Consider the following 56,618-nt stretch of genomic DNA (forward strand, 5'->3'; position numbering starts at 1 on the left):
CTCCCCGCCGGGGGGACGACCTGGTGGCGCTCCTGCGCAGACTCGGCGTCCGCACCCTCGGCGACTTCGCCGCCCGCTCCGCCCTCGTCCGCGTGGATCGCCGGCGTCCGCGGCTCGGGCTTCACGCTGCTGGTGATGGGGATCATGATCCTCGCGGTGGTCGTGCTCGCCCCGAGCATCAAGAACTTCGTCGAGCAGCGCGCCGAGATCGCCGAGCTGCAGCGCTCGGTCGACGCGGCCAAGACCCAGGCGCAGAACCTCGACGAGCAGCGCACCCGCTGGTCCGACCCGGCGTTCATCCGCGCGCAGGCCCGCGAGCGGCTGTACTTCGTGATGCCCGGCGAGGTGAGCTACCTCGTGCTCGACGACGTGACGCTCGCCCAGCAGGCGCAGCAGCCCGCGAGCGACACGGTGCAGGAGACCCCGAGCGACTGGGCCGGATCCCTGCTGTCCTCGATCGCGGTCTCGGGCCTCGGCGAGCCGACCGCCGATGAGCTGACACCGACTCCGTAGCTCCCGCCCGACCCCGTCGCTCCCGCCCGGCCCCGCGTACACTGGAGCGTCCTCCCGGCCGTCCGTCCTCTGGAGCCCCCGTGACCACGCCCCCCTTCGATCCGCCGTCCGAGCGCGACATCGCGGTCGTCTCCGCCCAGCTGGGCCGTCCCGCCCGGGACGTCGTCGGGATCAGCGCACGCTGCGTCTGCGGCGACCCGACGGTGGTCTCCACGAGCCCCCGCCTGTCCGACGGCACGCCGTTCCCCACCTTCTACTACCTGACCCACCCCGCCGCGACGGCCGCGATCTCGCAGCTCGAGGCCACCCAGGTCATGGTCGAGTACAACGCGATGCTCGCCGAGGACGAGGAGCTGCGCGAGGCGTACGCCGCTGCGCACCGAACGTTCCTGGCCGACCGCGAGAGCGTCGGCTCCGTCCCCGAGATCGCGGGCATCTCCTCCGGGGGCATGCCCTCGCGGGTGAAGTGCCTCCACGCCCTCGCCGCGCACGCCCTCGCGGCGGGCCCCGGCGTCAATCCGATCGGCGATCTGGCCCTGGCCCGCGCCGACTGGTCTCCCGAGCGCTGCGCCTGCAGGCCGCTCGACGCGTAGCCGCTCCTACCGGAGCCACGGAGGCGCCACCACCGGCGCGCTCTTCGCTAAGCTGATTCCCAGTCGGGGTCAGTGCTGCCCACCGCATCGAGAGCGGGCACTTCGCATTGCGTGAGGGTGTTCGCATTGTCCATCCCTCTTGGAGAGTCAACCGTGCCCAGAATCCTGATCGTCGGAGGCGGCTACGCCGGCTTCTACACCGCGTGGAAGCTCGAGAAGCAGCTCCGACCGCACGAGGCAGAGGTCACGATCGTCGACCCGCTGCCCTACATGGCGTACCTGCCCTTCCTCCCCGAGGTCGCCGCGGGGTCGATCGAGCCGCGCCACGCGATCGTCTCGCTCCGCCGCCACCTCAAGAAGACCGCGATCCTCGCCGCCAAGGTGACGAAGATCGACCACGCGAACCGCACCGCGACGATCACCCCGACCGTGGGCGAGCCCTACGAGTTCGAGTACGACCAGATCGTCGTCACCGCCGGCTCCGTCTCGCGCACCTTCCCGATCCCGGGCGTCGCCGACAACGCGATCGGCCTGAAGACGATCGAGGAGGCGACCGCGATCCGCGACCGCATGCTCACGAACTTCGACAAGGCCGCGTCGCTGCCCTCCGGTCCCGAGCGCTCGCGCCTGCTGACCGTCACGGTCGTCGGCGGCGGGTTCGCGGGCATCGAGGTCTTCGCCGAGCTGCGCTCCTTCGCGAGCGCGCTGCTCAAGCGCTACCCCGAGATCGACTTCGAGGAGACGCAGTTCCACCTCATCGAGGCGATGGGCCGGATCATGCCCGAGGTCGCCCTCGAGACGAGCCACTGGGTGCTGAAGAACCTCGACCAGCGCGGCGCCACCGTGCACCTCGACACGCAGCTCAAGTCGGCCGAGAACGGCGTCATCCAGCTGTCGACGGGCGAGAGCTTCGAGTCGGACCTGATCATCTGGACCGCGGGCGTCATGGCGAACCCGTCGATCAAGAACTCCGACCTGCCCATCGAGGAGCGCGGCCGCCTGCGCGTGCGCGCCGACCTCCGCGTCGGCCACGACGACGTGCTCGTCGAGGGCGCCTGGGGCGCCGGCGACGCGACGGCCGTCCCCGACCTCACCGGCGGCGGCGTCGGCGGCTTCTGCGTGCCGAACGCCCAGCACGCCGTCCGCCAGGGCAAGCTCATGGCCAAGAACATCACCGCGGTGCTCCGCGGCGAGGAGCCGGTCGACTACGTGCACAAGAACCTCGGCGCGGTCGCGGGCCTGGGCATCGGCATCGGCGTGTTCCAGTCCGGCAAGATCGCTGTGAAGGGCTTCCCCGCCTGGGTGATGCACCGCGGCTACCACGGTCTCGCCATGCCCTCGTGGGAGCGCAAGTTCCGCGTGGTCTGGGGCTGGTGGAACAACCTCTGGCTCGGCCGCGACATCGCCTCGATCGAGGCCCGCGAGTACCCCCGCGGCTCCTTCGAGACCTACGCGTCGCGTCCGCGTCCGGCGGCCCCGGCCGCCGAGGCTCCGGCCGCGCAGGCCCCGGCGCAGATCCCCGGCCAGGCCGGTGCTCCGGTCCCGGTCGGCGGCGAGCCCGCCAAGTCCTGACACCGCCGCCGGGAGGGTCGTTCCTCCCGGTGGTCGCCCCCATAGCCCAATCGGCAGAGGCAGACGACTTAAAATCGTCTCAGTCTGGGTTCGAGTCCCAGTGGGGGCACTCCGTCCGACGTGCCGCTCTCTAGGCGGCGCGGGCGTGCGCGCTGCGTCGAGCGGGCTCGAGCAGCCCGGCCTCGAGGGCCTGGGTGATCTCGCCCGGGGTGCAGTCGGCGCAGAGCACGACGAGCTCCTCCTCGGTGTCGCGGCCGCCGGAGCGGTCGAGGACGACGGCGTCGGTTCCGCAGAGTGCGCATTCGATCATGCGGGTACCGTACGTCCGACCTCCGACATGCGCGCGGCAGTGCCCCGGCGCGTCTCGCCCGGATCCGGCAGGGCGCCGGGCGCGCCTCCGGACCGGTCGTCCTTCCGGCCGGAGGAGCCCGGTGTTCGGGAATCGGACGAGGATCCCGCGCGCCCGCGCCGCCTCGCCTAGAGTCGTCACCGGGCGGTTCCGAGCCCGGGCGCCCGCGTCCGGATGCGAGCCGCCCGGTCCACGGCGGGCGCCGGAACGGTCCCGCTTCTCGTGCCCGCGGGCACCGTCATGCACCGCCCGGCGACGGGCGGCCGGGAGGCCCCCATGGGGAAGCTGCTCTACGGAGCCTCGGGAGTCGAGATCGAGTTCGACGACCGCACGCTCACGCACGTCCAGATCGTCATCGCCAACAAGCTGCGCCGCCGCGAGAGCTTCTTCTTCTCCTGGCGGGACGACCCCGCGGTCGGCGACGGCCGCTCGAGCATCTGGCTCGACCCCTCCGTGCCCCTCTACTTCAAGTACTTCGGCGGACGGGTCCCCTCGATCAACCGCACCTGGATCGACCTGCTGACCGTCTCGGCGAACTCGTCCGGCGGGCTGCAGCTCGTGCAGGAGCCGGACGCCGCCCCCACCCCGCCGCCGAAGGGCGAGCAGGGCGCCTGACCCCCACCCGCCACGCCCCGGAGAAGAGCCCCATGCAGCGCGACGTCTCGGCCCACCTGACCCTCGACGTCGCGGCTCCGGCCGCCCTCGTCCTCTCGATCGCGGTGGCCGACGCGTACGGGGCGGAGGAGTCACTGACGCTCACCGTCGACGGCCGCCCGCTCCCCGCTCGCGAGGTGATCGACCAGCACGGCACCCGGCTGCACGTGCTCGACGCGCCGGTCGGGCACCTCGTCGTGGACTACTCCGCGCGCGTCCTGGGACGCCTCGCTCCGCTCGAGGGCGACGAGGTGGACCGGCTGCGGTACCTGCGGCCGAGCCGCTACGCCGAGTCGGACGTGCTGTGGGCGACGGCCCGGGCCGAGTTCGCCGGCCTGGCCGGGGCGGACCTCCTGCACGCGGTGAGCTCCTGGGTCGGCACGCGGCTGGCGTACGTCCCCGGCTCGAGCCTTCCGACGGACGGGGCCGAGCGGACGCTGCTCGCCCGCCGCGGCGTCTGCCGCGACTTCGCGCACCTCGTCGTCGCCCTCCTCCGGGCGCTGGACGTGCCCGCCCGACTGGTGGCCGTGTACGCGCCGGGACTGCAGCCGATGGACTTCCACGCGGTCGCGGAGGCCTGGATCGAGGGGGAGTGGCGGGCGGTCGACGCGACGACGCTCGCGCCGCGGTCGAGCCTCGTGCGGATCGCGACGGGACGCGACGCGGCCGACACCGCGTTCCTCGGCGTCTACGGCGGCATCGCGACTCTGCGCGAGCTGACCGTCGGCGCCGTGGCCGACGTGCTGCCGGGCGACGACCTCGACCGGCCCGTCTCGATCGGCTGAGCGGGCGCCCGAGCCCGGCTACTCCGACTCGACGAAGCGCCGCCAGGCCCAGATCGACGTGCACACCGCGCTGAAGGCGACGACGGCGAAGAGCACCGGACCCGCTCCGCCGTCGGTCGACCAGGACGCGATGGTCGGGGTGAGCAGCACGAACAGCACGGTCGTCGCGAGGAGCGTGAGCCCGAGCCAGAGCAGCGGGGACCAGCGCAGGATGCTGCGGCCGGCGGGGCGCCCGACCGGGAACAGCAGCACCACGCTCGAGCCGACCGAGATCAGCGTGGTCGCGCTGAGCACCTCGGCGGCGAGCACGGAGCCGAACGAGCCGTCGGGCGGGACCACGGCGGAGGCGCCCCAGGCGAGTCCGGCGAGACCCAGCAGCGAGACGACGCGGACGGTGGAGAGCTTCGCGCGGTCGACGGCGGACGCGCCCTCGGGGAGGACGAGGCCGATCACCACGCCGAAGAGGAGCGCCGGGTCCAGTCCCGCGAAGCGCGAGACGAGAGCGGCCGCCGCGACCAGGAGCAGCGCGCGCGGAGCGGCGACGACGCCGATCCCGCTGACGCCGATCCGTCGGCCGACCAGCGCGGGGACGGCGGCGGCGACCGCGTTGACCACGGCGACGGCCACGACGACGGCGATCAGCAGGCGCAGGTAGGCGGGCTGGCCGTCGACGCGTCCCGAGAGCAGGACGAGGCCGGCTGCGCAGCCGATCATCCCGACGACCATCAGGCGCGGCGAGGCGGGACCGGTGTCCGGCTTGTCGTCGTACTCGACGGCGGCGCGGTTGCGGCCCGTGAGGTGCCAGCTGCGCTCGGCGCGGGGCGCCCGCCCGGCCGCGGCGAGGCGGGCCGGCACGACGACCAGGGCGAGCGAGAGCAGAGCGAGCGCGAGGGAGCGCATCCAGTCGGCCATCGAGACGACGGGCGATCCGGCGGACAGCGCGGTGGTCATCCCGGTCGCCGCGCTCCAGCCGCCCGGCTCCGATCCGGCGGCGGGGGCGGGCTGCGGCGGCACGTCACCGCCGTCCTGGTCGGGAGCCGGGACCGGTGCTGCGGTGGGCTCGGCGGTCGGCTCGTCCTCGGGTGCGGGCGCGGCCTCTCCGGGGCGGACGGGCGACGGGGACGCGGTCGGCGCCGCGCTGCTCGGAGCGGGAGACGCGGCGGCCCCGGGCGCGCTGGGCGCGGCTCCGGGGGCGGCCGGCGTCGTCGCGCTGGGCGTGCCGGTGGGAGCGGTCGTCGCCGCCGCGAAGGTCACGTCGATCCAGGGGCTCGGCGGGCTGTAGTTGCCGGCGCTGTCCCCGGCGATGGCGGAGACCCGGTGCGCGCCCGCCGTGATCGTGCCGCCGGTGCAGCTCCAGGCGCCTCCGCTGACCGCCGCGTCGCAGGTGTTGACCCGGTCCACGTACACGTAGGCGCGGGTGCCGTCCACGCCCGTCCCGGAGTAGGACGCGCCGCTGAGCGGCAGGGCGGCCCCGTCCGACGGCGAGGTGAGGGCGGGGGCGGCAGGAGCAGCGGTGTCGACCACGAGGGTCACCGGCGCGCTGGCCGGCGAGGCGGCGCTGCCGGCGAAGGAGGCGGTCTGCGTGGCGGTGACGCGGTAGCTGCCCGGCGCCGGAGTGGGGGCGAGCTGGCAGAACCACGCGCCGCCGGAGTCGGCGGTGGCCAGGCACGCGGCGCCGCCGTTCGAGACCGCGGCGACGCTCGCGCCGGGGTAGGCCGTGCCGCGGACCGAGCCCGCGGAGGTCGCCGAGCCGTCGACCGACTCGATGACGGGGGCGCTGAGGACGGCGATCGGGACGGCGGCCGAGGTGGTCCCGCCGCCGGCGAGGAGCTCCACCGCGACCAGGGTCGCCGGCCCGTCGTCGAGGGAGACGGCGCAGCTCCAGCCGCCGTCGGGGCCCGCGGTGGTGATGCAGAGGGGGTCGCCGCCGCCGCGGAGCCCGATCTGCACCTGGTCCCCGGCCGTCGCCGTGCCGGTGACCGTCGTCGCTCCCGTGCTGAGGACCGCGCCGGAGGCGGGAGCGGTGATCGCGAGAGCGGCGGCCTGCGCGGCCGGCGCGGCCAGCCCGGAGACGGAGGCGACGGCCGCGAGGAGCACCAGCAGCAGGGCGGCCGTGCGGCGCGGGGATCGGCGGAGTCGGGGCACCGGCACGACCGGTGAACCCCCCGGTACTGCCACGTCGACGCCCGATTTCACGATGCGTCCATTGCACGGGGGCAGGGGGGAGCTGTCAAGCGCGCCGCACCACTGTTCCCGGATGTACACCATCCGGAGGAGGCGTCTCAGTCGGTCGGGGGAGTCGGGGAGATCCGGGAGAGCGCTTCCGCGAGAATATACCCGTCGATCAGATCCGGAGGACAGTGGAATGCGCGAAGACGAGGCCCGCGGGCGCGATCGGCGGGAGGTGCGCGTCGAGGCTGCGCGCTTCGACGATCCGCGCGAGCTGGGCGGGCTCCTGCCGCCGGGCCTGCGCATCGGACTGGCGCAGAGCGCCTTCCAGACGGAGGGCTCCCTCGAGGCGGGCGGCCGGGGCCGGTCGGTGTGGGACGACTTCGCGCTGCGACGGGGGACGATCGCCGAGGAGGCCACTCCCGAGATCGCGACGGACTTCCTCCTGCGCTGGCGCGAGGACCTCGCGCTGCTGGTCGATCTCGGCGTCGACGAGCTCCGGCTCTCGGTCTCGTGGCCCCGGCTGCAGCCCGACGGCCGCGGGCCGATCGACCGCGGAGGGCTCGGCTTCTACGACCGCCTGCTCGACGGGCTCGCCGAGACGGGGATCCGGGTCGCGCTGACCCTGCACCACCGCGACACCCCGTCGGCGCTCAGCGGTGGCTGGATGAACCGCGACACCGCGTTCCGCTTCGGCGATCTCGCCTTCGGGCTCGGCGGGCGGTTCGGCGACCGGATCGCCGACTGGGTCACCCTCGACCAGCCGTCGACGGTGATGCTCGAGGGCTACGCGCTCGCGCGGCAGGCGCCGGGCGCCGGCCGGCTGTTCAGCGCCCTGCCGGCGCTGCACCATCAGCTCCTCGGGCACGGCGTGGCGCTGGAGGCGCTGCGGGCGGCGGAGGTGACCGGGAGGATCGGCCTCGTCGACGCGCTCGCGCCGGTCGAGCCCGCCTCCGACGACGACCGGGACCGCGCCTTCGCCTCCCTGGCGGACGTCCTGCGGAACCGCCTGGTGGCCGACGCCGTGCTGACCGGGTCCTACCCGGTCGGACCGGAGGAGCTGCCGCCGTTCCTCGGCGCCCTCGCGCAGGCGGATCCGGTCGACCTCGCGCGCATCTCGGCTCCGCTCGACTTCTACGCGGTCGCGCCGCTGCCGCCGCTGCGGATCGTGGCGGGCCGCGACCCGGCGCTGCCGACCGGGGTGGGCGCTCCTCCCGCGCTCCCCTTCCACACGGCGCCCTGGCCGGAGCTGGACCGCACGGGCGACGGCTCGCCGGTCGCACCCTGGGCGGTGGTCTCGGTGCTGCGGTCCCTCGTGGAGCGCTACGGCGACGCCCTGCCGCCGCTGGTGGTGACCGCGCTCGGCGCGAGCTACCCCGACGAGCCCGATCGCGAGGGTGCGATCGTCGACACGGAGCGGATCCGCTGGCTCGGGGCTCACCTGGCCGCTCTCGCCGAGGCCGTCCACGACGGACTGCCGGTGGAGGCCGTGCAGCTCTGGACCCTGGTCGACGCGTTCGAGTGGCAGCACGGCTACAGCCGCCCGCACGGGCTCGTGGCCGTCGACACGCGCAGCCGGGACCGCGTGCCCAAGGCGTCGTTCGACTGGCTCCGGCGCGTCCTCGACGCCCGCTCCTGACGCGGGGGCGTGCGAGACTGCCGCCGTGCGCAGCATCCTCGCCCTCGCCTCCGTCCTCCACGCCGACCCCGCCCCGGTGCTCGCCGCCCTCGCGGACGTCCTCGCCGCCGACGGCGCCTACGAGCGGCGGGGGAGCGGGCTCGAGCGCCGACTCCCCGTGCTCGGCGTCGAGCAGTGGCGGGTCCTGGCGGACGAGGAGGGGGCCCGGGTCGAGTGCGAGCTGGTCGCCGCACCCGCCTCGTCGGCGCTCGCCGGGGTCCTCCTCCGGCGGCGGATCCGCGAGGCGCCGGACCGGTTCCGCGCGGTCGTGACCGCGGTCGCCGACGCGGTGGAGTGACGCTCCGGGGACGCCCGCGCGGGTCCGCTCCGACGCCCGCTCTCCGCTCCGCCCGCCGCCCCGCCTCCACCCCGCGCCAGCGCCCCCCGAACGGGGAATGCGCGGGCGCTCGCCGCTGTTGTCTACCGATGACGGGACGGGGCTCGGCGCCCCGCCCACCGGACAGCTCGGAGGAGCCAGAGGCAGATGGCAGGAACAGGGATGAACAAGGGTCGAGGGGCGCGCGGCAGTGACGACGAGATCGTCTACCGCCGCCACGCGAACGGACGCGGCATGGTCGCTCCCGGATCGCGCGTCTCGGCGACCGCGTATGTGGAGACCGGCGCCTACGTGGAGCCCGGCGCGACCGTGGGCGAGCGCGCGTGGATCGGCGCGGGCAGCTGGGTCGACCGCGACGCCATGATCGGGCACAGCGCCTTCATCGGCGCGAACGTGCACGTCGGGCCCGAGGCGATCATCGGACCGGGGGCGCGGATCGGGAGCTACTCCCGCATCGGACGCTCGGCCGTGATCGCGACCGGCGCCCGCATCGACCGCGACACCGTGGTGCCCGACGGCGCCCGGAGGGGCATCGACGAGGCGAGCGAGAGCGGCCGCCGCGCGGCCTGACCCCCACGACCCTGTTCCGCCGGCTGCCCGGAGCGGCGGAATAGGGTCGTTCCATGTTCGAACTCCACCACCTCAGCGCCCAGGAGCAGTGGGACTGGCTGCAGCGCGGAGAGGTCACGCCTCTCGAGCTCGCCGATCACTACCTCGCCCGGATCGAGCGCTGGAACGGGGAGCTGGGCGCCTTCGCCACGGTGACCGCCGATCGGGCGCGGGAGCGGGCATCAGCGCTCGGCACCGGGCCCGGAACCGCTCCGCTCTGGGGCCTGCCGAGCGGCGACAAGGACCTCTGGCGGCGCGCGGGCGTGCGGACCGCATTCGGATCCCGGCTGCGCGAGCACCACGTGCCCACCGCCTCCGACGAGATCGTCGAGGTGCTCGACGCGGCGGGAGCGGTCAGCCTCGGCAAGACCGCGGCGCCCGAGTTCGGGATGCCCTCCTACACCGAGACGCGGATCGGCCCGCCCGCCGTCACGCCCTGGGACACCCGCCTCGGGGCCGGCGGATCCAGCGGAGGAGCAGCGGTCGCCGTCGCCGCGGGACTGCTGCCGTTCGCCCCCGCCTCGGACGGCGGCGGGTCCATCCGCATCCCCGCCGCGGCCTGCGGCCTGGTGGGACTGAAGCCCTCCCGCGGACGTGTCGCCGCGCTCTCCGGCATCGGCGGAGTCGGCGGCCTGACGGTCGCCGGGCCGATCACCCGCTCGGTCGCCGACGCGGGCCTTCTGCTCGAGGGCATGCTGGAGCGGACGAACGGCCGCCTCCCGCAGCGCTGGTCGCTCGGCGCGCCCGGTGACGGCGACGGCTCGTTCCTCGGCGCCGCGGTGCGCGGAGAGGGGCGCTTCCAGATCGGCGTGCTGACGGACTCGCCCTGGGACGAGGAGTACGAGATCGCTCTCGCTCCGGAGGCGCGCGCCGCGCTGGACGAGGGGATCGCCGCGCTGGCCGCCCTCGGCCACGGGCTCGAGGAGGCGTCGCTGCCCCCGAGCGCCCCGTACCCCGCCGCGTTCCGGACGCTGTGGCAGAGCGGCGCCGCGACCCTGCCCGTCGAGGGCGCGGACCTCGATCTGCTGGAGCCGCTGACCCGCTGGCTGGTGGAGGAGGGACGCCGGCGCTCCGCCCGCGAGATCGTCGAGGCGGCGTCCTGGCTCTCGGGCTACGAGCGCGCGGTGATCGCGGCGTTCTCCGGCGTCGACGCGGTCCTGACGCCGTCGCTGGCGATGACGCCGCGCCCCGTCGGCTGGTACGACCTCGAGGATCCCGAGCGCAATTTCGAGCAGCAGTGCCTTTACACGCCGTACACGTCCTTCGTGAACGTGAGCGGCCTCCCCGCGATCACCCTTCCGCTGAGCACCACGGAGGAGGGCCTGCCGATGGGAGTCCAGCTGATCGGGCGACCCGGCGGCGAGGCGACGCTGCTGGCGATCGGCGCACAGCTCGAGCGGCGGGCGCGCTGGCAGAGGCGGCACCCGCCGCAGTGGTGACGGGGGAGGCCGCAGCGGTGACGGGTCCGGGCGCGGCCGCACGGCGGATGGTCAGGTCCGGCTCTGGTCACTGAGGTAAGCCTTGCCTATACTCGGACACGATGTGCATGTTCGAGGACCGCGACGGCTCCGCGCCGGTCGACGTGAAGCAGTTCCTGATCGCGGGTGACGAGACCGTCGTGCCGTGGATCCAGAGCATCCTCGACACCCTCCCCGCGAACGCCCGCGGCCAGGTCTTCGTCGAGGTCGACGACGCGCGCGGACTGCCGCCGCTCGCCGCCCCCGGACGGGTCTGCGTCACCTGGCTCGGCCGCTCCGAGCGCTCGGGCGCCCCCGGCACCGGTGAGCGATGCTCCCGCGGAGTCGCACTCGACCGCGCGGTCCGGGCCTGGGTCGGCGAGATGTCGGTCGTCGACGGCGACTACCCGTGGGCCGACGGCCGCCACGACTTCTGCGCCTGGATCGGCGGGGCCGGCCCCGTCGTCGCCGAGCTCGCCGCCGACGTCGAGGCGCGCCTGCGCACCTCCGCCGAGCACGCCGCGCGCTGACCGTCCGCCGGGCGTCCCGGCTGAGTGTTAGGCAAGGCTTACCTTCTGTGCGAGACTGAGGCGATGCCTCCGACGACCGCCGCCCCCGCCCGACCGGCCTACCGGCCGTACCTCGCGACCGTCGCCGCAGCGACCCGGATCGCCCCGCACTTCATCCGCGTGACCCTCACCGGCACCGGCCTCGACCACGTCGGCTGCACCGGCCCCGACCAGCGCATCAAGCTCGTCGTCCCCACCGCCGCCTCCGACGCCCCCGCCTTCCTCGCCTCCGTCTCGGACCCCGACGGACCCGACGGACTCGACCCCGACTGGTACGGCCGCTGGCGACAGCTCCCCGACGAGCTCCGGAACCCGCTCCGCACCTACACCATCCGCGCCGTCCGCCCCGAGGACGCCGAGGTCGACATCGACTTCGCCGCCCACGGCGACACCGGACCGGCCTCCGCCTGGGTCGAGAGCGCCCGTGCCGGCGACCAGATCGTCATCATCGCGCCCGACACGCGCTCCGACCTCCCCGGCGGCGGAGTCGAGTTCCACCCCGGCGCCGCCACCTCCCTCCTCCTCGCCGGCGACGAGACGGCCGTCCCCGCCATCGCCGCGATCCTCGAGAGCCTCGACGACGACGCCACCGGAGCCGCGTTCCTCGAGGTCCCCACCGCCCACGACCGCCTCCCGCTCCACCACCCCGCCGGCGTCCACGTCACCTGGATCGTCCGCGCCGACGCGGCAGCCCCCGGAGCGGCCCTCGGCGACGCGGTCCGCGCCTGGGCCACCCGCTTCCTCACCGCCCACCACCGCGGCGTCGACGTCAGCGACATCGACGTCGACCACGAGATGCTCTGGGAGGTCCCCGACGAGAGCACCGACCCCGGCCTCTACGCCTGGATCGCCGGAGAAGCCGGCGCCGTGAAGCTGATCCGCCGCTGCCTCGTCACCGAGCTCGGACTCGACCGGAAGCGCGTGGCGTTCATGGGGTACTGGCGCCTCGGCCGCCAAGAGTCCAACTGACCCGGAGCGCCGCAGGGCGACGTTCTGCGGCGTTGTCGTCGGGCGCGATACCGCCGGTATCGCTTCCTCCTCCGCCTTGCAGAACGTCGCCCTGCGACGCTCCGGGCGCTGCTCGTAGGGGTGCGGCGCGCCAGGGGTGCGACCGCGGAGGACGATGCTGATCTAGTGGACCTCGCAGAGGGCGTCTCGAGATCCACTCCCGACGGACTTCGCGCGCGATCGAGCGGTCCTCGGGTGCCTGGCGAGTCGGGCGACCACGCCCGGACATGCTGATCGAGCAGCCCTCGGGGAGGGAGTATCGAGATCCACGCCCGACCGATCTCGCGGCTGATCGAGAAGCTCGCAGGCACACACCGAGTCGGGCGACCGCGCACAGACCTGCTGATCGGGCAGCCCTCGGAGAGGGTGTGTCGAGATCCTCCCGGCGAGCGGGTCGGGTACTCCGCGCCGCCCCCGCGTCGAGTCGGCGGCGGCGGGGAGCGGCAGCGGGCTACAGGGTGGGGGAGACGCCCACGAGGCGGCTGGAGAGGGTCCAGAGGTCGTGGGCGAGAGCGCGGTCGCGGGCCTGGGGGTTCAGGGAGCCGTGCGGCGTCAGCTGGTCGAAGTAGGTGCCGCTGGCGGCGCCGACATCGGGCTCGGAGGCGAGGGTGATCAGCGGCACCGCACCCGCCTCGGCGGAGATGCCGAAGGAGCCGACCGAGAGGCTCGTCATCAGCTTCATCATCGTGCTGTCGGCACCGAAGCTCGTCGAGACGACGCCCGGGTGGAACGAGTACGCGTCGACCGACGTCGTCAGCAGGCGCTCCGCCAGCTCGCGGATGAAGAGGATCGTCACCAGCTTCGACGTGCCGTAGGCCCGCCAGCCGCCGAGCCACGGACCGCGGCGGTTGTCGAGGTCGTCGAGCCTCAGGCGACCGAAGCGGTTCGCGAGGCTCGCAGTGGAGACGACGCGGACGCCGGCCCGCTCCCTCGAGGTCTCGATCATCCGCGGGAGCAGGAGCCGCGTGAGGAGGAACGGCGCGAGATGGTTGCTCTGGATCGTCCGCTCGTGGCCGTCGACCGTCTCGGCGCGGTGGGAGACGAGCCCGCCCGCGTTGTTCGCCAGCACGTCGATCCGCTCGTAGCGCTCGAGGAGGCCGTCGGCCAGGGCGCGGACGTCGTCGAGCCGGTCGAAGTCGGCCAGGAACGCGTCCCCTCCCACGTCGGCGGCGACCGCGCGGGTGCGCTCGGGGTTCCGCCCGACCACGGCCACGCGGGCACCGGCGGACGCCAGCGCTCCCGCCGCGACCCGGCCGATGCCGGAACTGGCTCCGGTGAGGACGACGACGCGCCCCGTCATGTCAGTGACCACGGAGATATCCGCCCTTCTCGAGACCGGCTTCGATCTCGAATCGATTGCGCAGCGGATCGCGACCCGCCACCGTGTACGCGAACGGGAACCACATCCCGTAGAGCCGCCACTGCTCCTTGTGCACGGCCTCGTGCTCGAGGACGCTGTCGGAGACGTTGGTGCCCGTGAGGTAGCTCGTGCCGACGCAGGACCCTCCGCGGCCGAACGCCCAGGAGGGCAGACCGGTGAAGACGACGAGGCCGTGGCTGCGCCGGATCGGGCCCGTGCTCCACAGCGCGCCCCAGGCGAGTCCGACCGCGCACGCGAAGAGGTAGCCGGGCCGGGTGATCGCCGGATCCAGGGCCACCGTCGCGACGGCTCGACGGAGCGCGCTCACGCGCTGTCGCGTCCGTAGGTTTCGAGCAGCCGCAGCCAGACCTCGCTGATCGTCGGATAGGAGGGGACCGCGTGCCAGAGGCGCGAGAGCGGCACCTCGCCGACGACGGCGATCGTCGCGGAGTGGATCAGCTCGCCGACCTCCTTGCCGACGAAGGTGACGCCGAGGACGACCTTCCGGTCCTCGTCCACGACCATCCTCGCGGTGCCCGTGTAGCCGTCGGCGGCGAGGGCGGCGCCGGCGACCGAGCCGATCTCGTAGTCGACGACGCGGGTTCGGTAGCCGGCCTTCTCAGCGCCCGCGGCGGTGAGGCCGACGGACGCGACCTCGGGGTCGGTGAAGACGACCTGCGGCACGGCCTCGTGGTCCGCGGTCGCGACGTGCGCTCCCCAGGGGGCGTCGTGGACCTCGGCACCGGTGGCGCGCGCGACGATCACGTCGCCGGCCGCACGGGCCTGGTACTTGCCCTGGTGCGTGAGCAGTGCGCGGTGGTTCACGTCGCCCACCCCGTAGAGCCACGGACGCCCGCCGCCGAGGGGAGCACCGTCGCCGCCCAGCACGAGCATCGTGTCGTCGACCGTCAGCGAGGAGCCGGGCTCGAGGCCCACCGTCTCGAGGCCGACGTCGCGGGTGTGCGGGGCGCGGCCGGTCGCGGCGAGCACCTGGTCGGCCTCGATGACGTCGCCGCCCTCGAGCGTCACGACCACGGTGCCGTCGGACCGGCGCTCGACCGAGACGGGCGAGTCGCCGAGGCGCAGGTCGACGCCGAGCTCCTGGAGCGCCGAGCCGACGAGCTCGCCGGCGAAGGGCTCGAACGGCGCGAGGAGTCCGCTGCGGGCGACGAGCGTGACGGAGGAGCCCATGCCGGCGTAGGCGGTCGTCATCTCGGTCGCGACGACTCCGCCGCCGATGACGACGAGGCGCGGCGGCACCTCCTCGGCCGAGGTGGCCTCGCGGCTCGTCCAGGGGGATGCCGCGCGCAGGCCAGGGATGTCGGGGACGACGGCGGTGGTGCCGGTCGCGACGGCGACGGCGGAGCGGGCGCGGAGCACGCGCACCTCGCCGTCGGGTCCGGTCACGGTCACCTCGCGCTCGCCGCTCAGGCGGCCGTGCCCGCGGACGAGCTCGATGCCGGCGCCCTCGAGCCACTGCACCTGGCCGTGGTCGTCGAAGTCGCTGGTGAAGGAGTCGCGGCGGGCCAGGAGCGCGGGCACGTCGACTCCTCCGCTCACCGCCTGCGCCGCGCCGGGAAGATCACGGGCGGCGCGGAGCGCCATCGGCGGCCGCAGCAGCGCCTTCGAGGGCATGCACGCCCAGTAGGAGCACTCGCCCCCGACGAGCTCGCTCTCGACGACGGCCGCGGTGAGGCCGCCCTGGACCGCGCGGTCCGCGAGATTCTCGCCCACCGGTCCTGCTCCGATGACGATGACGTCGAACTCGTCCGTCGTGCTGCTCATGCTGTCTCCCTGGGGTTCTCGGAGGCGTCGAGCCCCGTCGTCGGTGGGTGCCCGGCGCTCAATGCGCCGGCACGATCTCGGCCCGCCAGCCGTCGTAGCGGCCGCCGTGGCTCTCGACCGCCTCGATCACCTGGCGGAGGAACGCGGTGGTCGACTCCTCGTCGACCGCGGCGTGATGGCTCGCGACGAGGACCTGCCTCAGCCTCAGCCGCGAGATCGCGATCTGGAAGCCGGAGGCCACGAGGACGCGCCCGGCCCGTCGTGCGGTGCTGCGGCGGGAGAAGACGGCGAAGTGGTCGACCTCGCGCAACTCCCACACCTGGTCGCCGTAGCGGAGCCGGATCTCGAGCTGCTGCGCGGCGCGCTCCTGCTGCGCCTCGAGGGAGGAGCCGCCGGGCGCCGTGACGGTGGTGCTCTCGTCGCTCATCGTCCGGTGAACTCCGCCGTCGTGCGCTGGAGGAAGGCCTCGGTGCCGATGCGCGCGTCCTCGGACGCCGCGAGACGCGCGAGCGCCCCGGGGAGCGCGGCCGCGGCCTCGGCGTCGGACGCGGCGACCGCGAGCCGGGCACTGGCCAGGGCGGCCTGCACGGCGAGCGGCGCCTGCGCGGCGATACGAGCGGCCAGCGCCCAGGCCGCCTCGGCGACCGTCCCGTCGGGGACGACCTGCTGCACGAGGCCGATGCGGTGGGCCTCCTCGGCGTCGAAGAGGTCGCCGGTGAGGATCCAGCGCATCGCGTCGCCCCAGCCGACGGCGCGGGGGAAGCGCAGCGTCGCTCCGCCGAAGGGCAGGATGCCGCGGGTGACCTCGATCTGGCCGAAGCGGGTGGACCGCTCGGCGAGGACGACGTCGCTCGCGAGCGCGAGCTCGATGCCGAGCGTGAGGCAGGTGCCCTGGAGGCCGATGACCACCGGCTTGCTCACGGGGCGGGTGCGCAGGCCCCAGGGGTCGAGACCGCCCTCGGGCACGAAGTCGAGGCCGTCGGAGCCCAGGCGGGGCCCGATGTCGGCGAGGTCGAGCCCGGCCGTGAAGTGCCCGCCCTCGGCGAGGACGACGGCGGCGCGCAGCTCCGGGTCGCGGTCGAGCTCGCCGTACGCGGACGCCAGCTCCGCGAGCAGCCGCAGATCGGCGGCGTTGCGCTTCTCGGGCCGGTCCAGCACGATCGCGAGCACGGTCCCGCGCCGCTCGGTGCGCACGCGCGGTCTCTCGTCGCTCATCGTTCCTCCGCTCGGTCGCGTCCGACCATCTTGCCGGGTGCCGCCGACACGCGCTCGGGCTTGCGCGCCGATGGCAGGGCTCTCTCAGGCCCCGCGGGACAGAGCGCCGAGGAGGCGGAGGATCGTGGGCAGGTCGTCCTCGGCCGCGGTCGGCGACGACGGGGCGAACGAGGTGACGCCGGCGCCCGCGAGCGGGAAGCGGGACCGGAGGGCGTCGAGGCTCGCGACGAGGCGCGAGGCGGGAACGCCGAAGGGCACCGGGTCGAACAGCCCGGCGAGATCGGCGGGGTCGAGCACGTCCAGATCGAGGTGCACGTAGACGGAGGCGGCACCGGTCGCCTCGACCGCCGCGACGAGCGACTCCGGGTCGAGGGCGTCCGCGGGCAGCACCGCGGCGCCCCGCTCGACCAGCCGCTCGAGCTCGCCGTCGTCGGCGGAGCGGACACCTCCGAGGACGACGCGCTCGTCGGCCACCCGCTCCTCGGCGCCCGCGCTCAGGAGGCCGACGCCGCGTCCCAGCGCGGCCGAGAGGACCATGCCGCAGAAGGCGCCGCTGGGGGAGGACTCGGGAGTGTGCGCGTCCGGGTGGGCGTCGAGCCAGACCAGCGCGACCGGGCCCGGTGCCGAGCGCACGGCGTGCCCGATCGCCGCGAACTCGACGCCGCAGTCGCCGCCGATCGTGATCACGGGACCGGTGCGGCCCGAGAGGGCCTCGCGCACCCGCTCGGCGACGGTGGCGACCGAGGCGTAGCGGCGGATGCCGGTGTCCTGGGCGTCGCCCGCCTCGGCGGGGATGTCGAGGGTCGTGGTGGCGGAGGAGGGCAGATCGCCCCGGATCGCCTCGGCTCCGTCGACGAGGCGCATCGCGCGCGTCGACGCCGAGCCCTGCCACTGGGGGACGACGAGGAAGGAGGCCATGTCCCTCACTATGGCACGCGCGCCGGTGCCGGGGGCCTGCGTGCTCAGGCCGCGGGCAGGCCTCCGGGAACGGCCGCGGGGCGGAGCGACGGGGGTGCGCCGTCGAGGTCGACCAGGGCCTCGTCGAGCGCGGAGCGGGCGCGGTCGGCGGCAGCGCGGGCCTCGTCCAGAGCGCCGGCCGGATCGCCTGCCGCACGGCGCACCGCGGTGTCCAGCTGCCCGAGCGTCTCCTCCGCGAGGATCCGGGGTGCCGCGGTGATGCGCTCGCCGTGCACGGCGGCCAGGAGCAGCACCGACTCGGCACCGAGCCGGGCCGCGGTGCGCGCCGCCTCGAACAGGAGGAGCTGGCGCTCGGCCTGGGCCCGCGGCTCGCGGTACCCGGAGACGACGGCGTCCAGAGCGGAGTCGGCGTCGAGCAGCAGGACCAGCAGCGCGGCCGGATCGTGGCGGGCGCCGGCCGACCGGGCGTCGTCGGCGTCGAGGAGGAGCGACCGTGCCGCGGCGCACGCGACGGCCACGTCGGCGGCGGAGGCGAGCTGCGCCGAGGTGCGCAGGTCGGAGAGGGTGGCGGCCCGCTCCAGGTCGTCCCGCACGGAGCGCTCGACGCCGCTCAGCTGCACCTCGGCGCGGGTCACGAGCCCGACCAGCGAGTCGACCGCGTCGAGCAGAGCGTCGGGATCGGGGGAGCCGCCGGCGGCGATGTGCTCGACGGCCTCGCGCAGCGGTCGGACCCGGCGCTCGGGAGTGGTCCCGGCGAGGACGGAGACCTCGGAGCGCGCCTGCTGCACGCGCTCCAGGAGGGACGGGCTCGGCGAGGTCACTCCGTGATCGTACGGCCGGAGTGTGACACCGCGTGACACGGCGGTTCGACCGGCGGCGGCGGCGTGCCCAGGATGGAGTCATGACCCGCTCACTCGCCATCGTCGAGGTCGCCCGCGTGCGACCGGGCCGCGAGGAGTACCACGCCTACGTGCAGATCCTGAACGGCCGCATCCTCGCCCTCGCGCACGAGCGCGGCTGGCGGGCGGAGCGCTTCGCCGCCGAGGAGCTGGGCACGGAGGAGCTGCTGGCGCGCACGGCGGGGGCGGACGCCCTCGTCCTCGCGGGCGGCGAGGACATCGCTCCCGAGCAGTACGGCGCCGACCGCGGCTACCCGGCCGAGGGCCCCCACGCGGAGCGCGCCGACGCCGCCCAGATCGCGCTGGTGCACCGGGCGCTCGCCCGCCGGACCCCGCTGCTGGGCATCTGCCGCGGCCTGCAGATCGTCAACGTCGCGCTCGGCGGCACGCTGGTGCAGGACCTGGGTCCGGAGGCTGAGCACGTCAACGCGGCGGCTCCCGCTCACCAGCGCATGCACCGGCACGAGGTCGGGCTCGCGGCGGGCTCCGTGCTCGGCGGGCTCTTCGGGTCCGAGGCGCTCGCGGTGCAGAGCGCGCACCACCAGGCGGTCGACCTGCTCGCTCCGGGGCTGCGGGTCGTCGCTCGGGCGGAGGACGGCGTGATCGAGGCCGTCGAGCACGTCGCGGCCCCCCTCGTCGGCGTGCAGTGGCACCCCGAGGACCCGGACGCTCCCGCCGGTCAGCTGGCGACGCTGCTCGACGGGCTGGCGCTCGCCGCCGCCCGCGGGGAGTTCGCGCTGCCCCTCGCCGCCTGAGCGGCCGGGGCTCCCCGCGGGCGACCGGGCTCAGCGGGCCAGTCGGGCCATCCACGCCTCGATGTCGTCGGCCGAGCGGGGGATGCCGGCCGAGAGGTTCTCGGCGCCGTCGGAGGTGACGAGCACGTCGTCCTCGATCCGGACGCCGATGCCGCGCAGCTCCTCCGGGACCGTGAGGTCGTCGGGCTGGAAGTAGAGGCCGGGCTCGATCGTGAAGACCATGCCCTCCTCGACCAGTCCGTCGAGGTACATCTCGCGCCGTGCCCGGGCGCAGTCGTGCACGTCGAGCCCGAGGTGGTGGCTGGTGCCGTGGACCATGTAGCGGCGGTGCTGCTGGTTGTCGGCCTCGAGCGCCTCCTCGGCGCTGACCGGCAGCAGGCCCCACTCGGCGGTGCGCCGCGCGATGACGGCCATCGCCGCGGCGTGAACCTCGCGGAAGCGGATGCCGGGTCGGACGATCGCGAACGCGGCGTCGGCCGCCTCCCGAACCGTCTCGTGAACCTGGCGCTGGGCGTCCGTGTAGCGGCCGTCCACCGGGAAGGTGCGCGTGATGTCGGCGGTGTAGTAGCTGTCCTGCTCGACGCCGGCGTCCAGCAGCACCAGCTGGCCGGGGCGCACCGGCCCGTCGTTGCGCGTCCAGTGCAGGATGCAGGCGTGAGGGCCCGCCGCGGCGATGGTGTCGTAGCCGACCGCGTTGCCGTCGGCGCGCGCGCGTCCGTTGAAGACGCCCTCGATCAGGCGCTCGCCCTTCTCGTGGGCGATGATGCGCGGCAGGCCGGAGAGGACGTCCTCGAAGCCGCGGCCCGTCGCGTCGACGGCGGCGCGCAGCTCGGCGATCTCGTAGGCGTCCTTGACCAGGCGGAGCTCGGCGATGTCGCGCTCGAGCGCCGCGTCGCGGTCCGCCCGCTCGTCGGCCTCGACCGCGTCGAGACGGCCGGTCACCGCCGGGTCGGCCTCGCGCAGCACGGCGAGGGGGACGCCGTCGTGCGCGTCGAGGGCCGCGTCGAGCTCGGCGATCCCGCGGGTGGCGAGGCCGAGATCGCTCGCGACCTGCGCGAGCGACGGACGCGGCCCGATCCAGAACTCGCCGATCTCGGGGTTGGCGTAGAATTCGTCGGAGTCGCGGCCCGCGCGCTCGCGGAAGTAGAGCGTCGCGCTGTGGCCGGACCCGGCGGGCTCGAGGACGAGGACCGCGCCGGGCTCGGAGTCGGAGCCCCAGCCGGTGAGCCAGGTGAAGGCCGAGTGCGCACGGAACGGGTAGTCGGTGTCGTTCGCGCGCTGCTTGAGGCGGCCCGCCGGGACGACGATGCGCACGCCGGTGTGCAGCGCGGAGAGGCGCTCGCGGCGGGAGGCGGCGAAGGACGCCTGCTCGCGCGGAGCAGGCAGCGGCTCCTCCCGCTCGGCCCAGCCGGACGCGATGAAGTCGCGGAAGCGGTCGGAGGCGGGGGTCGTCGAGCGGTTCGCGGTGGCGCGGGGGCGCGGGGCGGCGGCGGGGTCGGGCGTCTGAGCGGCGGTCCGCTCCTCCGTGTTCGTCATGGCTCCCATTGTCCTCCTCCGCACGGCCGCGGGGGCCGCCACGGGCCGAGCGGGGGAGGAGGACGGGGAGTCGGCGTCCGGGGAGGAGCGTCAGGACGCGTCCTTCACCATCCCGCGAACCGAGAGCTGGACGACCAGCGGCCGGTGGTCGCTCCCGGCGTCGTCGCGGTCGTCGACGACCTGGTAGCCCGAGACATCCCAGCGTCCCGAGAAGAGGACGTGGTCGATCGGGGCGCCGAGCGCGGACGGGACCGAGGACGGCCAGGTGCCCAGGGCGGCGCCGCCCGCGACGGTCCCCGCGTCGCGGCAGCCGCCCAGCGCGGCCGAGCCCGGCAGCCCGGTCCAGTGGTCGACCGTGGAGTTCAGATCGCCGAGGACCACGACGTCCTCCTCCGCGGAGCAGAGCGCGGAGACCGAGAGCAGATCGCTCCGCCACTCCGCGAGGCGCGAGGGGATCGGCGCCATGGTGTGCACCGCGGCGAGGACGGGGCGCTCGGGAGTGTCGGGGCGTGCGACGAGGGACGGTGTCGATCCGGTGACGACCGCGGCGGTGTCGACGCTGTAGCCGCCGAGCGAGGGGGAGAGCAGCAGGGCCGCCCCGTCGTCGGCGCCCGACCCGGCGTAGTGGAGGGTCATCGACATCCCCTGGGCGCTGAGCGCGTTCACGACGTCCTGCGCGTGCGTCTGCGAGACCTCGAGGAGGGCGATGCCGTCGACCGCGCTCTCCCGGGCGAGCGAGGCGATCGTGTCGACGGGCACGCCGTCGTGCAGCACGTTCCAGGTCGCGAGGCGCACGTCGGCGAGGCGGTGGGCGCGCGGAGCGGCGGAGTCGTAGCCCCGCGCTCCCTGCACTCCCGCGAGCACGAGCGCGAAGACGACGCCGAGCGCCGCGAGGGCCAGCGCGAGGCGCCTGACCGGAGCGACGAGGACCGCGATCACGACCAGGACAGCGGCGAGCCCGACGGCCGCCGCGCCCGTCGCGAGCCGGAACGGCACCAGCTGGGCGAAGGGGGCCTCCCGGGCGATCCCGAAGAAGCCGGGCGCCGCGACCACCAGCAGAGCGATCGCCACGATCACCGCCACCGCGGTCTTCACCAGTCTCGTCCCCATCGCCGCCCAGGCTACTAGGGCATCGGAGGGCTCGCAGGCGGCGCGTCTACGATGAGCGCATGCATGTCGACGGGGGCCGTTACGACCTCCACACCCACTCCGTCGTCTCCGACGGCACCGAGGCTCCGGCCGTGCTGGTGAGGGCCGCGGCCGCGGCCGGGCTCGCCGGAGTGGCGCTCACCGACCACGACACGACCGGCGGCTGGGCCGAGGCGCTCGCCGCGGCCGAGGAGGCGGGCATCGACCTGCTGCCCGGCATGGAGCTCTCCTCCCGCGTCGGCTGGGCCAGCGTCCACGTCCTCGCGTACCTCGTCGATCCGGCGGATCCGGGGCTCGTGGCCGAGACCGCGCGCATCCGCTCGGCCCGCACGCACCGCGCGGAGGCGATCGTCACCGCGATCGCGGCCGACTACGACCTCACCTGGGACGACGTCCTCGCCCAGACCAGCCCGGGCACGACCATCGGGCGTCCGCACATCGCCGACGCGCTCGTCGCCCGCGGCCTGGCCACCGACCGCTCCGCGGCCTTCGCGGGGATCCTCGACTGGCGCGGCGGCTACTACCGCCCGCACTACGCGCCCGACCCGGTCGACGCCGTGCGCCTGGTCCGCGCGGCGGGCGGGGTCCCGGTCATCGCGCACCCGGCCGCGAGCGCCCGCGGGATCGCGGTCGAGTCGATCCTCCCGCAGCTCGTCGACGTCGGCCTGTTCGGCCTCGAGGTCGAGCACCGCGAGAACACGGCCGACGGCAAGCGCCGCCTGCGCGAGCTCGCCGAGCAGTACTCGCTCGTCACCACGGGCTCGAGCGACTACCACGGCACGGGCAAGCCCAACCGCCTGGGCGAGAACACGACCGCGCGCGCGACCGTCGACGCGATCCGCTCCTCCGCCCGCTGAGTCGCGGAGAGCCGCTGACAGGCGGAGAGCCGCCGGATCACCGTGACCGCTGAGGGGCGGAGAGCCGCTGAGTCGCGTGGGGACACCGCTGAGTCGCGGGAGAGCCGCTGAGACGCCGGGAGCCCGCCCTCCCGCGACGGATCGCGGGGGGACGGGCTCGGGGCGCGGAGGCTCAGGCCTGCGCGTCGGGGCGCGGCGAGCGGCGGCGCGACCGGGTGCGGCGGCGCGGCTCGCTGTTGCCGTCGTGGTGCTCCTTGCTCTCGCTCGAGGGAGCGGGGCCGGTCTGCTGCGGAGCGGTCGAGTCGGCGGAGTCGGAGCGGGTGCGGCGACGCGACGGCCGGTCGCCCCGCTCGGAGCGCTCGCCGCGGTCGGAGCGCTCGCCCCGGTCCGGGCGCGCGTCGGCCTTCGCCTCGGCGGGGATCGGGGTCGGCTTCAGCCGTCCCTTGGTCCCCGCGGGGATGTCGAGGTCGGTGTAGAGGTGCGGCGACGACGAGTAGGTCTCGACCGGGTCGGGCTGGCCGAACTCCAGCGCCCGGTTGATGAGGGCCCACTTGTGCAGGTCCTCCCAGTCGACGAAGGTCACCGCGATGCCGGTCTTGCCCGCGCGCCCGGTGCGGCCGACGCGGTGCAGGTAGGTCTGGTCGTCGTCCGGGATCGTGTGGTTGATCACGTGGGTGACGTCGTTCACGTCGATGCCGCGCGCGGCGACGTCGGTGGCGATCAGGATGTCCTTCTTGCCTGCCTTGAACGCCGCCATCGCGCGCTCGCGCTGCTCCTGGTTGAGGTCTCCGTGCACGGCCGCCGCGTTGAAGCCGCGGTCGTTGAGCTCCTCGACGATGCGGGCCGCGGCGCGCTTCGTGCGGGTGAAGATGACGGTCTTGCCGCGGCCCTCGGACTGCAGGATGCGCGCGATGACCTCGTCCTTGTCGAGCGAGTGCGCCCGGTAGACGATGTGCTTGATGTTCGCCTGCGTGATGCCCTCGTCGGGGTCGGTCGCGCGGATGTGGATGGGCTTGTTCATGAAGCGGCGCGCGAGCGCGACGATCGCGCCCGGCATCGTCGCCGAGAAGAGCATGGTGTGGCGGGTGGGCGGCGTCTGCGCGAACAGCTTCTCGATGTCCGAGAGGAAGCCCAGGTCGAGCATCTTGTCGGCCTCGTCGAGGACCATCACCTGCACGTTGGCGAGCGAGAGCAGGCGCTGCCCGGCGAGGTCCAGGAGGCGGCCGGGGGTGCCGACGACGATCTGCGCGCCGGCCTTCAGCTGCTCGATCTGGCCCTCGTAGGCCTTGCCGCCGTAGATCGAGACGATCTTGGTCGGCCGGTTGGAGGCGGCCAGCTCGATGTCCTCGGTGACCTGCACGGCGAGCTCGCGGGTCGGGACGACGATGAGCGCCTTGACGCCCGGCTCCGGGTCGGTGCCGAGGGCCTGGATGAGGGGGAGGCCGAAGCCGAAGGTCTTGCCGGTGCCGGTCTTGGCCTGGCCGATGATGTCCTGCTTCTGCAGGGCCAGGGGGATCGTCTGCTCCTGGATGGGGAACGGCTCGAGGATGCCCTTGGCGGCGAGTGCGGCGACGATGTCGTCGTCGATGTTCAGATCGGAGAAAGTCACGGAGTGAAGCGCCTGTCGTGTCGAACGGTCTACGCCCCTGTACGACTCCGGGCGCAGGGTCACCGATCCAGCGCCGGTGACATCCCGGCGAGTCTACTGCTCCCGGCCCCGCCGGCCCCGGAACCCCGCTCCTCCGGCGCCCTATGCTGAGGAAATGGCTGCCTGGTTCCGACGTCGACGTCCCCTGCTCGAGGTGCCCCGCCTGACGCCCCGCGGGGAGTCGAGCCAGAAGCGCGACCGCGTCGACCTCGCCGACCTCACCCCCGAGGTGCTGCCCTACCTCGGCCAGGTCGCCTACCTCCAGCTCGCGGTGTTCGAGGTGCTGGCGCGCGCCGTCGCCGAGACCGACGACCTCGCGGACAAGGAGGCCATCTCCTCCGCCGCCGGCACGGCGCTCGCGAAGCACCACGCGGTCGTCGCCGAGCTGCGCCGCCGCGACGTGGAGCCCGGCGAGGCCATGACTCCGTTCCGCCCCGCGATCGACACCTTCGAGCGGCTCACCCGCGGTGCGGACCTCCACGAGACGCTGCTCTCGGCGTACATCACGGCGGGCCTGCTCGACGACTTCTTCATCCGCCTCACCGGCGGGCTGCCCACCGACGTGGGGCCGCGCATCGCGCAGACGCTCGGCGCGGACACGGGCGTCGACGGCGTGATCGCGATCCTCCGCCGCGAGATCGCCGCGGACGAGCGCCTGGGCTCGCGCCTGGCCGTCTGGGGCCGCCGCCTGGTGGGCGACACCCTCCTCGTGGCGCGCTCCGCGCTGATGGGGTCGGGCAACCACGACTCCGACGAGTCGCGGATCGAGCCGGTGTTCACCGAGCTCATCGCCTCGCACACGCGCCGGATGGACGCGCTGGGGCTCACGGCCTGACGGTTCCCGGCGTCGCACTGCCCCGGAATCCGGAATGACGGAGGCGCAGAAGTCCGAGGACTCCCGCGCCTCCGGCTCGGATCAGGGGGCGACGCGTCCCGAGAGCATCGCCTGCAGGGAGGCCTCGTCGCGGCGGGCGCGGCTGCGCCCGAGCGCGAGGCCGACCGGGACGACGACCACGGCGGTCGCGACGAGGGACAGGACCCAGATCAGGCCGCCGTCCCACGGCAGGCCCGCCCAGGTCAGTGCGACCCAGACGACTGCGGCGACGAGGCCGCCGATCGCCGGGACCAGCACGGAGCCGTGCAGGTGCCGGTGCGGCAGCCCGTAGCGCGCGGCGAGACCGATCAGGACCCCGAACAGGGTGATGAAGAGGAGCTCCACGACGTGTCCGCCCGGGACGCTCTAGGCGACGAAGCCGACGCGGCGCGACTCCTCGGAGCCGACCTCGACGAAGGCGATGGTGGCGGTCGGGACGATGTAGATCTTGCCCTTCTCGTCGCGGAGGCGGAGGACGGCGGTGCCGGCCTCGAGAGCGGTGGTCACCGTCTTCTCGACCTCGGTCACGGACATCGACGACTCGAAGTTGAGCTCGCGCGGGGTGTTGACCATTCCAATACGGATTTCCACCAGCAGTGCCTTTCGGGAGGGGACGAGGGTGTCAGGATACGGGACCGCGCTCGGACGACCGCGCCGGTTTCGCGGTGAGCGGAGTGGGCGGCCGGGGCTCCCGGCGGGGACGGGCGGGAGTGTCGGACCCGGTGGCTACCGTGGTCGTGTGACCGCTCCCGCGACCCCCGCTCCCTCCACCGCAGCCTCCTTCGGCGAGGCGTTCCCGGGCGAGCCCGCGGTCGTGCTGGACGACTCCCAGCGCGCGGTGCTCGCGCTGCCCGAGGGCCGCAGCGCCGCCGTGCTCGGGGCGCCGGGGACGGGCAAGACCACGACGGTCGTCGAGCTGGTCGCCGAGCGCGTCCTCGAGCGGGGGTACCCGCCCGAGTCGGTCGTGGTGCTCGCGGCCAGCCGCACCGCCGCCACCGCCCTGCGCGACGTGCTCGCCCTGCGGCTGGGAGTGCCGACCCGGGGCCCGCTCGCCCGGACCGCGACCTCGCTCGCGTTCGAGGCGGTCACCTCCTCCGCCAAGGAGCGCGGCCTCGAGCGGCCGACCCTCCTGACCGGCGGCGAGCAGGACGCCCTCCTCTCGGAGCTCGTCGAGGGCCACCTCGAGGAGGGGACCGGCCCGCGGTGGCCGGAGGAGTTCAGCCCCGAGGTGCTGCGGCTGCGGACCTTCCGGACCGAGCTCCGCGAGTTCGGGATGCGGGCGACCGAGCACGGGCTCGACTCGGACGCGATCCGCGCCCTCGGGGTCGACGCGGAGCGCGGCGAGTGGAGCGCGGCGGCCGACGTGCTCGACGAGCTGCGCGAGGTGGTCGAGTGGATGGCGCCCCAGGCGGGCACCCGTCTGGACGCGGCGGAGTTCGCGGCCTACGCCGCCGAGGCGATCCGCGCCGGCGAGGGCGGCGAGCGGATCGACGCGCTGCGCCTCGTCGTCGTCGACGACCTCCAGGAGGCGAGCGAGTCGACGCTCGTGCTGCTGCGGGCGCTGACGGAGCGCGGGGTGACCGTGATCGCGCTGGGCGACCCGGACGTGGCGACCAGCGCCTACCGCGGCGCGGCCTCCGACACGCTCGGCCGGTTCGCCGCGAGCATCGGCGCGTCCGACGTCGAGACGCTGGTGCTCGCTCGGGTGCACCGCCACTCGGCCGCGCTGCGGGCGGTCGTGTCGGCGGCCACCGAGCGGATCGGCACCGCGGCGGCCGGCCGGCAGCGGGCGGCGGTCGCGGCTCCGGCCCCCGACGCGGGCCCGGCACCCGTCCTGGTGCTGCACGCCCCGACGGCGGCGCGCGAGGCGGCGACGGTGGCGCGGCTGCTGCGCGAGCGGCGGCTGCGCGACGGAGTGGCGTGGCGGCGGATGGCGGTCGTCGTCCGCTCCGGAGCCGCGGTCCAGCCGCTGGTGAAGGCGCTCGCGGTGGCGGAGGTGCCGACCCGCTCCGTGCTCGCCGGACGGGCGCTGCGCGACGATCACGCGGCCCGGGCGCTGCTCGTGCTGGTCGGCGTCGCGATCGGCGAGCGGCCCCTCGACGCGGAGCTCGCGGCGGAGCTGCTGCTCGGCCCGTTCGGCGGGGTCGACCGGCTGGGGCTCCGCAGGCTCCGGCTCGCGCTCCGGGCGGAGGAGCTGGCCGGCGGCGGCATCCGCGCGAGCGACCCGCTGCTGGTCGAGGCCCTCGCAGCGCCCGGCCGATTCGCGACCATCGACTCCGCTCCCGCCCGGCAGGCCGAGCGGCTGGCCGTGACGATCGACCGGGTCCGCCGCCTGCACGAGGAGGGGGGCTCGATCGAGGAGCTCCTGTGGTCGGCGTGGGAGTCCAGCCGCGTCGCGTCCTCCTGGCGCGAGCTCGCCCTCGGCACCGGCCTGACCGCCGCCGAGGCCAACCGCAACCTCGACGGCGTGGTCGCCCTCTTCAGCGCCGCGCGCCGGTTCGTGGAGCGGGCGACCGGGCACTCCGCGGTCGGCTTCGTCACCGAGATCCTCGAGGCGGAGGTCCCCGAGGACACGCTCGCTCCGCGCTCCGTCGAGGACGCGGTCCTGATCGGCACGCCCTCCTCCGTCGTCGGCCTCGAGTTCGACGTCGTGGTGGTGGCGCGACTGCAGGACGGCGTCTGGCCCAACCTCCGCCAGCGCGGCTCGCTGCTCGATCCGGACGGCCTGCTGCGGCACGCCCGCGGCGAGGGCGGACTGCCGCTCGACGCCCGCAAGGCCACTCTCGACGACGAGCTCCGGATGTTCGTACTGGCCGCCTCGCGCGCTCGGCGGCAGCTGGTGCTCAGCGCCGTCGCGGGCGAGGACGAGACGCCCTCCCTCTTCTTCCGGCTCACTCCGCCGGACGCGCCGCGGCTCGATCCGGCCTCCGCAGTGCCGCTCACGCTGCGCGGGGCGGTGGCGGCGCTGCGCCGGACCGCCACCACACCGGACTCGACCGAGGCTCCCGCCGCCATCCGAGGGCTCAGCGCCCTGGCGCTCGCGGAGGTCCCGGGCGCCGACCCCTCCTCCTGGTCAGGGGTGCTCGAGCCCTCGACCACGGAGCCGCTCTTCGACGTCGGCGACCCCGAGCGTCCCGTCTCCGTCTCGCCGAGCCGCCTCGAGGCCTTCGAGCGGTCCCCTCTGGACTGGTTCGTCGACGCCGTCTCCGGCTCCACGACGAGCACGGCGATGGGGGTCGGCACCCTCGTGCACTGGGTCCTCGAGAACGCCGAGCGGCCCGATCCGCAGGAGCTGTGGGCGGCTCTCGAGTCGCGGTGGCCCGAGCTGGTCTTCGAGTCGCCCTGGCTGGGGGAGCGGCAGAAGCGCGTCACACGGCGGCTGATCGACGGCCTCGCGGGCTACCTCGCCGACTTCGAGCGCGGGGGAGGCGTGGTGCTCGGCCGCGAGCAGCAGTTCGAGCTCGACGTCCCGCCCGCCCGGGTGCGGGGCTCGATCGACCGCGTCGAGCGCGCGGCCGACGGCTCCGTCACGATCGTCGATCTCAAGACGGGCCGCAGCACCCCCCGCAAGGACGACATCGCCGAGCACGCGCAGCTGGGCAGCTATCAGCTCGCCGTCGCCGAAGGGGCGATCGAGGCGGCCGACCCGGCCGACGGGGGAGGCGCGAAGCTGCTCTTCGTGGCGACGGGCGTGCGTGGGAAGCCGTACCGCGAGGTGGTCCAGGAGCGCTTCGGCGAGGAGGAGCTGGAGCGGCTGCGCGATCGCGTCCGCGCCGCGGCCCTGGGCATGGCGGCGGCGGGCTTCTCGGGCCTGCTCGACGCGACCCCGTTCTCCCCCGGCGATGCCCTGCGGTACCGCATCCACGCGGTGCCCGAGGTCCCGGGGGACGGCCTCCTGGCGATCGACGAGGTCGACGAGACAGAGGACCTGGAGGACTCCGAGGAGCCGGGTCCCGATGCGCCGGCCGATCCTTCCGGCCCCGCCGACCCCGACCCCTCCGCCGTCTCCGAGGAGGAGCTTCCGTGATCGACGCCCTGACCATCGCCGAGCGCCTCGACCTGCGCCCGCCCACCGCCGAGCAGCGCGCCGTCATCGAGGCGCCGCTCGAGCCGGCCCTCGTGGTCGCCGGTGCCGGCAGCGGCAAGACCGAGACGATGGCCAACCGCGTCCTCTGGCTCCTCGCGAACGGCCACGCGGCGCCGTCGGAGGTGCTCGGCCTCACCTTCACCCGCAAGGCGGCGGCCGAGCTCGGCGAGCGCATCGGGCGGAGGATCGACCAGCTCGGCGCGGCGGGCCTGCTCCCGCTCGCGCCCGGGCAGTCGGCGCCCGACCCGTTCGAGGCCGCCACCGTCTCGACCTACAACGCCTTCGCGAACACGATCTTCCGCGACAACGCGGCCCTGATCGGCCGCGAGGGGGATGCGACCGTGCTCTCCGAGGCCTCCGCCTGGCATCTCGCGCGGGGAGTCGTGGCCGACACGGCCGATCCGCGCATCCTCGAGGTGGAGGCAGGCATCGACCGGCTGACCGACCTCGTCGTCTCGCTCGCGCACGACCTCGCCGACAACCTCGCCGATCCGGCCGCGGTCGCCGCGTTCGCCGAGGACTTCCTCCGCCTGGGCGAGCTGCCGCGCGGAGGCAGCGGCTCGGGGCTCTACCGCGAGCTCGAGAAGGCGCTGCAGGCCGTGGGCGCGCTGCCGGTGCTGACGGCGCTCGCCGAGCGGTTCCAGGAGGCGAAGGCCGAGCGCGGCTTCGTCGAGTTCTCGGACCAGGTGGCCCTCGCGCTGCGGATCGTCGACCGGGTGCCGCGGATCGTGGACGAGCACCGCGCGAGGTACCGGGTGGTGCTCCTCGACGAGTACCAGGACACCTCCGTGCTGCAGACCCGCCTCCTCTCGCGGCTCTTCGCCGGGCAGGGAGTGATGGCCGTGGGCGACCCGCACCAGTCGATCTACGGCTGGCGCGGTGCGAGCGCCGAGGGGCTCGGCCGCTTCGGCACCGATTTCGGGGGAGCGGGCCGCTTCTCCCTCAGCACGAGCTGGCGCAACGGCCGCCGCGTGCTGACCGCCGCGAACGCGATCGTGGAGCCGCTGTCGGCGGGGAGCGCGGTCGCGGTCGACACGCTGAGCGCGGGTCCTCAGGCCTCCGAGCACCCGGTCGAGCTCACCTTCCCCGAGACGATCGAGGAGGAGGCGGACGACGTCGCCGCCTGGTTCGCCGGGCGCCTGCGCGAGAACGCCGAGCCGCCGTCGGCCGCGGTGCTCTTCCGGGTGCGCGCGCACATGGACCGCTTCGCCGCCGCGCTGGCGAAGCACAGCGTCCGGTACCACATCCTCGGCATCGGGGGCCTGCTGCGGCAGCCCGAGATCGCCGACCTGGTCGCCGCGCTCACCGTGGTCGAGGACCCGGCCGCCGGCAGCGAGCTCGTCCGCCTCCTGGCCGGCGCCCGCTGGCGTCTGGGCGTCCGCGACCTCAAGGCGCTGCGCGACCTCGCCTCGTGGCTAGCGGCGCGCGACCACGCGCACCGGCTGCTCCCGGAGGAGGTGCGCGAGCGGATGCGCGCGTCCGTCACCGAGGGCGAGGGCGGCTCGATCGTCGAGGCCCTCGACTTCATCGCGGCGCGCCGCCCCGGCGACGACGGGCGGATCGACCACTCCGCGCTCGGCGGGTTCAGCGCCGAGGGCCTGCGGCGCCTGCACGAGGCGGGCGCCCTGTTCGCCCGGCTGCGCGCCCGGGCCGGGCTCGACCTCCTCGACTTCGTCACCCTGGTCGAGCAGGAGCTGGGCCTGGACATCGAGGTCGAGGCGAACGAGTCGCGCGGGGACGGCCGCGCCAACCTCGAGGCCTTCCGGGAGGCGGTGGCCGGGTACCTGCAGACGGACGACCGCGGCGCCGGCACCGGCTCCTCCCTCCGCGGATTCCTCCGCTGGCTCGTCCTCGCGGACAAGCGCGACGGCCTGGCCCCGCGACCGGAGGACCCGGAACCGGGGACGGTGCAGCTGCTGACGATCCACGGCTCCAAGGGTCTGGAGTGGGACCTCGTCGCCGTCCCGCGGATGGTCGACGGCGAGCTCCCCGGCACGCCGGTCGAGGGCTTCCGCGGGTGGGTCAGACTGGGCGCGATGCCCTACGCGTTCCGCGGCGACGCCGCCGAGCTCCCCGATCTCGCCTGGCGCGGCTGCAGCACGCAGAAGGAGGTCGTCGACGCGATCGGAGCGTTCGGCGACACCCTCCGCGAGCGCAACGAGGCGGAGGAGCGGCGTCTCGCCTACGTGGCCGTCACGCGGGCGCGTCACCACCTCCTGCTCAGCGGCTCGTGGTGGGCCGGCCAGGCCAAGCCGCGCGGACCGGGCGTCTTCCTCCGCGACCTCGAGGAGGCCGGCACGATCGCGCCGCTGCCGACCGAGCCCGCGAACGAGGAGAACCCGCTCGAGCGGGCCCCGCGCACGTTCCGCTGGCCCCACGATCCGCTCGGCTCCCGCGGCGACCGGGTCCGCGCCGCCGCCGCCCGGGTCCGCAGCGCCGAGCCCGCTCTGCTCGGAGCGCGCGGCGACGACATCCGCCTGCTGCTCGCCGAGCGGGCGGTGCGGCTGGCCGGGGGCGAGCGCACGCCGCTGCCCACCCGCATCCCCGCCTCCCGGTTCAAGGACATCGTCAGCACGCCGGACGAGGTCGCGGCGCAGCTGCGCCGGCCGATGCCGGAGCGCCCCTACCGGCAGACCCGGCTCGGCACGACTTTCCACTCCTGGGTCGAGAACCGCTTCGGCGTCCAGGGCGGGGCGGAGGCGGTCGACACCTTCTCCGACGAGCTCGACGACGCCGGCCCCGCGAGCGTCGAGCAGGAGCGGCTCGACGCCCTGATCGCCACCTTCGAGCGCTCGGAGTGGGCCGACCGGCGCCCGGAGGCGGTCGAGATCGAGATCCACCTCCAGCTCGCCGGCCACGTCGTCGTCTGCAAGCTCGACGCGGTGTACCCGACGGAGGACGGCGTGCAGATCGTCGACTGGAAGACCGGGCGGGCGCCGAAGGACGCCGCCGACCTCGAGCTCAAGCAGTTCCAGCTCGCGCTGTACCGGCTCGCCTACTCGCGCTGGCGGGGGGTGCCGCTCGAGAGCGTCGACGCCGTGTTCTACTTCGTCGCCGACGACCTCGTGCTGCGGCCCGAGCGGTTCTACTCCGAGCGCGAGCTCGCGGAGTCGCTCTCCTCGGCGACGGGAGCGAGCCCGCGGCCGTGAGCGGAGGAGCCCGTGCGGGCTCCCGGCGTGCGGTTGAGCAGCTCCTCGACCTCCGAGACCTCCAGCACCGGGCCGGTGTCGGTCGAGAGGGGCGCGGAGAGGTCGCCGAGCACGCTGTCGACCAGCGTGTCGAGCATGGCGACCGCGTCGTCCACGATGGCGGAGTCGTCGGTCTCGGTGCCGTGCAGCAGCCAGCGGGCGAGTTCGAGTTCGGCGTAGAGCTGGGCGCGCTGGCGGATCGTGCGGTCCACTGCTCCCGCGCGCATCCGGGAGTAGGCGGAGAGCGCCGTCTCCGAGCCCGGGGCGCTCAGCAGCCAGTGCAGGTCGCGCGCCGGGTCGCCGACCCGCAGCGCCGCCCAGCCGAGCACGGCCGCGACGACGTCGCCCGAGCGGAGGAAGGAGTCGGCGGTCATCGAGCCGTTCACCACGGTCGGGTCGAACTGCCAGAGCGCCTCGTCGGAGGAGGCCGACTCCCAGCGCGCGACGAGCGCCGCCGGGACGTGGCCGGTGTCGGCCGCGCGCTCGATCACCGCGACCGTCTCGTTCACGCTGTCGCGCGCGGTCGCGATCGGCAGGCCCGCCTCCTGGACGAACGACACCGGGAGCGAGTGGATCGCCCCGACGGCCCGGCCGATCGAGTCCGCGAGCCCGCTCTGCGCGGCCACGTCGTCGATGAGGACGCGATCTCCCTCGAGGTACTCGTAGACGACCGCGCGGGTGCCGTCGAACGGCGTCTGCCCGACGCTCTCCTGCAGATCGAAGGGCAGGCGGCTGCGGATGCCGGCGGTCAGCGCCCGGAGCGCGACGAGGTCGCCGAGCTGCTCCTGCTCCGCGAGCGCGGACGTGGGCACGCGCACGACGAGGCGGGCGCCCTCGCGCGTCGTCAGCAGGGCGGAGTCGAAGTCGCCGTGCGTCGAGGAGGTGAAGGGGCGCGCGGAGCGGACGTCGAGGCCCTCGACGGCCGAGGTGGCCAGCGCGGCTAGAGTGAGATGGGATCTGGCCATGGTTTCCAGGGTAGGCGGCTCGTGCCCGGCCGGCCCGCCGCCACGCGCTGTCCCGCCGATGCCGTCGAAGGCCCGCGACAGCGGTCCTCGCGGCCCCCGTCACGAAATGAGCCCCGGATGTCACTGCCCTTCGCCGATCGCCTCCCGCTCTCGCGACAGGCGGCCGACCGCGACGGCGTCGGACGCTCGCGGCCCGCGCTCTTCGACGAGCTGCTCGCCGATCCCGCCACCCGCGTGCTCGTCCTGCACCACGACCGGACCCTGGTCGAGGCCGACCGCCTCCTCCTGCGCCGCCCCGAGGACGTGACCGCCGGCACCCTCCGGATCTACCTCGGCCGCACGCTCGCCGAGGCCCCCGGCGAGCCGGTCGGAACCCCCGTCATCGCGACCGTCCTCACCGACGCGGCCGCCGCCGAACTCGAGCCCGACGAGGAGCGGTGGAGCGGCCTGCGCCCGATCGCCGAGCGCCTGAGCGACCGCGACGCGGGCCTGTTCACCGAGGCTCTCGCCATCGCGAACTGGCACGCCTCGCACGGCTACTCGCCCCGCAACGGCGACCCGACCGTCGTCGAGCAGGGCGGCTGGGTCCGCCGCTCGCCCACCGACGGCAGCCAGGTCTTCCCGCGCACGGATCCGGCGATCATCGTCTGCGTCCTCGACGCGGACGACCGCCTCCTCCTCGGCTCGAACGCGATGTGGGGCACCGGCCGCTTCTCCCTGCTCGCCGGCTTCGTCGAGCCGGGCGAGTCGCTCGAGGCCGCCGTGATCCGCGAGATCGGCGAGGAGTCGGGCATGCGCGTCGTCGACCCGCAGTACCTCGGCTCGCAGCCCTGGCCCTTCCCCGCCTCCCTCATGGTCGGCTTCACCGCCCGCCTCGCCGAGGACCAGTCCCCGGAGGATCTGCTCCCGGACGGCGAGGAGATCGTCGAGCTGCGCTGGTTCACCCGGCAGCAGCTGCACGACTCGCTCGAGTCCGTGCTGCTGCCCGGCCGCTCGTCCATCGCCCGCGCGATGATCGAGGACTGGTACGGAGGCGAGCTGGAGAACGGCCCGATCGCGTGACCCTGCTCGACGGACTCGACGAAGGGCAGCGCGAGGCTGCGGAGGCGCTGCTGGGGCCGGTCTGCGTCCTCGCGGGAGCGGGCACCGGCAAGACCCGGACGATCACGCACCGCATCGCGCACGGAGTGGCGACCGGCGTCTACACGCCCGGCCGCGTCATGGCCCTGACCTTCACCAGCCGCGCCGCGGCCGAGCTGCGCTCGCGCCTGCGGGTGCTCGGCGCCGGCGGCGTCCAGGCCCGCACCTTCCACGCCGCCGCCCTCTCGCAGCTCGGCTACTTCTGGCCGCAGCTGGTGGGGGGCACGATGCCCCAGCTGCTCGACGGCAAGGCGCGCCTGCTCGGGCACGCGGCCGAGCGGCTCCGCCTGAAGCTCGACACGGCGACGCTCCGCGACCTCTCGGCCGAGATCGAGTGGCGGAAGGTGTCCGCCCTCTCGCTCGAGCAGTACGCCGTCGCCGCCCGCACGCGCCCCCTGCCCGGACGGCTCACCCTGGAGCAGACGGTCGCGCTCGTGGACGAGTACGAGGGGCTGAAGGACCAGCGCCGCCAGATCGACTTCGAGGACGTCCTGCTCGTGACCGCCGGGATGCTCGAGTCCGAGCCCGCGATGGCGATGCAGGTGCGCGAGCAGTACCGCTTCTTCGTCGTCGACGAGTACCAGGACGTCTCGCCGCTGCAGCAGCGGCTCCTGGAGCTCTGGCTCGGCGACCGGAGCGACCTCTGCGTCGTCGGCGACGCCAGCCAGACCATCTACTCCTTCGCGGGTGCGCGGGCCGACTACCTCCTCGACTTCCCGTCCCGCTGGCCGTCCGCCACCATGGTGCGCCTGGAGGAGAACTACCGCTCGGCCGTGCCGATCGTGCAGACCGCGAACCGCCTCATGCGGGGCAGGCCCGGCGCCCTCTCGCTCCACGCCGTCGCCGCCGCCGAGGCGCCGGAGCCCGCGATCGACGCCTACCCGGACGACATCGCGGAGGCGCGCGGGATCGCGGCGCGGGTCGCGGCCGACATCGAGGCGGGGGTGCGCCCCTCCGACATCGCGGTCCTCTTCCGCACCAACAGCCAGTCGGCGGTCATCGAGCACGCCCTGCACGAGCGGGGAGTGAGCGCGCACATGCGCGGCGGCAAGCGCTTCTTCGACCTCCCCGAGGTCAAGCAGGCCGTGATGCAGCTGCGCGCGGCGTCCGTGTCGATCAGCGGCGAGCCGCTGTTCAAGTCGGTGAGCGACGTCCTCCGCTCGCTCGGCTGGAGCGCCGAGCCCCCGTCGGCGCCCGGTGCGGTGCGCGACCGGTGGGAGTCGCTGGACACGCTGGCCCGCCTCGTCGACGAGGCCCCTGCCGGATGGACCTTCCGCCAGTTCACCGACGACCTGATCGCACGCCAGCAGGTGCACCACGAGCCGGACCGCGGCGCGGTCACCCTCGCCACGCTGCACTCGGCGAAGGGCCTCGAGTGGGAGTCGGTGCACCTGATGGGGCTCGCCGAGGGACTGCTGCCGATCTCGTACGCCGCCGGCCTCGAGGCGATCGACGAGGAGCGGCGCCTCCTCTACGTCGGCATCACCCGGGCCCGCCGGCGCCTGCGCCTCTCGTGGGCGCGCTCGACGGTCGGCCGCGTCACGCGGAGGGAGCCGTCGCGCTTCCTCGAAGAGCTCGGCACGCGCACTCGGGGTGCGGCTCCCGCTCCCGCACGGTGAACGCTCCGGAGGCGTCGCTGTAGACCCGCTCGGCCCCGCGGAGCCCTCGCCAGCCCGCGAGCAGCCGCCGCAGCACGGCGTCGGCGGCCGCCACGGCGATCGCGGCGCTCGCGAGCGGCGTGCGGGTGGGGGCCGTGCGGCCGAGCACCTGGATCACGAGGCGCGCGCGATCCGGGTCGAGGTCCATCCGGTCCCGCTCGGCGCAGTGCAGGCACGGTCCGGACCCCGGCTCGACAAGGGGTCCGAGGCGCACCGATTCGTCGCCGAACACCACCGCCAGGTGCGGCACATCGGCAGCGAGCCAGTGCGCGGCGCGGGCGGGGGCGACCGCGAAGTCGGCGATCAGCACGGCGAGGTCCGGCGTCCCGTCGTCGGCGAGCAACGAGCAGCCCTCGCTCCGGAGCAGCGTGCGCAGTGCGTCCGGTGCCGCGCCCGTCCCCTCGACGACGACCCGCGGTGCCGGGGGAGGGCCGGGCTCGACGCTGCGCAGCAGGACCGGCCGGAGCGCCTCGAGCACCTCGTCGACACGCGCCTCGCTCGCTCCGGCGCGCGCCGCGATCAGGCGGACGGTGCCGGCGCTGGTGCCCACGCGGAGGGCGTCGAGCAGCAGCTCCTCCGGGTAGCCGACGCCGTCCAGGACCGCGTGCGGCCGGTCGAGGCCGAGCTGCACCGCGGTCGCGGAGCGCCAGAGCAGGGGGAGTCGGGGATCGAGCCGGAGCACCATCCGGCGATCATGGCCGAGACCGGCCCGGCGCCGCGCGAGTTGTCCACAGGCGGGCGCCGGACGGGGGGGGTCAGACGGGGCGGTCGCCCGTGGGGGAGGAGCCGCGGTCGTCGTCGTCCGGCGAGCCGGCGTCGTCGGTCGTGTCCGGAGCGTCTCCGGAGGCGCCGTCGCCCTCGCGCGGCATCGTGCCGTTCAGCAGGTCCTCCAGCGCGCGGTCCATCTCGTCGGGCTCCGGGGTCTCGCCGCGGGCCTCGGCCGTGAGCCGGGCGACGAGCGCGCTCGGGTCGTCCAGGTCCTCCGAGCCGGGGAGCAGGTCGGGGTGCGACCAGAGGGAGTCGCGGGCCTCGGGCCCGACGGCGTCGGTCACGGCCTGCCACATCGCGGCGGCCTCGCGGAGGCGGCGCGGGCGCAGCTCCAGGCCGACGAGGGTCGCGAAGGCGGACTCGGCCGGTCCGCCGGAGGCGCGGCGGCGGCGGACCGTCTCGGCGATCGCCCCGGCGCTGGGCAGGCGAGTGGTCGCCGCCGCGGTGACGACGTCGACCCACCCCTCGATGAGGGCGAGGACGGTCTCGAGGCGGCCGTGCGCGGCGAGCTGCTCCTCCGTCTTCGGCGGGATGAGCGCGCCGGAGGTCATCGCGTCGCGGAGCTCCTCGGGGTTCGACGGGTCGAAGCCCTCGGCCAGCTCCTCGAGGCGGGTGGTGTCGATGCTGATCCCGCGCGCGAAGTCGGTGATCTGCGAGATGAGGGCGAGACGGAGCCACTTGCCGTGCCGGAAGAGGCGGGCGTGCGCGAGCTCGCGGACCGCCAGGTACAGCTGCACCTGGTCCAGCGGGATGTCGAGGCCCTCGCCGAACGCGGCGACGTTCTGCGGCAGGATCGCCGCGTCGTTCTCCTCCAGCAGCGGGATGCCGATGTCGCCGCCCGAGACGACCTCGGCGGCGAGCTGCCCGACGACCTGGCCCAGCTGCAGGGCGAACAGGGTGCCGCCGATCCCGCGCATCATGCCCTCGGCACCGGCGATCATCGCCTGCATCTCCTCCGGGGCCTGCTCGCGGAGCACGCGGGTCAGCGCGTCCGAGATGCTCAGCGCCACCGGCTCGGCGAGCTGGGTCCAGACCGGCATCGTCAGGGAGATCCACTCGAGGCGGCTGATCGAGCGCGGCGTGCGGCTCAGCTCGGAGACGTACGCGACCTCGTCGAGCCAGAGCGCGGCGACGCCGAAGGCCGCGTCGATCGGAGCCCGCACGGAGTCGGACACCGGCGCGGACTCGGCGCGCGCGAGCTGCTTCGCCTGCTCGAGCGAGAGCGTCCAGTTGACGCCGCCGTCGCCGTTCTGCTGCATCGCGCTCTGCAGCTGCGAGAGCAGGTTCTGCAGGGCCACCGGGTCGTTCGGCAGTCCCGCCGCTCCGGCGAGCTGCGAGGGGTCGACCGGGCCGTTCCCCGAGAGGAACTGCCGCAGCATCTCCCGGAACTCGTCCTCGGAGCCGCCGCCCGCTCGGTCCGCACTGTCGCCATCGGCCATCGGGATCAGCCCTCCGTCGCTCACGTGAATCCGGTCGCCGCACCGACTCCGCGGCCCTGCACAGGGCGCCGGTTCCGGCGCGACTCCCAGTCGTGCAAGCTACGTTAGCCCGAGCGCCCGGGGCCTCGGCGTGCAGAGCACCGCTCGGGCCCAGCCCGCTTCCGCCCGCCGCGAACATCCCGGCGGAGCCGCTCCACCCGTTGCCAGAAAGGCCCCCGTGTCGCTGTTCTCCGACGACCCGCGCCCCTCCTCCTCCCCGCGCCGCCCGTGGGTCGGACCGGTCGTCCTCCTCTCGGGTGTCGCCGTCGTGGTCGGTCTGGGCGTCGCGCCCGCCCCCTACGTGATCGAGCAGCCCGGCCCCGTGTTCGACACCCTGGGCAGCAGCAAGGACGTGCCCCTCATCTCGATCCCGGACCGCACCACCTATCCCACGGCCGGCACGCTCGACATGCTCACCGTGTCGGTCGTCGGCAACCCGCAGAGCCTGCCCACCTGGGTCGAGGTCGCGAGCGCCTGGTTCGACAGGACCAAGGCGGTCGTCCCGGTCGACGCGATCTTCCCTCCCTCCTCCACGGTCGAGGAGCGCGACGAGGCGAACCAGGCCGAGATGACCGACTCCCAGCAGGAGGCGATCGCCGCCGCGCTCACCGAGCTCGGCTACCCCGTCGAGCAGCGCGTCTCGGTCGTGCAGGTGCCCGAGGGCTCCCCGGCCGAGGGCGTCCTGGAGGCGGGGGACGAGATCCTCGCGGTCGCGGGCACCCCTGTCGCCGACGCGACCGCCCTGCGCGCGACCCTGCAGACCCTCGGCACCGGCTCCCCGGTGCAGGTCAGCATCGAGCGCGAGGGCGTCCGGCAGGAGGTGGAGGTCACGCCGCGCGACTCGAACGGCGCCGCCGTCATCGGCGTCCTCCCCGGAGCGGCCTTCGACTTCCCGTTCGAGGTCGACATCCAGCTGGACGACGTGGGCGGGCCGAGCGCGGGCATGATGTTCGCCCTCGGGATCATCGACAAGCTCACCGAGGGCGAGCTCAACGGGGGGCGGAGCGTCGCCGGGACCGGCACGATCGACGCGGCCGGCGAGGTCGGCGCCATCGGCGGGATACGCCAGAAGCTCTACGGGGCGGAGGGCGCCGGAGCCGAGTACTTCCTCGCCCCCGCGACCAACTGCAACGAGGTCGTCGGCCACGTCCCCGACGGGCTCGACGTGCTCGCGGTCTCGACCCTCGACGACGCCCTCGCCGCACTGAAGGGCATCGCCGCGGGCGACACCTCCGGGCTGCCGGACTGCAGCACCGCCGCTCCCCTCGACTGATCCCGCCCGCCGACCCCGGGTCGACGCCCAGGTGAGCCGGACAGCCGTCGCATAGCATGGGTGGCCTCCCCTCACATCTCGACAGCAAGAGGCCCTCACGTGAGTTCCACAGCAACCGAAACCCCGCCGCGGAAGAGACGGAGCGTCCTCGCCGTCACTGTCGTGGTGGTGGCCGTCCTGGTGGTGGCGTTCTTCGTCTTCGCCGGTCTGTACACCGACATCCTCTGGTACGACCAGCTCGGCTTCCTCTCCGTGCTCACGACGCAGTGGGCGGCGGCGGGCGGTCTCTTCGTCATCGGCTTCGTCGCCATGGCGGTGCCGGTGTTCATCAGCCTGATGCTGGCTTACCGCCTCCGGCCGGTCTACGCGAAGCTCAACTCGCAGATCGACCGCTACCAGCAGGTCGTGGAGCCGCTGCGGCGCCTGGCCACCTTCGGGATCCCCGCGGTGCTCGGCCTCTTCGCCGGCGTCTCCTCCGCCACCCGCTGGCAGACGAGCCTCACCTTCTGGAACCGCACGCCCTCGGGCACCACGGATCCGCAGTTCGGCCTCGACACGTCGTTCTACCTCTTCGAGCTGCCCTTCTACCAGAGCATCGTCGGCTTCGCGTCGGCGGTCCTGCTGATCTCGGCGTTCGCGACCCTCGCCACCGGCTACCTCTACGGAGCGATCCGGGTGAACGGCCGCGAGATCCGCATCTCGAAGGCCTCGCGCATCCAGCTGGCGGTCATCGCCGCCCTCTACCTCGCCGTGCAGGCGGTCAGCCTCTGGCTCGACCAGTACGCGACGCTCGCGCAGCAGGGGCCCCGCATCACCGGCGCCACCTACTCCACCGTCAACGCGACGATCCCGGGCCTGCAGATCCTGGCCGGCATCGCGGCGCTGGTCGCGATCCTCTTCGTCGTCACCGCCTTCATCGGCCGCTGGCGCTTCCCGGTCATCGGCACCGCGCTGCTGATCGTGTCGAGCCTGCTCGTCGGCTCCCTCTACCCGTGGATCGTGCAGAAGTTCCAGGTCGAGCCCAACGAGCGCACGCTCGAGCAGCCCTTCATCCAGAACAACATCGACATGACGCGCCAGGCCTACGGCGTCAGCGACGTCGACGTCATCCCCTACGACGCGACCACCGACGCGGAGCCGGGCGCCCTGCGCTCGGACGCCGAGACCACCGCGAACATCCGCATCCTCGACCCCGCCGTCGTCACCGACGCGTTCTCGCAGCTGCAGCAGTTCCGCCAGTACTACAAGTTCGGCGACACGCAGAACGCGCTCGACGTCGACCGCTACTCCATCGACGGATCGACGCAGGACGCCGTGGTCGGCGTCCGCGAGCTGAACCTCAACGGCCTCGGCACCAACCAGACCTGGTACAACCAGACGCTGGTCTACACCCACGGCTACGGCCTGGTCGCCGCGTACGGCAACCAGCGATCGGCCGACGGCGAGCCGGTGTTCATCGAGTCCGGCGTCCCGACGACGGGCGACCTCGGCGACTACGAGCCGCGGATCTACTTCGGCGAGAACTCCCCGCCGTACTCGATCGTGGGCGGCAACGACTCGCGCGACATCGAGCTCGACTACCCCTCGGGCACCGACGGCGCGCAGCAGACCTACACGACCTTCGACGGCGAGGGCGGCCCCGCTCTCGACAACGTCTTCAAGAAGCTCGTCTACGCGATCAAGTTCCAGTCCGAGCAGATCTTCCTCTCGGACGGCGTGAACGACGACTCGCAGATCCTCTACGACCGCGATCCCGTGCAGCGCGTCCAGAAGGTCGCGCCGTACCTCAAGCTCGACTCCGATGCCTACCCGACCGTCGTCGACGGCCGCGTGAAGTGGGTCGTCGACGGGTACACCACCTCGGCCGACTACCCGTACTCGGAGGTGCAGAGCCTCTCGCAGGCGATCGCCGACACGAACACGCAGCAGCAGTTCCCGACCGACGACGTCAACTACATCCGCAACTCGGTGAAGGCGACCGTCGACGCGTACGACGGCAGCGTCACGCTGTACGCGTGGGACACCGAGGACCCGATCCTGCAGACCTGGCAGAAGATCTTCCCGACCACGGTGAAGCCCGTGAGCGACATGTCGGGCGAGCTGCTCAGCCACGTCCGGTACCCGGAGGACCTCTTCAAGGTCCAGCGCGCGGTCCTCGGCACCTACCACGTCACCGACGCGGGCTCCTTCTACTCCCGCGAGGACGCCTGGGCGACGCCGAACGACCCGACGAGCGGAGCCGCGACCACGGCCGCCGCGACCGGCACCAGCCTGCAGCCTCCGTACTACCTGACGCTGCAGACGCCGGATCAGGACGTGCCGTCGTACTCGCTCTACTCGACGTACATCCCGGCGAGCGTCCAGGGCGCGCAGGCCAGCCGCAACGTGCTGACCGGCTACCTCGTGGCCGACTCCGACGCCGGCTCGACGGCGGGCTCCGTGGCCGACGGCTACGGCACGCTCCGCCTGCTCGAGCTGCCGAAGGACGACACGGTGCCCGGCCCCGGCCAGGTGCAGAACGCGTTCACCACCGACCCGACGGTCGCGAACGAGTTGAACATCCTCTCCCGCGGCGACACCACCGTCACGAGGGGCAACCTGCTCACGCTGCCGGTCGGCGGCGGCCTGCTCTACGTCCAGCCGATCTACGTGCGCTCCAACGGAGACACGAGCTTCCCGCTCCTGCAGAAGGTGCTGGTCGCGTTCGGTGACGACATCGCCTTCGAGGACACCCTCGACGCGGCCCTCGACAGCCTCTTCGGCGGCGACTCGGGAGCCGACGCGGGCGACACCGGCACGCCGACGACTCCGGACGCCGGCACCGGCACCTCGGGCGGCGACACCGGAGGCGACGCGGGCGGCACGACCGGCGGCACCGGCTCCACGCCGGCCACGGGCGACCAGACGGCGCTGCAGCAGGCGCTGAACGACGCGCGGGACGCACTCACGGCTCGCGAGAACGCCCTCAAGGCGGGCGACCTCACCGCCTTCGCGGCGGCGGACGAGCAGCTGACCGAGGCGCTCTCGCGGGCGCTGCAGGCCGAGGGCGGCCAGTAGCCCGCATGGTGCAGGTCGACCGCGGCGAGCACCTCCACTCGGGGGAGTGGCTCGAGCTGAACCGCACGTACTGGGAGGAGCGCACCGGCGAGGGTGCGCTCCACCCGGAGCTCGTCACCGCGGCGCTCCTCGGCCCCGGGCCGAGGATCCTCCAGCTCGGCTCGGGCGACGGGCTCGACGCGCTCGAGCTCGCCGAGCGCGGCGCCCGCGTGGTGGGCGTCGACTTCTCGATGCCCGCGGTGCGCCGAGCACGCGCCGCCGCCGCGGACAGGGACCTCGCCGGCTCCGCCCGCTTCGTCTGCGCGAACCTCTACGAGCTGCGGCACATGCTGCCGGAGCCCGACTCGTTCGACGTCGTGCTCTGCAGCGCCGGCGTCGTCTCGTGGCTCCCCGACCTGGAGGAGTGGGCGCGGCTGGTGGAGTGGTTCGTCGCCCCCGGCGGAGCGGTGCTCGTCGCCCCGTCGTCGTCCGCTCCCGTCGGCGCCGACGTCCGCACCTGGTCGCGCACCTCGTCCGAGCTCGCAGCCGCCCTGACGGCGGTCGGGCTGAGCGTGGACGAGAGCGTCGTGCTGCGCGCCGCCAAGCCCGCCTGAGACCGGAGCCCGCTCCCACCGCCGCGTCGATTTGCATCGGCGCCGGAACGCGTGTAATGTCTCTTCTTGTGCCGCGGGGTGGAGCAGTTCGGTAGCTCGCTGGGCTCATAACCCAGAGGTCGTAGGTTCAAATCCTGCCCCCGCAACAAGAAAGCGAAAGCCGGTCCTGAGAAGGGCTGGCTTTCGTCGTTAACACGGGTCGCGGACGTGCTTCCCGCGGCTGACAGTGCGCGGGCCGAGACCTCAGTCGCCCTCGATCACGCTCAGCACGTTGCCCGCCGGATCGCGGAACCAGCAGATCGTCGGCCCGTGGCCGCGCATCACTCCGTCCGCATCGGTCGGCAGCGACGGGTCGTCGTAGATCGCCGTGGTGACGCCTGCCGCGTGCAGCTCGGCGACCGCCGCGTCGACGTCCTCCACCGAGAAGTTCAGGATCGTGAACGACGCCGGCTCGTGGTCCGGCTTCGGGTACGCGATCGCGCGGCCTCCGCCCGGCAGCCGGATGTCGAGGATCCCCTTCGCGTTCAGCTCGACCTCGAGCCCGAGCACTCCGCCGTAGAAGGCCCGCGCCGCCTCCACGTCGTCCACGCTGAAGCCGCTGAAGGCCCTCTCGCTCCGGATCATCGCCGTCCTCCGTCCCGCGGCCGCACCGTCGCGCCCGCTCCGCTCCGGACGCTACTCCGGTCGCCCGTCCGCGTCACCGTCGGATCCGCCCGCGGCGCCGCCGACCGCGAGCCGGTCTCGCGCGACCCGCATCCGCGGACCGGCCTCCCGACGCTCCGCGCCGACGCGTGTGCCGGACCGGCCCGCACGTTAGGCTCGACCCCGATGCGAGGGGTGCTGCTGTGAGGGACGAACGCGGAGACGACGGCTCGAACGAGGGGCTCGGCGGCCGCCCGACCCGGCGGAGCCTGCGGCAGGCGCCGCACGCGCTGCCCGCGGCACGCGTCGCCACTCCGGTCCTCACGCCCGTCCGCCCCGTGCGGCGCCGCCGGGGCCGTGTCTTCCGCGCGACCGTCAGCACGGTCGCCCTCGCCGCCATCGCGGGCCTTGTGGCGGTCTCCGCGCTCCCCGCCTACTCCTTCGACCCGGCACCCGATTCGCAGGCCGCCGTCGAGGCCGCCGCCCGCGTGCAGGCGCTCGGCAACCAGAAGCTCACCGTCGCGGCGACCGCGGTCCAGGAGCAGGTCATCCGCGACTCCTTCACCGCACCGACCCAGGCCCAGCTCGACGAGGCGGCCGCCCAGGCGCGCGCGCTCGCCGCTGCCGAGCAGGCCGCCCGCGACGCCGAGACCGCCCGCCTCGCCCAGGAGGCGCAGGCCGCGGCAGGCACGACCGGCGCGGACGGCGCCGCCGCGGGCAGCGGCGGCACCAGCACCTCGGTCACGCCCCGCGAGGAGGGCGACGACTACCCCTGGCGCGACCAGCTCACCGACGACCAGGGCGGCGGCCTCTCGCCGCTGCGGTACTACTACCGCGAGTGCGTCGACTTCGTCGCCTGGCGGATCAACCGCGACCAGGGCTCGACGAGCGCACCCTTCAAGTGGACCTGGGGCAACATGACCCCGGGCGGGGGCAGCGCCTACGCGTGGGCCGGCCAGTGGGCCTCCCACGGCTGGGTGACCAGCAGCACGCCCGTCCCCGGCGCGGTCGCCTGGTTCACCGGCAACCACGTCGCGTACGTGCAGGCCGTCAACTCCGACGGCACGGTCTCGCTCGAGGAGTACAACTGGGGCAACGACCACGCGTACCACAAGCGCACCATCCCGGCCTCCCAGGTCGCCCTCTTCCTCTACCCGCCGAGCTGATGACCGGCGCCGTCGGCATGGCCGTGGCGCAGTTCGCCCCCTCGACGGACCGGGAGGCGAACATCGCGACGATCGGGCGCCTGGCCCGGATCGCCGCCGAGCGCGGCGCGAGCCTGGTGGTGCTGCCGGAGTACAGCTCCGCCTTCACCGATCCGCTCGGGCCCGAGCTGGTCGCGGCGGGCGAGGCGCTCGACGGCCCGTTCGTCACGGCTCTCGCGGCGCTCGCGCGCGAGCTCCGGATCCACCTCGTGGCGGGCATGGTCGAGGCGGTGGACGGGCGCCGCATCGCGAACACGCTCGTCGCGCTCGACCCCGAGGGCGCGCTCGTGGCCCGCTACCGCAAGCTGCACCTGTACGACGCCTTCGGCCAGACCGAGTCGGAGTGGGTCGCCGCGGGGGAGATCGCCGCACCCGAGACGTTCGAGGTCGGCGGCCTCGTCGTCGGGCTGCAAACCTGCTACGACCTGCGCTTCCCGGAGGTCAGCCGCTGGCTGGTCGACGCCGGGGTCGACGTCATCGCGGCACCGGCCGAGTGGGTGCGCGGCCCGCTCAAGGAGGCGCACTGGCGGACGCTGGTCACCGCCCGCGCGCTCGAGAACACGGTGTACCTCGTCGCAGCCGACCAGACCCCGCCGACCGGGGTCGGCACGAGCATGATCGTCGATCCGATGGGCGTCGAGACCGTCACCCTCGGCGAGGTCGAGGATGTCGCCGTCGCCTGGGTCTCGCGCGAGCGGATCGACGCGGCGCGCGCGAAGAACCCCGCTCTGGCGCTGCGGCGCTTCCGGGTGCTGCCGCTCTGACCGCCGCCCCCGGCCCGACGGCGCCGGGCAGCCGACCGAATCCGTTGAGGCCGGCTCCTCAGCGCGCCATGCGGGCGAGGCCCGCGACCGCGGTCTCCAGCACCTCGAACCGCTTGCAGAAGGCGAAGCGGACGAGCGAGCGGTAGGGAGCGGCGTCCTCGGGGCGGCAGAACGCCGACACGGGCACCGCCACCACTCCCGCGAGATCCGGGAGCGCCCGGCAGAGCGCGACCCCGTCGTCGTAGCCGAGCGGTGCCGCGTCCGCGACGACGAAGTAGCCGCCCGAGGAGGGCGCGACGCCGAAGCCCGCAGCAGCCAGGCCCGCCGACAGCAGGTCCTTCTTGGCCGCAAGAGTCTGCGCCGCGCCGGTGAAGAAGGCGTCCGGGAGCCCGAGCCCGAGGGCGACGGCCCCCTGGAACGGCGAGCCGCTGACGTAGGTGAGGAACTGCTTCACGGCGAGGACGGCCGTGATCAGCTCGCGCGGGCCCGTCACCCAGCCGATCTTCCAGCCCGTGGTGCTGAAGGTCTTGCCCGCCGAGGAGACGGACAGCGTCCGCTCGAAGGCTCCGGGAAGGGAGGCCAGCGGGACGTGCGGGGTGTCGAAGCGCAGGTGCTCGTAGACCTCGTCCGTCAGGATCACGGCGTCGTGCCGCTCGGCGAGCCGCACGATCAGCTCGCGGGTCTCGGCCGGGAGGACGGCACCGGTCGGGTTGTGCGGGTCGTTCACCAGGATGACGCGCGTGCGGTCGCTCACCGCGGCGGTCAGCTCGTCGTGGTCGACCGCGAAGGAGGGGCCGCGCAGGAGCACGGTGCGGTGCACCCCTCCGGCGAGGGCGATCAGGGCTCCGTAGGCGTCGTAGTGGGGCGTGAAGGTGACGACCTCGTCGCCCGGCTCGAGCAGGCCCAGCAGAGCCGCGGCCAGGGCCTCGGTGGCGCCCGTGGTGACGAGGACCTCGCCGTCGGGGTCGAGGGCGATCCCGGAGAAGCGCAGCCGGTGCGCGGCGATCGCCTCGCGCAGGACGGGGAAGCCGGGACCCGGCGGGTACTGGTTGAGCCCGGACGCGATGGCGTCGCGCGCGGCGTCGAGGATCTCGCGCGGGCCGTCCTCGTCCGGGAAGCCCTGGCCGAGGTTTACCGCTCCGGTACGCAGGGCGAGCGCGCTCATCTCGCTAAAGACGGTGGCGGCGACATCGCCGCCGGGGCCGAGGAGGCCGGCGCCCGCCGCGGCGCGGGACCAGGATCCGGGAATGCTCACGTGCCCAGTGTGCCCGCTCGAGCAGCCCGGCCGGTTTCATTTCCCGCTCGCAGGCCCGTCATAAGAAACCCCCAGGTACGATCGCCAAGCTATCCCCGCTTGGAAGGAGCAGCACCCATGACCGAGAGTCACGAGGGTCCTCGTCAGCCGGAGGAACCCACCACGCCGACGGAGTCCGGCGCCCGAGAGGCGACCGAGCGCACCCCCGGCGAGAGCTCCGGAGCGTCGTCCTCGACCACCGGGCCCACCGAGCCGATCCACCGGGGCGGAGCGCACCGCGAGAGCGAGAACCCGACCGTCCCCTACCCCTCCTCCTCGGCCCCCCAGCCGCCGTACACGCCGAACGCGACGGCCGGCAACGAGGCGCAGCCCGTCTCCCAGCCCGCCCGCTACGGGCAGTACGCGCCGCCCGCCGCGAACACCCTGCACGGCTCCGAGGAGCCGCCCTCCTCGAGCCCCTTCGGCCCGGGCGCCGAGTACACCCCCGCCCCCACCGCCACGAAGCGCCGAGCCGGAGTGGGCGTCGTCGCGGCGCTCGCCATCGGCGCGGTCGTGGGCGGAGTCGCGGGAGCCGGCGTGTTCGGCCTCTGGTCCGCCTCCAACGGCGGCGGGACCCGCGTGGTCTCCGCCGGCGGCTCGCAGACGATCACGGTCAACAACGCCGAGGACGCGACGACCGCCACCGCGGTCGCCGCCAAGGCCACTCCGAGCGTCGTCACCATCGCGGTGAGCGGCAGCTCGTCCGCCGGCACCGGCTCCGGCATCGTGCTCTCGAAGGACGGCTACGTCCTGACCAACACCCACGTGGTCACCCTCGACGGCGAGATCGCGAACGGCACCGTCTCGGTCACGACCAGCGACGGCCGGATCTTCGACGCGACCGTCGTCGGCACCGACCCGACCCTCGACCTCGCCGTCATCAAGCTGACCGGCGCGACCGACCTCAGCCCGATGACGTTCGCGGATTCCACCAAGATCAACGTCGGCGACACGGCGGTCGCCATCGGCGCCCCGCTCGGCCTCTCCGGCACCGTGACCGACGGCATCGTCAGCGCGCTCAACCGCAGCATCCAGGTCGCCTCCTCGGCGGCTCCGGACGACTCGGGCGACAGCTCGAGCGGCGGCACCGAGAGCCCGTTCAACTTCGACATCCCGGGCCAGCAGGCGCCGACCCAGGCGAAGAGCACCATCTCGCTGCCCGTCATCCAGACCGACGCGGCGATCAACCCGGGCAACTCCGGCGGCGCGCTGCTCGACAGCGACGGCGAGCTGATCGGCGTGAACGTCGCGATCGCGAGCGCCGGCCAGTCCTCCTCGAGCGGCCAGTCCGGCAACATCGGAGTCGGATTCGCGATCCCCAGCGCGATCGCCGAGCGCATCGCGAAGGAGATCATCGCGAACGGCTCCGCCTCGCACGGCCTGCTCGGCGCGAGCGTCTCCGACTCGACCGCGGACGTCCTCGGCGCCCGCATCGAGGAGGTCTCCGGAGGCGGTGCCGCGCAGGCGGCCGGTCTCGCCAAGGGCGACATCATCACCGCGATCGACAGCACTCCGATCACGAGCGCGTCCGACCTCACCGCGCAGGTCCGCGCGCAGGCCGCGAACGCCGCGGTCGAGCTGACCTACGTCCGCAACGGCCAGAGCTACCAGGCGAAGGCGACGCTCGGCCAGATGGCCGCCGGCTGACCCTCCGCCGCCGCGCACAGCCCCTCGAGGATCCGTCCCCGGGGGGCTGTGCTCCGCCACCGTGCACAGCCCCTCGAGGATCCGTCCCCGGGGGGCTGTGCTCCGCCGCCGCGCACAGCCCCTCGAGGATCCGTCCCCGCGGGGCTGTTCCGCGTCCGGGCCCGGCCCGGGGCGCGGCGCTCCCCGCTGGTAGGGTGGTGGATCCCTGCGCCCGCGCTCCTCCCGCACGAACTGGACCCATGCAGCACGAGATCCCGGAAGACGACCTCTCCGACCTGCCCGGCGTCTCCTACGTCATGCCCGTCCTCAACGAGGTCGCCCACGTGCGCGCCGCGGTCGACTCGCTGCTGCACCAGGACTACACCGGCCCCTTCGACGTCGTCCTCGCCGTCGCCCCGAGCATCGACGGCACGGAGCAGCTCGTCGCCGAGCTGAGCGCGGCCGACCCGCGGATCCGCGTCGTGCCGAACGAGGTCGGCTCCACTCCTGCGGGCCTCAACGCCGCGATCCGCGCCTCGCGCCACCCGGTCGTCGTCCGGGTCGACGCGCACTCCGTTCTGCCGCCCGAGTACGCGCGCACGGCGGTCGAGGCGCTGCAGCGCTCCGGAGCGGCGAACGTCGGCGGAGTGATGGCGGCGGAGGGCCTCACCCCGTTCCAGCGCGCGGTCGCCCGGGCCTACGGCTCCCGCATCGGGCTGGGCGGCACGCCCCACCACGTGGGAGGCGAGGAGGGCCCGGCCGACACGGTGTACCTCGGCGTCTTCCGCCGCTCCGCCCTCGAGCGCGCCGGCCTGTTCGACGAGCGCTTCAAGCGCGGGCAGGACTGGGAGCTGAACCGGCGGCTGCGCGAGCGCGGCGAGGTCGTCTGGTTCACTCCGCGCCTCACCGTCACCTACCGGCCGCGGCCCTCGATGCGCGCGCTGCTCCGGCAGTTCCTCTCGACCGGGATGTGGCGGGGCGAGCTCACCCGGATGTTCCCGGCCTCGCGGTCGCTGCGCTACTTCGCTCCGCCCGTGCTCGTCGCGATGCTCGCGATCGGGCTGCTCGTCGGGCTGGCGGGAGTCGTCCAGGTGCTCGCCGGAGCCGCGCCCTGGCTCCTGCTCGGGTTCGCGGTGCCCGCCGCCTACCTCCTCCTGGTGGCGGCGGCCACTCTCGTGGTCGCGCGGCCGGACGGCGCGCGTGCGATGCTGTGGTTCGCCGTGGTCATCCCGGCGGTCCACGTGGCCTGGGGGACCGGCTTCGTGCTCGGCTTCACCGGGCTGACCAGCAACATCTCCGCCCACCGCCACCAGCCGCGGTCCGACTCGCCGAGGGGCGCATGACCACGACGACGAGACCCCGCTCCATCGCCGAGCTGCGCGCCGTCGCGCAGCCGCCGGAGGTGCGCGGGCGCCGCAACGCCGAGCACTGGACGGCGTCGCTCTACCTGCGCCGCTTCTCGCCCTACCTGACCTGGCTGCTGCTGAAGACCTCGATCTCGGCGAACGGCGTCACCGGGCTGATGATCCTGGTCGGCTGGAGCGCGGCGGCAGCCCTCCTGATCCCGGGGATCGCCGGAGCGGCGCTGGCGCTGCTCCTCGGCCAGCTGCAGATGCTGGTGGACTGCTGCGACGGCGAGGTCGCGCGCTGGCGCCGCACGTCCTCGCCCGCGGGCGTGTTCCTCGACAAGGTCGGGCACTACACGACCGAGGCGCTGATCCCGATCGCGCTCGGGCTGCGAGCGGCGGGCGTCCCGTTCGAGGCGCCGGCGGACTTCCTCTGGACCACGATCGGCTTCGCCCTGGCCCTGGTGATCGTCCTCAACAAGGCGCTCAACGACATGGTGCACGTGGCGCGCGCGAACGCCGGTCTCACGAAGCTGGCCGACACGAAGGGCGAGGCGGTGCCGTCCTCGTCCGGGCTGGCGGGGCTTCGCCGCGCGGCCCGCTTCCTGCCCTTCCACCGCCTCTACCACTCCGTCGAGCTGACGATGCTGGCCTTCGCGACCGCCCTCGTGGGCCTCGTCGTCGGAGCGGGCACGGCCGACCGGGTCCTCGTCGGGGCGCTGCTGCCGCTCGCCCTCCTCGCCCTGGTCGGCCACTTCGTCGCGATCATGGCGTCCAAGCGTGTCCGCTCCTGAGCCGCGGGTCGGCGTCGTCGTCCTGACGCAGGGGACCCGGCCCGACGACCTCGCCGCGGGGCTGGCCGGCGTCTTCGCGCAGGAGGGCGTCGAGCTGGACGTCGTCTGCGTCGGCAACGGCTGGGAGCCGGACGGCCTGCCCGAGGGAGTGCGCGCCCTGGCGCTGCCCGAGAACCTCGGCATCCCGGCGGGCCGGAACGCCGGAGTCGACGCCGTCGCGGGGGAGTACCTCTTCTTCCTCGACGACGACGCCCGGATCCCGTCCCCCCGCTTCCTCGTCGACGCGATCGCGCTGCTCGCCTCGAACCGCCGCATCGGCCTGGTGCAGCCCCGCGTCGACAGCACGGACGGCACGCCGAGCCCGCGGCGCTGGATCCCGCGGATCCTCAAGGGCGACCCCCGCCGCTCCGGCCCCGTCTTCTCGGTCTGGGAGGGAGCGGTCGTGCTGCGGCGCGACGTGTTCGCCCGGACGGGCGGCTGGGCGGCTCCGTTCTTCTACGCCCACGAGGGCATCGAGCTGGCCTGGCGGGTCTGGGACACGGGTCGCACCGCCTGGTACGCGGGAGAGCTCGTCGCCCAGCACCCGGTCATCCAGCCGACCCGTCACGCCGACTACTACCGGCTGAACGCGCGCAACCGCGTCTGGCTCGCCCGCCGCAACCTCGCCGCACCTCTGGCGCTCGTCTACGTGGCGTCCTGGACCGCGATCCAGTGCCTCCGCTGGCGTCGCGACCCGGCCGCCCTGCGCGCCTGGTTCGCCGGCTGGCGGGAGGGATGGCGCTCGGATCCGGGCGGCCGGCGCGTCCTCTCGGCCCGCACGGTGCTCCGGATGGCGTTCGCCGGGCGTCCGCCGATCGTCTAGCATCGGGGAATCCGCCCCCGCCGGGGCCCCCGAAAGGACGACGGTGTTCGATTCGACCCAGCTCTCCCCGCCCGAGCGCGCCGAGGCGGAGACGACCCCTGCCGGACCGGACCTCCTCTTGGCGGTTCGCGAGCGCCTCGGCGCCGTCGACGACGAGTTCTCCGGCCGCCTCGACGAGCACCTCCCGCGCCTGGTCGATCTGCTCGCCACGGTGTACGCCGGCCGCGAGGACCTCGAGGACCAGCTGGTCGCGATCGTCGAGCTCGCCGCCGCCTCCTGGGAGGAGCGGCCCGAGGAGCTCCGCGCGCTCGACCGCGCCCGCGAGCAGCACCCGACCTGGTTCCTCTCGAACAAGGCTCTGGGCGGGGTCTGCTACGTCGACCGCTACGCGGGCGACCTCGAGGGGCTGCGCGCCGAGATCCCGTACCTCCGCGAGATCGGCCTGAACTACCTGCACCTGATGCCGCTCTTCGATGCGCCCGAGGGCGAGTCGGACGGGGGCTACGCGGTCTCGAGCTACCGGCGCGTGCGACCGGACCTCGGCGACATGGAGCAGCTCCGCGGGCTGGCCTCCGAGCTGCGCGAGCAGGGCATCGCACTCGTGGTCGACTTCGTCTTCAACCACACCTCGAACGAGCACGAGTGGGCGCAGCGCGCGCTGGCCGGCGAGCCGCGGTTCGAGGACTACTACTGGATCTACCCGGACCGGGAGCAGCCCGACGCCTTCGAGCGCACGACGCGCGAGATCTTCCCGGACGACCATCCCGGCTCCTTCGTGCAGCTGGAGGACGGCCGCTGGGTCTGGGCCACGTTCCACCGCTACCAGTGGGACCTCAACTACTCCAACCCCGAGGTGTTCCGGGCGATGGCGGGAGAGATGCTCTTCCTCGCCAATCAGGGCGTCGACGCCCTGCGGATGGACGCGGTCGCGTTCATCTGGAAGGAGCTCGGCACCACCTGCGAGTCGCAGCCGCAGGCGCACCTCCTGCTGCGCGCGTTCAACGAGGTCTGCCGCCTGGCCGCTCCGGCGCTGCTGTTCAAGTCCGAGGCGATCGTGCACCCCGACGAGGTGATCGAGTACATCGACGTCGAGGAGTGCCAGCTCTCGTACAACCCGCTGCAGATGGCGCTCACCTGGGAGGCGCTCGCCACCCGCGACGTCCGTCTCCTCGCGCAGGCCCTCGAGCGCCGGCACGCCCTCCCCGAGGGCACGGCCTGGGTCAACTACGTGCGCGGGCACGACGACATCGGCTGGACCTTCGCCGACGAGGACGCCGCCGAGCTCGGGATCGACGCGGCCGGCCACCGCCGGTTCCTCAACGACTTCTACACGGACCGGTTCGACGGCACGTTCGCCCGCGGAGTGCCGTTCCAGGAGAATCCGCGCACCGGCGACCGCCGCGTCTCGGGCACCACCGCGTCCCTCGCCGGAGTGGAGGCGGGCGACGCCTACGGGATCGACCGCGTGCTGCTCGCGCACTCGATCGCCCTGAGCACCGGCGGGCTGCCGCTGCTCTACCTCGGCGACGAGGTCGGCCAGCTCAACGACCACGGCTACCTCGACGACCCGACGACGGCCGGCGACTCGCGCTGGGTGAACCGTCCCCGCCGCCCCGCGGAGCGCTACGACGAGCGCGAGGTCCCGGGGACGGCCGCGAGCGAGGTCTTCGGCGGGCTGCTGCACCTCATCGCCGTGCGCAAGGCCGTGCCGATGTTCGCGGGCACCGAGCTGAGCGTCTTCGACCCGGTCAACGACCACGTGCTCGGCTACCAGCGCCCCGGCGACGGGGAGTCGGTGCTCGTGCTCGCGAACGTGTCGGACGAGGTCCAGGAGGTCGCGGCCGAGCGGTTCGTCGGGTTCGCCGCGGAGGCGGTCGACCTGGTCACCGAGATCGCGGTCGACCTGCGCGAGGGCTTCCGTCTCGCTCCGCTGCAGTTCGTCTGGCTGAGGGTGACCCCGGCCTGATCGGACCGTGCGAGGCCCCCGGCGCGGGGGCCGTCGCCGGTACCCTGGGGCGGATGACTCCCGCTCCCCGTGCCCTGATCGCCCGCCTCCGCACCGACGCGCGACTCGCGCGCAAGGTGGGCGGCGAGCTGCTCGCGGCTCGCCGGGCCCGCCACGCGGTGACCCGGCTGCTCGCGGAGCGCGGGCCGCTGCCCGAGGGCCGGTTCGAGATCGGCGTCTACTTCGCCGACGGCGACATCAACCTGTACCAGCTGCGGCAGTGGTACCGGCCGCTGGCCGAGCTGGCGGAGACGCACCCGGTCGTGCTGCTCAGCCGCAACGCCGGCGCCGCGGAGGTGCTGCTGCGCGAGAGCCCGGTCCCCGTCGCCTACGTCCGCTCCGTCGCCGACCTCGAGAGCACCATCGCGAGCCAGCCGCTGCGGATCGTGCTCTACGTCAACCAGAACGCGCGCAACTTCCAGATGATGCGCTACGGGCGCCGCTGGCACGTCTTCGTCAATCACGGCGAGAGCGACAAGATGTACATGACGACGAACCAGTTCAAGGCGTACGACTACAGCATGATCGCCGGGGACGCCGCCCTCGCCCGGCTGCGCCGTGTGCTCTGGGACTACGACTTCGACAAGCGCACCCTCGCCATCGGCCGTCCTCAGGCGGACCACTTCGCCGGCGCCGTGCCGTTCACGCCCGACGAGCGCCGCGTGGTGCTCTACGCGCCGACCTGGGAGGGCGACCGCCCCGCCGCGGGCTACGGCTCGATCCGGAGCCACGGCACGGCCCTCGTGCGCGGGCTCCTGGCCGACCCGCGGTTCCGGCTCGTCTACCGCCCGCATCCCCGCAGCGGCGCGGTCGACTCCGACTACGCCGCGGCCGACCGGGCGATCGTCGCGATGATCGCCGCCGCCAACGCGGCCGATCCGCGCGCCGGTCACGTGCACGACACCGGGGCCGAGCTCGGCTGGCAGCTCGCCGCCGCCGACCTCGCGATCCTCGACGTGTCGGCGATGGTCTACGACCGGCTGGCCACGGGGCGCCCGCTGCTGGTCACCCGGCCCGTCAGCGCCGAGGCCGAGGTCGACGAGAGCGGCTACCTCGGCGACGCGGAGTGGCTGCACGCCGAGGACGCCTCCGCGATCATCGCGCGGATCGACAGCGCCGAGCACGATCCGGAGTCGGTCGAGCGGCTGGAGCGCTGGGTGCACCGCTACTTCGGCGACACGTCGCCCGGAGCGGCCACGCGGCGCTTCCACGAGGCGATCGAGCACCTGCTCACCGAGTGGGAGCGGCACGCCGCTCTGCACCGGGGCGACGGCGCGGTCGACGACCACGATCCGGAGGGCTGAGCGGGCGGGAGCACCGCTCGAACGGCCGCGTCAAGGGTGGGCCGGTCGCCGGGCGGCCTCCCGGCGCCCCGCTACGCTCGTCCCATGATGACCCCGCGCGCCTTCGCCCGCTCCCGCCGGCGCCGGTCGGCACCCGCCCAGCCCGCGGTCGAGCCGGACATCGTGGTCTCCGCCGACCCGGAGAAGCCGGTCTTCACGATCCGCTCCTTCCGCATCGGCCTGTTCGGCGCGCTCGGCGTGCTGGTGGCGCTCGTCCTGGGCGGCCTCGTCGTGCAGCTGGGCACGGTGCTGACCTACATCTTCGTGGCGCTGTTCTTCGCGCTCGGCCTCGATCCGCTGGTCTCCTGGCTCGAGAGCAAGCGCCTGCCGAGGCCGCTCGCGATCACGGCGGTCTTCGCCGCGGTGGTGCTGATCTTCGCCGGCCTGCTGGTCTACATCATCCCGATCCTGGTCGAGCAGCTGACGATGTTCGTCACGAGCGCCCCGCAGATCGTCACCGACATCGCCTCGCAGCAGTGGGTGCTCGACCTCGAGCAGCAGCTGCGCGGCGTGATCGACATCGACGAGCTGATCGAGAGCGTCCAGAGCTTCATCGGCAACCCCAACAACCTGCTCTCGCTCGGCGGCGGACTGATCGCGGTCGGGACCGGGATCGCCAGCGGCGTGACCGGCGCCGTCATCGTGCTGATCCTGACGCTGTACTTCCTCGCGTCGCTGCGCTCGATGAAGGCCGTCGCCTACCGCTTCGCCCCCGCCTCGCACCGCGCGAAGGCGCACGAGGTCGGCGACGAGATCACCGGCGCCGTGGGCCGCTACGTGGTCGGCCAGGTCTCGCTCGCCGGCGTGAACGGCGTGCTCACGTTCATCCTGCTGCTCTCGATCGGCGCCCCGGTGCCGGCGCTGCTGGCCTGCGTCGCGTTCCTCGGCTCCCTGATCCCGCTGGTCGGCACGCTCTCGGGCGCCGTGATCATCTCGCTCGCCTGCCTCCTGGCCTCGCCGCTGACCGCGCTGGTCGCCGCGATCTACTACCTCGTCTACATGCAGGTCGAGGCGTACCTCCTCAGCCCCCGCATCATGAACAAGGCCGTCTCGGTCCCCGGCGCGGTCGTCGTGATCGCGGCGGTGGCGGGCGGCACCATCGCGGGCGTGCTCGGCGCCCTGGTCGCGATCCCGGTCGCCGCCTCGGTGATCATCGTCGTGCAGAAGGTCGTCTTCCCCCGTCAGGACGCCAAGTAGCCGACCGCACCGCGACGGCCGGTCCGCTCAGCGCCAGGGCGGCA

At 74.0% G+C, this 56,618-nt stretch carries 50 protein-coding genes and 2 tRNA genes (1 of these 52 running past the window's edge); 32 read left to right on the top strand and 20 right to left on the bottom strand.

Annotated features, from left to right (window positions below; translation table 11 throughout):
- Positions 1-135: 135 nt before the first annotated feature.
- The 4 genes from C5C25_RS06300 (at position 136) to C5C25_RS06315 (ending at position 2,787) form a co-directional block, all read left to right on the top strand.
- Positions 136-513 carry a septum formation initiator family protein gene (locus C5C25_RS06300; protein ID WP_104239595.1) on the top strand — a complete coding sequence of 126 codons (378 nt, stop codon included), beginning with the start codon at positions 136-138 and terminating at the stop codon, positions 511-513.
- An 80-nt stretch (positions 514-593) separates the two neighbouring features.
- On the top strand, positions 594-1,106 hold the full coding sequence (locus tag C5C25_RS06305) for a DUF501 domain-containing protein (RefSeq protein WP_104250101.1): 513 nt from the start codon (positions 594-596) through the stop codon (positions 1,104-1,106).
- A gap of 153 nt (positions 1,107-1,259) precedes the next feature.
- A complete protein-coding gene (locus C5C25_RS06310; protein ID WP_104250102.1) occupies positions 1,260-2,678 on the top strand; it encodes an NAD(P)/FAD-dependent oxidoreductase in 1,419 nt (472 codons plus the stop codon).
- Between the two features lie 35 nt (positions 2,679-2,713).
- Positions 2,714-2,787, top strand: a tRNA-Leu gene (locus C5C25_RS06315).
- Between the two features lie 21 nt (positions 2,788-2,808).
- Here the strand turns inward: C5C25_RS06315 and C5C25_RS06320 are convergent.
- Positions 2,809-2,988, bottom strand: coding sequence for a hypothetical protein (locus tag C5C25_RS06320; protein ID WP_104225020.1), 180 nt, complete (start codon positions 2,986-2,988; stop codon positions 2,809-2,811).
- Between the two features lie 315 nt (positions 2,989-3,303).
- Between C5C25_RS06320 and C5C25_RS06325 the strand changes: the two genes are divergently transcribed.
- Both C5C25_RS06325 and C5C25_RS06330 read left to right on the top strand, forming a co-directional pair.
- The gene (locus C5C25_RS06325; RefSeq protein ID WP_068211888.1) at positions 3,304-3,642 is read left to right on the top strand and encodes an ATP-dependent DNA ligase; all 339 of its coding nucleotides are present in this window, start codon (positions 3,304-3,306) and stop codon (positions 3,640-3,642) included.
- Between the two features lie 32 nt (positions 3,643-3,674).
- The gene (locus C5C25_RS06330) at positions 3,675-4,466 is read left to right on the top strand and encodes a transglutaminase family protein (protein WP_104250103.1); all 792 of its coding nucleotides are present in this window, start codon (positions 3,675-3,677) and stop codon (positions 4,464-4,466) included.
- Positions 4,467-4,484: 18 nt separating this feature from the next.
- Here the strand turns inward: C5C25_RS06330 and C5C25_RS06335 are convergent, their stop codons facing one another.
- The gene (locus C5C25_RS06335; protein WP_181133651.1) at positions 4,485-6,611 is read right to left on the bottom strand and encodes a hypothetical protein; all 2,127 of its coding nucleotides are present in this window, start codon (positions 6,609-6,611) and stop codon (positions 4,485-4,487) included.
- 220 nt (positions 6,612-6,831) lie between these two features.
- On the opposite strand from C5C25_RS06335, the gene C5C25_RS06340 reads away from it, so the two are divergent.
- The 6 genes from C5C25_RS06340 (at position 6,832) to C5C25_RS06365 (ending at position 12,254) form a co-directional block, all read left to right on the top strand.
- Positions 6,832-8,274, top strand: a complete 1,443-nt coding sequence (locus C5C25_RS06340) for a glycoside hydrolase family 1 protein (protein WP_181133652.1) — start codon at positions 6,832-6,834, stop codon at positions 8,272-8,274.
- 25 nt (positions 8,275-8,299) lie between these two features.
- Positions 8,300-8,611: a hypothetical protein gene (locus C5C25_RS06345; RefSeq protein ID WP_104250106.1), complete on the top strand. Its 312-nt coding sequence runs from the start codon at positions 8,300-8,302 to the stop codon at positions 8,609-8,611.
- A 201-nt stretch (positions 8,612-8,812) separates the two neighbouring features.
- The gene (locus tag C5C25_RS06350) at positions 8,813-9,220 is read left to right on the top strand and encodes a transferase (RefSeq protein WP_104317518.1); all 408 of its coding nucleotides are present in this window, start codon (positions 8,813-8,815) and stop codon (positions 9,218-9,220) included.
- A 53-nt stretch (positions 9,221-9,273) separates the two neighbouring features.
- Positions 9,274-10,698, top strand: a complete 1,425-nt coding sequence (locus C5C25_RS06355; protein ID WP_104250108.1) for an amidase — start codon at positions 9,274-9,276, stop codon at positions 10,696-10,698.
- 107 nt (positions 10,699-10,805) lie between these two features.
- Complete coding sequence (locus C5C25_RS06360) at positions 10,806-11,246, top strand: SIP domain-containing protein (RefSeq protein WP_181027263.1); 441 nt, start codon at positions 10,806-10,808, stop codon at positions 11,244-11,246.
- A 63-nt stretch (positions 11,247-11,309) separates the two neighbouring features.
- The gene (locus tag C5C25_RS06365; RefSeq protein ID WP_104250109.1) at positions 11,310-12,254 is read left to right on the top strand and encodes a siderophore-interacting protein; all 945 of its coding nucleotides are present in this window, start codon (positions 11,310-11,312) and stop codon (positions 12,252-12,254) included.
- Positions 12,255-12,744: 490 nt separating this feature from the next.
- Here the strand turns inward: C5C25_RS06365 and C5C25_RS06370 are convergent, their stop codons facing one another.
- From C5C25_RS06370 to C5C25_RS06400, 7 genes are all read right to left on the bottom strand, one after another.
- Positions 12,745-13,605, bottom strand: a complete 861-nt coding sequence (locus C5C25_RS06370) for an SDR family NAD(P)-dependent oxidoreductase (RefSeq protein ID WP_244230659.1) — start codon at positions 13,603-13,605, stop codon at positions 12,745-12,747.
- Entirely contained in the window at positions 13,595-13,981 is a 387-nt protein-coding gene (locus C5C25_RS06375; RefSeq protein ID WP_104227423.1) for a Fe-S oxidoreductase, read from the bottom strand. Before C5C25_RS06375 ends, C5C25_RS06370 begins: the two co-directional genes overlap by 11 nt.
- Positions 13,978-15,438 (bottom strand): NAD(P)/FAD-dependent oxidoreductase, encoded by a 1,461-nt coding sequence (locus C5C25_RS06380; protein ID WP_104250110.1) that lies wholly within the window; start codon positions 15,436-15,438, stop codon positions 13,978-13,980. The genes C5C25_RS06375 and C5C25_RS06380 overlap by 4 nt, the downstream gene beginning before the upstream one ends.
- 58 nt (positions 15,439-15,496) lie before the next feature.
- Entirely contained in the window at positions 15,497-15,865 is a 369-nt protein-coding gene (locus tag C5C25_RS06385) for a ribonuclease E inhibitor RraB (RefSeq protein ID WP_104225032.1), read from the bottom strand.
- On the bottom strand, positions 15,862-16,653 hold the full coding sequence (locus C5C25_RS06390; RefSeq protein WP_104250111.1) for a crotonase/enoyl-CoA hydratase family protein: 792 nt from the start codon (positions 16,651-16,653) through the stop codon (positions 15,862-15,864). Before C5C25_RS06390 ends, C5C25_RS06385 begins: the two co-directional genes overlap by 4 nt.
- An 84-nt stretch (positions 16,654-16,737) precedes the next feature.
- Positions 16,738-17,571 (bottom strand): arginase family protein, encoded by an 834-nt coding sequence (locus tag C5C25_RS06395; RefSeq protein WP_104248221.1) that lies wholly within the window; start codon positions 17,569-17,571, stop codon positions 16,738-16,740.
- Between the two features lie 44 nt (positions 17,572-17,615).
- Entirely contained in the window at positions 17,616-18,392 is a 777-nt protein-coding gene (locus C5C25_RS06400; protein WP_104250112.1) for a hypothetical protein, read from the bottom strand.
- Positions 18,393-18,472: 80 nt separating this feature from the next.
- Between C5C25_RS06400 and C5C25_RS06405 the strand changes: the two genes are divergently transcribed.
- On the top strand, positions 18,473-19,225 hold the full coding sequence (locus tag C5C25_RS06405; protein WP_104225036.1) for a gamma-glutamyl-gamma-aminobutyrate hydrolase family protein: 753 nt from the start codon (positions 18,473-18,475) through the stop codon (positions 19,223-19,225).
- 30 nt (positions 19,226-19,255) lie between these two features.
- Here C5C25_RS06405 and C5C25_RS06410 read toward each other — a convergent pair whose 3' ends face one another.
- Positions 19,256-20,761 (bottom strand): aminopeptidase P family protein, encoded by a 1,506-nt coding sequence (locus C5C25_RS06410; RefSeq protein WP_258069354.1) that lies wholly within the window; start codon positions 20,759-20,761, stop codon positions 19,256-19,258.
- Positions 20,762-20,851: 90 nt separating this feature from the next.
- Positions 20,852-21,871, bottom strand: coding sequence for an endonuclease/exonuclease/phosphatase family protein (locus C5C25_RS06415; RefSeq protein ID WP_146079445.1), 1,020 nt, complete (start codon positions 21,869-21,871; stop codon positions 20,852-20,854).
- A 59-nt stretch (positions 21,872-21,930) separates the two neighbouring features.
- Here C5C25_RS06415 and C5C25_RS06420 point away from each other — a divergent pair, with 59 nt between their 5' ends.
- Positions 21,931-22,767, top strand: coding sequence for a PHP domain-containing protein (locus tag C5C25_RS06420; protein WP_104250115.1), 837 nt, complete (start codon positions 21,931-21,933; stop codon positions 22,765-22,767).
- A gap of 172 nt (positions 22,768-22,939) precedes the next feature.
- Here the strand turns inward: C5C25_RS06420 and C5C25_RS06425 are convergent, their stop codons facing one another.
- Positions 22,940-24,376 (bottom strand): DEAD/DEAH box helicase, encoded by a 1,437-nt coding sequence (locus C5C25_RS06425; RefSeq protein ID WP_104250116.1) that lies wholly within the window; start codon positions 24,374-24,376, stop codon positions 22,940-22,942.
- 154 nt (positions 24,377-24,530) lie between these two features.
- Between C5C25_RS06425 and C5C25_RS06430 the strand changes: the two genes are divergently transcribed.
- Positions 24,531-25,250: a ferritin-like fold-containing protein gene (locus C5C25_RS06430; RefSeq protein ID WP_104224843.1), complete on the top strand. Its 720-nt coding sequence runs from the start codon at positions 24,531-24,533 to the stop codon at positions 25,248-25,250.
- An 81-nt stretch (positions 25,251-25,331) separates the two neighbouring features.
- Here the strand turns inward: C5C25_RS06430 and C5C25_RS06435 are convergent, their stop codons facing one another.
- On the bottom strand, positions 25,332-25,634 hold the full coding sequence (locus tag C5C25_RS06435) for a hypothetical protein (RefSeq protein ID WP_104224842.1): 303 nt from the start codon (positions 25,632-25,634) through the stop codon (positions 25,332-25,334).
- 21 nt (positions 25,635-25,655) lie between these two features.
- Positions 25,656-25,880, bottom strand: a complete 225-nt coding sequence (locus tag C5C25_RS06440; RefSeq protein WP_104224841.1) for a DUF3107 domain-containing protein — start codon at positions 25,878-25,880, stop codon at positions 25,656-25,658.
- Positions 25,881-26,028: 148 nt separating this feature from the next.
- Between C5C25_RS06440 and C5C25_RS06445 the strand changes: the two genes are divergently transcribed.
- Both C5C25_RS06445 and C5C25_RS06450 read left to right on the top strand, forming a co-directional pair.
- Entirely contained in the window at positions 26,029-29,316 is a 3,288-nt protein-coding gene (locus C5C25_RS06445; RefSeq protein ID WP_104250117.1) for an ATP-dependent DNA helicase, read from the top strand.
- Positions 29,313-32,525 carry an ATP-dependent DNA helicase gene (locus tag C5C25_RS06450; RefSeq protein ID WP_104250118.1) on the top strand — a complete coding sequence of 1,071 codons (3,213 nt, stop codon included), beginning with the start codon at positions 29,313-29,315 and terminating at the stop codon, positions 32,523-32,525. The genes C5C25_RS06445 and C5C25_RS06450 overlap by 4 nt, the downstream gene beginning before the upstream one ends.
- On the opposite strand, the gene C5C25_RS06455 is transcribed toward C5C25_RS06450, so the two are convergent.
- On the bottom strand, positions 32,462-33,529 hold the full coding sequence (locus tag C5C25_RS06455; RefSeq protein WP_104224838.1) for a phosphotransferase: 1,068 nt from the start codon (positions 33,527-33,529) through the stop codon (positions 32,462-32,464). The genes C5C25_RS06450 and C5C25_RS06455 overlap by 64 nt on opposite strands.
- A gap of 117 nt (positions 33,530-33,646) precedes the next feature.
- Between C5C25_RS06455 and nudC the strand changes: the two genes are divergently transcribed.
- The gene (gene nudC, locus C5C25_RS06460; protein ID WP_104233180.1) at positions 33,647-34,591 is read left to right on the top strand and encodes an NAD(+) diphosphatase; all 945 of its coding nucleotides are present in this window, start codon (positions 33,647-33,649) and stop codon (positions 34,589-34,591) included.
- Positions 34,588-36,288 carry an ATP-dependent helicase gene (locus tag C5C25_RS06465; protein WP_104250119.1) on the top strand — a complete coding sequence of 567 codons (1,701 nt, stop codon included), beginning with the start codon at positions 34,588-34,590 and terminating at the stop codon, positions 36,286-36,288. The genes nudC and C5C25_RS06465 overlap by 4 nt, the downstream gene beginning before the upstream one ends.
- Here C5C25_RS06465 and C5C25_RS06470 read toward each other — a convergent pair.
- Together C5C25_RS06470 and C5C25_RS06475 are read right to left on the bottom strand one after the other, a co-directional pair.
- Positions 36,209-37,012, bottom strand: coding sequence for a hypothetical protein (locus C5C25_RS06470; RefSeq protein WP_104250120.1), 804 nt, complete (start codon positions 37,010-37,012; stop codon positions 36,209-36,211). The two genes, C5C25_RS06465 and C5C25_RS06470, sit on opposite strands and share 80 nt — an antisense overlap.
- A 70-nt stretch (positions 37,013-37,082) precedes the next feature.
- Positions 37,083-38,534, bottom strand: coding sequence for a zinc-dependent metalloprotease (locus C5C25_RS06475; RefSeq protein WP_104238192.1), 1,452 nt, complete (start codon positions 38,532-38,534; stop codon positions 37,083-37,085).
- Positions 38,535-38,751: 217 nt separating this feature from the next.
- On the opposite strand from C5C25_RS06475, the gene C5C25_RS06480 reads away from it, so the two are divergent.
- The 4 genes from C5C25_RS06480 to C5C25_RS06495 all read left to right on the top strand — a co-directional run bounded on the left by C5C25_RS06480 (position 38,752) and on the right by C5C25_RS06495 (position 43,642).
- Positions 38,752-39,846, top strand: a complete 1,095-nt coding sequence (locus C5C25_RS06480) for a PDZ domain-containing protein (RefSeq protein WP_104233183.1) — start codon at positions 38,752-38,754, stop codon at positions 39,844-39,846.
- Between the two features lie 99 nt (positions 39,847-39,945).
- A complete protein-coding gene (locus C5C25_RS06485) occupies positions 39,946-42,903 on the top strand; it encodes a UPF0182 family protein (protein WP_181027225.1) in 2,958 nt (985 codons plus the stop codon).
- 5 nt (positions 42,904-42,908) lie between these two features.
- Positions 42,909-43,496 (top strand): bifunctional 2-polyprenyl-6-hydroxyphenol methylase/3-demethylubiquinol 3-O-methyltransferase UbiG, encoded by a 588-nt coding sequence (locus tag C5C25_RS06490; protein WP_104250121.1) that lies wholly within the window; start codon positions 42,909-42,911, stop codon positions 43,494-43,496.
- A 72-nt stretch (positions 43,497-43,568) separates the two neighbouring features.
- Positions 43,569-43,642 (top strand) — tRNA-Met (locus C5C25_RS06495).
- A gap of 97 nt (positions 43,643-43,739) precedes the next feature.
- On the opposite strand, the gene C5C25_RS06500 is transcribed toward C5C25_RS06495, so the two are convergent.
- Complete coding sequence (locus tag C5C25_RS06500; RefSeq protein ID WP_104250122.1) at positions 43,740-44,120, bottom strand: VOC family protein; 381 nt, start codon at positions 44,118-44,120, stop codon at positions 43,740-43,742.
- A gap of 221 nt (positions 44,121-44,341) precedes the next feature.
- Here C5C25_RS06500 and C5C25_RS06505 point away from each other — a divergent pair, with 221 nt between their 5' ends.
- Both C5C25_RS06505 and C5C25_RS06510 read left to right on the top strand, forming a co-directional pair.
- A complete protein-coding gene (locus C5C25_RS06505; RefSeq protein ID WP_104250123.1) occupies positions 44,342-45,304 on the top strand; it encodes a CHAP domain-containing protein in 963 nt (320 codons plus the stop codon).
- Entirely contained in the window at positions 45,304-46,107 is an 804-nt protein-coding gene (locus tag C5C25_RS06510; RefSeq protein ID WP_104250124.1) for a carbon-nitrogen hydrolase family protein, read from the top strand. Before C5C25_RS06505 ends, C5C25_RS06510 begins: the two co-directional genes overlap by 1 nt.
- 58 nt (positions 46,108-46,165) lie before the next feature.
- Here C5C25_RS06510 and C5C25_RS06515 read toward each other — a convergent pair whose 3' ends face one another.
- Positions 46,166-47,362 carry an aminotransferase class I/II-fold pyridoxal phosphate-dependent enzyme gene (locus C5C25_RS06515; RefSeq protein WP_104250125.1) on the bottom strand — a complete coding sequence of 399 codons (1,197 nt, stop codon included), beginning with the start codon at positions 47,360-47,362 and terminating at the stop codon, positions 46,166-46,168.
- Between the two features lie 117 nt (positions 47,363-47,479).
- On the opposite strand from C5C25_RS06515, the gene C5C25_RS06520 reads away from it, so the two are divergent.
- The 7 genes from C5C25_RS06520 to C5C25_RS06550 all read left to right on the top strand — a co-directional run bounded on the left by C5C25_RS06520 (position 47,480) and on the right by C5C25_RS06550 (position 56,574).
- Complete coding sequence (locus tag C5C25_RS06520; protein ID WP_104250126.1) at positions 47,480-49,048, top strand: S1C family serine protease; 1,569 nt, start codon at positions 47,480-47,482, stop codon at positions 49,046-49,048.
- 239 nt (positions 49,049-49,287) lie between these two features.
- Entirely contained in the window at positions 49,288-50,370 is a 1,083-nt protein-coding gene (locus tag C5C25_RS06525; RefSeq protein WP_181133653.1) for a glycosyltransferase family 2 protein, read from the top strand.
- Positions 50,367-51,167: a CDP-alcohol phosphatidyltransferase family protein gene (locus tag C5C25_RS06530; protein WP_104223579.1), complete on the top strand. Its 801-nt coding sequence runs from the start codon at positions 50,367-50,369 to the stop codon at positions 51,165-51,167. The genes C5C25_RS06525 and C5C25_RS06530 overlap by 4 nt, the downstream gene beginning before the upstream one ends.
- Positions 51,154-52,029, top strand: coding sequence for a glycosyltransferase family 2 protein (locus C5C25_RS06535; protein WP_104250127.1), 876 nt, complete (start codon positions 51,154-51,156; stop codon positions 52,027-52,029). Before C5C25_RS06530 ends, C5C25_RS06535 begins: the two co-directional genes overlap by 14 nt.
- 118 nt (positions 52,030-52,147) lie before the next feature.
- The gene (locus C5C25_RS06540) at positions 52,148-53,995 is read left to right on the top strand and encodes an amylosucrase (RefSeq protein ID WP_104250198.1); all 1,848 of its coding nucleotides are present in this window, start codon (positions 52,148-52,150) and stop codon (positions 53,993-53,995) included.
- A gap of 53 nt (positions 53,996-54,048) precedes the next feature.
- The gene (locus C5C25_RS06545) at positions 54,049-55,338 is read left to right on the top strand and encodes a hypothetical protein (protein ID WP_258069355.1); all 1,290 of its coding nucleotides are present in this window, start codon (positions 54,049-54,051) and stop codon (positions 55,336-55,338) included.
- Positions 55,339-55,422: 84 nt separating this feature from the next.
- A complete protein-coding gene (locus C5C25_RS06550; RefSeq protein WP_244229611.1) occupies positions 55,423-56,574 on the top strand; it encodes an AI-2E family transporter in 1,152 nt (383 codons plus the stop codon).
- Positions 56,575-56,601: 27 nt separating this feature from the next.
- On the opposite strand, the gene C5C25_RS06555 is transcribed toward C5C25_RS06550, so the two are convergent.
- Positions 56,602-56,618 carry the 3' portion of a pyridoxamine 5'-phosphate oxidase family protein gene (locus C5C25_RS06555; protein ID WP_104226958.1) on the bottom strand. 643 nt of this gene lie beyond the right edge of the window, so the window shows 17 of its 660 coding nt (coding positions 644-660); its start codon lies beyond the right edge, outside the window; its stop codon occupies positions 56,602-56,604.

Source organism: Rathayibacter sp. AY2B9 (assembly GCF_002931595.1).
Classification (GTDB): domain Bacteria; phylum Actinomycetota; class Actinomycetes; order Actinomycetales; family Microbacteriaceae; genus Rathayibacter.

What these genes read in the sequence shown, in the direction of transcription:
- C5C25_RS06300 (WP_104239595.1), top strand. Translation starts at nt 136, where the DNA reads ATGGGGATCATGATCCTCGCGGTGGTCGTGCTCGCCCCGAGCATCAAG.
- C5C25_RS06320 (WP_104225020.1), bottom strand. Translation starts at nt 2,988, where the DNA reads ATGATCGAATGCGCACTCTGCGGAACCGACGCCGTCGTCCTCGACCGC.
- C5C25_RS06325 (WP_068211888.1), top strand. Translation starts at nt 3,304, where the DNA reads ATGGGGAAGCTGCTCTACGGAGCCTCGGGAGTCGAGATCGAGTTCGAC.
- C5C25_RS06330 (WP_104250103.1), top strand. Translation starts at nt 3,675, where the DNA reads ATGCAGCGCGACGTCTCGGCCCACCTGACCCTCGACGTCGCGGCTCCG.
- C5C25_RS06340 (WP_181133652.1), top strand. Translation starts at nt 6,832, where the DNA reads ATGCGCGAAGACGAGGCCCGCGGGCGCGATCGGCGGGAGGTGCGCGTC.
- C5C25_RS06350 (WP_104317518.1), top strand. Translation starts at nt 8,813, where the DNA reads ATGAACAAGGGTCGAGGGGCGCGCGGCAGTGACGACGAGATCGTCTAC.
- C5C25_RS06355 (WP_104250108.1), top strand. Translation starts at nt 9,274, where the DNA reads ATGTTCGAACTCCACCACCTCAGCGCCCAGGAGCAGTGGGACTGGCTG.
- C5C25_RS06360 (WP_181027263.1), top strand. Translation starts at nt 10,806, where the DNA reads ATGTTCGAGGACCGCGACGGCTCCGCGCCGGTCGACGTGAAGCAGTTC.
- C5C25_RS06365 (WP_104250109.1), top strand. Translation starts at nt 11,310, where the DNA reads ATGCCTCCGACGACCGCCGCCCCCGCCCGACCGGCCTACCGGCCGTAC.
- C5C25_RS06380 (WP_104250110.1), bottom strand. Translation starts at nt 15,438, where the DNA reads ATGAGCAGCACGACGGACGAGTTCGACGTCATCGTCATCGGAGCAGGA.
- C5C25_RS06385 (WP_104225032.1), bottom strand. Translation starts at nt 15,865, where the DNA reads ATGAGCGACGAGAGCACCACCGTCACGGCGCCCGGCGGCTCCTCCCTC.
- C5C25_RS06390 (WP_104250111.1), bottom strand. Translation starts at nt 16,653, where the DNA reads ATGAGCGACGAGAGACCGCGCGTGCGCACCGAGCGGCGCGGGACCGTG.
- C5C25_RS06395 (WP_104248221.1), bottom strand. Translation starts at nt 17,571, where the DNA reads ATGGCCTCCTTCCTCGTCGTCCCCCAGTGGCAGGGCTCGGCGTCGACG.
- C5C25_RS06405 (WP_104225036.1), top strand. Translation starts at nt 18,473, where the DNA reads ATGACCCGCTCACTCGCCATCGTCGAGGTCGCCCGCGTGCGACCGGGC.
- C5C25_RS06410 (WP_258069354.1), bottom strand. Translation starts at nt 20,761, where the DNA reads ATGACGAACACGGAGGAGCGGACCGCCGCTCAGACGCCCGACCCCGCC.
- C5C25_RS06415 (WP_146079445.1), bottom strand. Translation starts at nt 21,871, where the DNA reads ATGGGGACGAGACTGGTGAAGACCGCGGTGGCGGTGATCGTGGCGATC.
- C5C25_RS06420 (WP_104250115.1), top strand. Translation starts at nt 21,931, where the DNA reads ATGCATGTCGACGGGGGCCGTTACGACCTCCACACCCACTCCGTCGTC.
- C5C25_RS06430 (WP_104224843.1), top strand. Translation starts at nt 24,531, where the DNA reads ATGGCTGCCTGGTTCCGACGTCGACGTCCCCTGCTCGAGGTGCCCCGC.
- C5C25_RS06455 (WP_104224838.1), bottom strand. Translation starts at nt 33,529, where the DNA reads ATGGCCAGATCCCATCTCACTCTAGCCGCGCTGGCCACCTCGGCCGTC.
- nudC (WP_104233180.1), top strand. Translation starts at nt 33,647, where the DNA reads ATGTCACTGCCCTTCGCCGATCGCCTCCCGCTCTCGCGACAGGCGGCC.
- C5C25_RS06470 (WP_104250120.1), bottom strand. Translation starts at nt 37,012, where the DNA reads ATGGTGCTCCGGCTCGATCCCCGACTCCCCCTGCTCTGGCGCTCCGCG.
- C5C25_RS06475 (WP_104238192.1), bottom strand. Translation starts at nt 38,534, where the DNA reads ATGGCCGATGGCGACAGTGCGGACCGAGCGGGCGGCGGCTCCGAGGAC.
- C5C25_RS06490 (WP_104250121.1), top strand. Translation starts at nt 42,909, where the DNA reads ATGGTGCAGGTCGACCGCGGCGAGCACCTCCACTCGGGGGAGTGGCTC.
- C5C25_RS06500 (WP_104250122.1), bottom strand. Translation starts at nt 44,120, where the DNA reads ATGATCCGGAGCGAGAGGGCCTTCAGCGGCTTCAGCGTGGACGACGTG.
- C5C25_RS06510 (WP_104250124.1), top strand. Translation starts at nt 45,304, where the DNA reads ATGACCGGCGCCGTCGGCATGGCCGTGGCGCAGTTCGCCCCCTCGACG.
- C5C25_RS06520 (WP_104250126.1), top strand. Translation starts at nt 47,480, where the DNA reads ATGACCGAGAGTCACGAGGGTCCTCGTCAGCCGGAGGAACCCACCACG.
- C5C25_RS06525 (WP_181133653.1), top strand. Translation starts at nt 49,288, where the DNA reads ATGCAGCACGAGATCCCGGAAGACGACCTCTCCGACCTGCCCGGCGTC.
- C5C25_RS06530 (WP_104223579.1), top strand. Translation starts at nt 50,367, where the DNA reads ATGACCACGACGACGAGACCCCGCTCCATCGCCGAGCTGCGCGCCGTC.
- C5C25_RS06545 (WP_258069355.1), top strand. Translation starts at nt 54,049, where the DNA reads ATGACTCCCGCTCCCCGTGCCCTGATCGCCCGCCTCCGCACCGACGCG.
- C5C25_RS06550 (WP_244229611.1), top strand. Translation starts at nt 55,423, where the DNA reads ATGATGACCCCGCGCGCCTTCGCCCGCTCCCGCCGGCGCCGGTCGGCA.